The 53692-nt window shown below is 38.2% G+C and carries 79 protein-coding genes (2 of these 79 only partly in view); 16 read left to right on the top strand and 63 right to left on the bottom strand.

Features of this window, described 5'->3' with window-relative positions; translation table 11 throughout:
• From ACO6UW_RS06690 to ACO6UW_RS06485, 42 genes are all read right to left on the bottom strand, one after another.
• On the bottom strand, positions 1 to 64 hold the 5' portion of the coding sequence (locus tag ACO6UW_RS06690) for a hypothetical protein (RefSeq protein ID WP_068551113.1). 434 nt of this gene lie to the left of the window's left edge; the window shows 64 of its 498 coding nt (coding positions 1-64); the start codon lies at positions 62 to 64; its stop codon lies beyond the left edge, outside the window.
• A gap of 246 nt (positions 65 to 310) precedes the next feature.
• Positions 311 to 853 carry a glycoside hydrolase family 108 protein gene (locus tag ACO6UW_RS06685; protein WP_068551114.1) on the bottom strand — a complete coding sequence of 181 codons (543 nt, stop codon included), beginning with the start codon at positions 851 to 853 and terminating at the stop codon, positions 311 to 313.
• 57 nt (positions 854 to 910) lie between these two features.
• Positions 911 to 1132 carry a hypothetical protein gene (locus ACO6UW_RS06680; RefSeq protein WP_032052311.1) on the bottom strand — a complete coding sequence of 74 codons (222 nt, stop codon included), beginning with the start codon at positions 1130 to 1132 and terminating at the stop codon, positions 911 to 913.
• Entirely contained in the window at positions 1125 to 1406 is a 282-nt protein-coding gene (locus tag ACO6UW_RS06675) for a phage holin (protein WP_032052310.1), read from the bottom strand. Before ACO6UW_RS06675 ends, ACO6UW_RS06680 begins: the two co-directional genes overlap by 8 nt.
• Positions 1407 to 1475: 69 nt before the next feature.
• Positions 1476 to 4922, bottom strand: a complete 3447-nt coding sequence (locus tag ACO6UW_RS06670; protein WP_348891845.1) for a host specificity factor TipJ family phage tail protein — start codon at positions 4920 to 4922, stop codon at positions 1476 to 1478.
• The gene (locus tag ACO6UW_RS06665; RefSeq protein WP_000835157.1) at positions 4915 to 5277 is read right to left on the bottom strand and encodes a hypothetical protein; all 363 of its coding nucleotides are present in this window, start codon (positions 5275 to 5277) and stop codon (positions 4915 to 4917) included. The genes ACO6UW_RS06670 and ACO6UW_RS06665 overlap by 8 nt, the downstream gene beginning before the upstream one ends.
• Positions 5274 to 5780, bottom strand: coding sequence for a DUF1833 family protein (locus ACO6UW_RS06660; protein WP_000368392.1), 507 nt, complete (start codon positions 5778 to 5780; stop codon positions 5274 to 5276). The genes ACO6UW_RS06665 and ACO6UW_RS06660 overlap by 4 nt, the downstream gene beginning before the upstream one ends.
• The gene (locus ACO6UW_RS06655; protein WP_004793699.1) at positions 5780 to 6178 is read right to left on the bottom strand and encodes a hypothetical protein; all 399 of its coding nucleotides are present in this window, start codon (positions 6176 to 6178) and stop codon (positions 5780 to 5782) included. The genes ACO6UW_RS06660 and ACO6UW_RS06655 overlap by 1 nt, the downstream gene beginning before the upstream one ends.
• A 64-nt stretch (positions 6179 to 6242) precedes the next feature.
• Positions 6243 to 6404 carry a hypothetical protein gene (locus ACO6UW_RS06650; RefSeq protein ID WP_002121607.1) on the bottom strand — a complete coding sequence of 54 codons (162 nt, stop codon included), beginning with the start codon at positions 6402 to 6404 and terminating at the stop codon, positions 6243 to 6245.
• A 504-nt stretch (positions 6405 to 6908) separates the two neighbouring features.
• Positions 6909 to 11243 (bottom strand): tape measure protein, encoded by a 4335-nt coding sequence (locus tag ACO6UW_RS06645; RefSeq protein WP_348891846.1) that lies wholly within the window; start codon positions 11241 to 11243, stop codon positions 6909 to 6911.
• 130 nt (positions 11244 to 11373) lie between these two features.
• Positions 11374 to 11637 carry a hypothetical protein gene (locus ACO6UW_RS06640; protein ID WP_001275792.1) on the bottom strand — a complete coding sequence of 88 codons (264 nt, stop codon included), beginning with the start codon at positions 11635 to 11637 and terminating at the stop codon, positions 11374 to 11376.
• Position 11638: 1 nt separating this feature from the next.
• Positions 11639 to 12319: a hypothetical protein gene (locus tag ACO6UW_RS06635; protein ID WP_000721572.1), complete on the bottom strand. Its 681-nt coding sequence runs from the start codon at positions 12317 to 12319 to the stop codon at positions 11639 to 11641.
• A gap of 98 nt (positions 12320 to 12417) precedes the next feature.
• A complete protein-coding gene (locus ACO6UW_RS06630; RefSeq protein WP_000966688.1) occupies positions 12418 to 12822 on the bottom strand; it encodes a type II toxin-antitoxin system HicB family antitoxin in 405 nt (134 codons plus the stop codon).
• Between the two features lie 92 nt (positions 12823 to 12914).
• Complete coding sequence (locus ACO6UW_RS06625) at positions 12915 to 13097, bottom strand: type II toxin-antitoxin system HicA family toxin (protein WP_000838146.1); 183 nt, start codon at positions 13095 to 13097, stop codon at positions 12915 to 12917.
• Between the two features lie 325 nt (positions 13098 to 13422).
• On the bottom strand, positions 13423 to 13938 hold the full coding sequence (locus ACO6UW_RS06620) for a hypothetical protein (protein WP_025464105.1): 516 nt from the start codon (positions 13936 to 13938) through the stop codon (positions 13423 to 13425).
• A gap of 70 nt (positions 13939 to 14008) precedes the next feature.
• A complete protein-coding gene (locus ACO6UW_RS06615) occupies positions 14009 to 14926 on the bottom strand; it encodes a phage tail tube protein (protein ID WP_002121543.1) in 918 nt (305 codons plus the stop codon).
• Between the two features lie 52 nt (positions 14927 to 14978).
• Complete coding sequence (locus ACO6UW_RS06610; protein ID WP_348891847.1) at positions 14979 to 16307, bottom strand: hypothetical protein; 1329 nt, start codon at positions 16305 to 16307, stop codon at positions 14979 to 14981.
• The gene (locus ACO6UW_RS06605; RefSeq protein WP_032023388.1) at positions 16307 to 16660 is read right to left on the bottom strand and encodes a hypothetical protein; all 354 of its coding nucleotides are present in this window, start codon (positions 16658 to 16660) and stop codon (positions 16307 to 16309) included. Before ACO6UW_RS06605 ends, ACO6UW_RS06610 begins: the two co-directional genes overlap by 1 nt.
• A gap of 58 nt (positions 16661 to 16718) precedes the next feature.
• Positions 16719 to 16937, bottom strand: coding sequence for a hypothetical protein (locus ACO6UW_RS06600; RefSeq protein ID WP_042791475.1), 219 nt, complete (start codon positions 16935 to 16937; stop codon positions 16719 to 16721).
• 1 nt (position 16938) lies between these two features.
• A complete protein-coding gene (locus ACO6UW_RS06595) occupies positions 16939 to 17337 on the bottom strand; it encodes a phage tail terminator-like protein (protein ID WP_042791476.1) in 399 nt (132 codons plus the stop codon).
• Position 17338: 1 nt separating this feature from the next.
• Complete coding sequence (locus ACO6UW_RS06590; RefSeq protein ID WP_005135680.1) at positions 17339 to 17707, bottom strand: hypothetical protein; 369 nt, start codon at positions 17705 to 17707, stop codon at positions 17339 to 17341.
• Positions 17679 to 18089 (bottom strand): hypothetical protein, encoded by a 411-nt coding sequence (locus ACO6UW_RS06585; RefSeq protein WP_005135681.1) that lies wholly within the window; start codon positions 18087 to 18089, stop codon positions 17679 to 17681. The genes ACO6UW_RS06590 and ACO6UW_RS06585 overlap by 29 nt, the downstream gene beginning before the upstream one ends.
• A gap of 10 nt (positions 18090 to 18099) precedes the next feature.
• A complete protein-coding gene (locus ACO6UW_RS06580) occupies positions 18100 to 18270 on the bottom strand; it encodes a hypothetical protein (RefSeq protein WP_000220307.1) in 171 nt (56 codons plus the stop codon).
• A 34-nt stretch (positions 18271 to 18304) separates the two neighbouring features.
• A complete protein-coding gene (locus ACO6UW_RS06575; RefSeq protein WP_000168342.1) occupies positions 18305 to 18979 on the bottom strand; it encodes a hypothetical protein in 675 nt (224 codons plus the stop codon).
• A gap of 37 nt (positions 18980 to 19016) precedes the next feature.
• Positions 19017 to 19385, bottom strand: a complete 369-nt coding sequence (locus tag ACO6UW_RS06570; protein ID WP_023187965.1) for a hypothetical protein — start codon at positions 19383 to 19385, stop codon at positions 19017 to 19019.
• Positions 19385 to 19765, bottom strand: a complete 381-nt coding sequence (locus ACO6UW_RS06565; protein ID WP_002121501.1) for a hypothetical protein — start codon at positions 19763 to 19765, stop codon at positions 19385 to 19387. The genes ACO6UW_RS06570 and ACO6UW_RS06565 overlap by 1 nt, the downstream gene beginning before the upstream one ends.
• Before the next feature lie 3 nt (positions 19766 to 19768).
• Entirely contained in the window at positions 19769 to 20080 is a 312-nt protein-coding gene (locus tag ACO6UW_RS06560) for a HeH/LEM domain-containing protein (RefSeq protein WP_005802754.1), read from the bottom strand.
• Between the two features lie 261 nt (positions 20081 to 20341).
• A complete protein-coding gene (locus tag ACO6UW_RS06555; protein ID WP_002121495.1) occupies positions 20342 to 21313 on the bottom strand; it encodes a hypothetical protein in 972 nt (323 codons plus the stop codon).
• A 2-nt stretch (positions 21314 to 21315) separates the two neighbouring features.
• A complete protein-coding gene (locus tag ACO6UW_RS06550) occupies positions 21316 to 22047 on the bottom strand; it encodes a hypothetical protein (protein WP_005802756.1) in 732 nt (243 codons plus the stop codon).
• 108 nt (positions 22048 to 22155) lie between these two features.
• Complete coding sequence (locus ACO6UW_RS06545) at positions 22156 to 22707, bottom strand: hypothetical protein (protein ID WP_019767894.1); 552 nt, start codon at positions 22705 to 22707, stop codon at positions 22156 to 22158.
• A gap of 121 nt (positions 22708 to 22828) precedes the next feature.
• Positions 22829 to 22981, bottom strand: coding sequence for a hypothetical protein (locus tag ACO6UW_RS06540; RefSeq protein WP_005802759.1), 153 nt, complete (start codon positions 22979 to 22981; stop codon positions 22829 to 22831).
• A 15-nt stretch (positions 22982 to 22996) separates the two neighbouring features.
• On the bottom strand, positions 22997 to 23239 hold the full coding sequence (locus ACO6UW_RS06535) for a hypothetical protein (protein WP_005802761.1): 243 nt from the start codon (positions 23237 to 23239) through the stop codon (positions 22997 to 22999).
• Between the two features lie 98 nt (positions 23240 to 23337).
• Positions 23338 to 23766 carry a hypothetical protein gene (locus ACO6UW_RS06530; RefSeq protein WP_000965230.1) on the bottom strand — a complete coding sequence of 143 codons (429 nt, stop codon included), beginning with the start codon at positions 23764 to 23766 and terminating at the stop codon, positions 23338 to 23340.
• A 9-nt stretch (positions 23767 to 23775) separates the two neighbouring features.
• Positions 23776 to 24879, bottom strand: coding sequence for a minor capsid protein (locus ACO6UW_RS06525; protein WP_005802763.1), 1104 nt, complete (start codon positions 24877 to 24879; stop codon positions 23776 to 23778).
• 9 nt (positions 24880 to 24888) lie between these two features.
• The gene (locus ACO6UW_RS06520; protein ID WP_005802765.1) at positions 24889 to 26232 is read right to left on the bottom strand and encodes a DUF4055 domain-containing protein; all 1344 of its coding nucleotides are present in this window, start codon (positions 26230 to 26232) and stop codon (positions 24889 to 24891) included.
• 39 nt (positions 26233 to 26271) lie between these two features.
• Positions 26272 to 27564, bottom strand: a complete 1293-nt coding sequence (locus ACO6UW_RS06515) for a terminase large subunit domain-containing protein (RefSeq protein WP_005802767.1) — start codon at positions 27562 to 27564, stop codon at positions 26272 to 26274.
• Positions 27524 to 28039 (bottom strand): DUF2280 domain-containing protein, encoded by a 516-nt coding sequence (locus ACO6UW_RS06510; protein WP_000729387.1) that lies wholly within the window; start codon positions 28037 to 28039, stop codon positions 27524 to 27526. The genes ACO6UW_RS06515 and ACO6UW_RS06510 overlap by 41 nt, the downstream gene beginning before the upstream one ends.
• Positions 28040 to 28097: 58 nt before the next feature.
• Complete coding sequence (locus ACO6UW_RS06505; protein WP_002121497.1) at positions 28098 to 28739, bottom strand: putative metallopeptidase; 642 nt, start codon at positions 28737 to 28739, stop codon at positions 28098 to 28100.
• On the bottom strand, positions 28708 to 29142 hold the full coding sequence (locus tag ACO6UW_RS06500) for a hypothetical protein (RefSeq protein ID WP_002121499.1): 435 nt from the start codon (positions 29140 to 29142) through the stop codon (positions 28708 to 28710). The genes ACO6UW_RS06505 and ACO6UW_RS06500 overlap by 32 nt, the downstream gene beginning before the upstream one ends.
• Positions 29143 to 29201: 59 nt before the next feature.
• On the bottom strand, positions 29202 to 29657 hold the full coding sequence (locus tag ACO6UW_RS06495; RefSeq protein ID WP_001136775.1) for a hypothetical protein: 456 nt from the start codon (positions 29655 to 29657) through the stop codon (positions 29202 to 29204).
• A 662-nt stretch (positions 29658 to 30319) separates the two neighbouring features.
• Positions 30320 to 30556, bottom strand: coding sequence for a hypothetical protein (locus ACO6UW_RS06490; protein WP_000152665.1), 237 nt, complete (start codon positions 30554 to 30556; stop codon positions 30320 to 30322).
• Between the two features lie 208 nt (positions 30557 to 30764).
• Positions 30765 to 31109, bottom strand: coding sequence for a hypothetical protein (locus ACO6UW_RS06485; protein ID WP_002118344.1), 345 nt, complete (start codon positions 31107 to 31109; stop codon positions 30765 to 30767).
• Positions 31110 to 31752: 643 nt separating this feature from the next.
• On the opposite strand from ACO6UW_RS06485, the gene ACO6UW_RS06480 reads away from it, so the two are divergent.
• Positions 31753 to 31986 (top strand): hypothetical protein, encoded by a 234-nt coding sequence (locus ACO6UW_RS06480; protein WP_000401164.1) that lies wholly within the window; start codon positions 31753 to 31755, stop codon positions 31984 to 31986.
• Between the two features lie 174 nt (positions 31987 to 32160).
• Here ACO6UW_RS06480 and ACO6UW_RS06475 read toward each other — a convergent pair whose 3' ends face one another.
• The 15 genes from ACO6UW_RS06475 to ACO6UW_RS06405 all read right to left on the bottom strand — a co-directional run bounded on the left by ACO6UW_RS06475 (position 32161) and on the right by ACO6UW_RS06405 (position 38026).
• The gene (locus tag ACO6UW_RS06475) at positions 32161 to 32712 is read right to left on the bottom strand and encodes a hypothetical protein (RefSeq protein ID WP_001984397.1); all 552 of its coding nucleotides are present in this window, start codon (positions 32710 to 32712) and stop codon (positions 32161 to 32163) included.
• Positions 32713 to 32925: 213 nt separating this feature from the next.
• Positions 32926 to 33144, bottom strand: coding sequence for a hypothetical protein (locus ACO6UW_RS06470; protein ID WP_001017713.1), 219 nt, complete (start codon positions 33142 to 33144; stop codon positions 32926 to 32928).
• Between the two features lie 245 nt (positions 33145 to 33389).
• The gene (locus ACO6UW_RS06465) at positions 33390 to 33644 is read right to left on the bottom strand and encodes a hypothetical protein (protein ID WP_000861102.1); all 255 of its coding nucleotides are present in this window, start codon (positions 33642 to 33644) and stop codon (positions 33390 to 33392) included.
• The gene (locus ACO6UW_RS06460) at positions 33616 to 34092 is read right to left on the bottom strand and encodes a hypothetical protein (RefSeq protein ID WP_001277128.1); all 477 of its coding nucleotides are present in this window, start codon (positions 34090 to 34092) and stop codon (positions 33616 to 33618) included. Before ACO6UW_RS06460 ends, ACO6UW_RS06465 begins: the two co-directional genes overlap by 29 nt.
• A complete protein-coding gene (locus ACO6UW_RS06455) occupies positions 34089 to 34490 on the bottom strand; it encodes a DUF559 domain-containing protein (RefSeq protein ID WP_002118340.1) in 402 nt (133 codons plus the stop codon). Before ACO6UW_RS06455 ends, ACO6UW_RS06460 begins: the two co-directional genes overlap by 4 nt.
• Entirely contained in the window at positions 34490 to 34705 is a 216-nt protein-coding gene (locus tag ACO6UW_RS06450; RefSeq protein WP_169025026.1) for a hypothetical protein, read from the bottom strand. The genes ACO6UW_RS06455 and ACO6UW_RS06450 overlap by 1 nt, the downstream gene beginning before the upstream one ends.
• The gene (locus tag ACO6UW_RS06445) at positions 34698 to 35099 is read right to left on the bottom strand and encodes an HNH endonuclease (protein ID WP_348891957.1); all 402 of its coding nucleotides are present in this window, start codon (positions 35097 to 35099) and stop codon (positions 34698 to 34700) included. Before ACO6UW_RS06445 ends, ACO6UW_RS06450 begins: the two co-directional genes overlap by 8 nt.
• A complete protein-coding gene (locus tag ACO6UW_RS06440; RefSeq protein WP_032050715.1) occupies positions 35096 to 35503 on the bottom strand; it encodes a hypothetical protein in 408 nt (135 codons plus the stop codon). The genes ACO6UW_RS06445 and ACO6UW_RS06440 overlap by 4 nt, the downstream gene beginning before the upstream one ends.
• On the bottom strand, positions 35500 to 35901 hold the full coding sequence (locus ACO6UW_RS06435; protein ID WP_000972783.1) for a hypothetical protein: 402 nt from the start codon (positions 35899 to 35901) through the stop codon (positions 35500 to 35502). Before ACO6UW_RS06435 ends, ACO6UW_RS06440 begins: the two co-directional genes overlap by 4 nt.
• Positions 35898 to 36014: a putative phage replication protein gene (locus tag ACO6UW_RS06430; RefSeq protein WP_238983925.1), complete on the bottom strand. Its 117-nt coding sequence runs from the start codon at positions 36012 to 36014 to the stop codon at positions 35898 to 35900. Before ACO6UW_RS06430 ends, ACO6UW_RS06435 begins: the two co-directional genes overlap by 4 nt.
• On the bottom strand, positions 36011 to 36970 hold the full coding sequence (locus ACO6UW_RS06425; protein ID WP_163070397.1) for a helix-turn-helix domain-containing protein: 960 nt from the start codon (positions 36968 to 36970) through the stop codon (positions 36011 to 36013). Before ACO6UW_RS06425 ends, ACO6UW_RS06430 begins: the two co-directional genes overlap by 4 nt.
• The gene (locus tag ACO6UW_RS06420) at positions 36967 to 37251 is read right to left on the bottom strand and encodes a hypothetical protein (RefSeq protein ID WP_348891958.1); all 285 of its coding nucleotides are present in this window, start codon (positions 37249 to 37251) and stop codon (positions 36967 to 36969) included. The genes ACO6UW_RS06425 and ACO6UW_RS06420 overlap by 4 nt, the downstream gene beginning before the upstream one ends.
• Positions 37248 to 37523, bottom strand: coding sequence for a hypothetical protein (locus ACO6UW_RS06415; RefSeq protein ID WP_001095599.1), 276 nt, complete (start codon positions 37521 to 37523; stop codon positions 37248 to 37250). The genes ACO6UW_RS06420 and ACO6UW_RS06415 overlap by 4 nt, the downstream gene beginning before the upstream one ends.
• A gap of 43 nt (positions 37524 to 37566) precedes the next feature.
• Positions 37567 to 37830 (bottom strand): hypothetical protein, encoded by a 264-nt coding sequence (locus ACO6UW_RS06410; protein ID WP_348891959.1) that lies wholly within the window; start codon positions 37828 to 37830, stop codon positions 37567 to 37569.
• Positions 37831 to 37840: 10 nt separating this feature from the next.
• A complete protein-coding gene (locus ACO6UW_RS06405; RefSeq protein WP_071224763.1) occupies positions 37841 to 38026 on the bottom strand; it encodes a Cro/CI family transcriptional regulator in 186 nt (61 codons plus the stop codon).
• Between the two features lie 102 nt (positions 38027 to 38128).
• Between ACO6UW_RS06405 and ACO6UW_RS06400 the strand changes: the two genes are divergently transcribed.
• Together ACO6UW_RS06400 and ACO6UW_RS06395 are read left to right on the top strand one after the other, a co-directional pair.
• The gene (locus ACO6UW_RS06400) at positions 38129 to 38776 is read left to right on the top strand and encodes a LexA family protein (protein WP_071224762.1); all 648 of its coding nucleotides are present in this window, start codon (positions 38129 to 38131) and stop codon (positions 38774 to 38776) included.
• 14 nt (positions 38777 to 38790) lie between these two features.
• Complete coding sequence (locus ACO6UW_RS06395) at positions 38791 to 40626, top strand: ATP-dependent nuclease (protein WP_071224761.1); 1836 nt, start codon at positions 38791 to 38793, stop codon at positions 40624 to 40626.
• Here the strand turns inward: ACO6UW_RS06395 and ACO6UW_RS06390 are convergent.
• Positions 40611 to 41657, bottom strand: coding sequence for a DNA cytosine methyltransferase (locus ACO6UW_RS06390; RefSeq protein WP_071224760.1), 1047 nt, complete (start codon positions 41655 to 41657; stop codon positions 40611 to 40613). The two genes, ACO6UW_RS06395 and ACO6UW_RS06390, sit on opposite strands and share 16 nt — an antisense overlap.
• A 225-nt stretch (positions 41658 to 41882) precedes the next feature.
• Here ACO6UW_RS06390 and ACO6UW_RS06385 point away from each other — a divergent pair, with 225 nt between their 5' ends.
• The 11 genes from ACO6UW_RS06385 to csrA all read left to right on the top strand — a co-directional run bounded on the left by ACO6UW_RS06385 (position 41883) and on the right by csrA (position 47694).
• The gene (locus ACO6UW_RS06385; RefSeq protein ID WP_071224759.1) at positions 41883 to 42071 is read left to right on the top strand and encodes a hypothetical protein; all 189 of its coding nucleotides are present in this window, start codon (positions 41883 to 41885) and stop codon (positions 42069 to 42071) included.
• A 2-nt stretch (positions 42072 to 42073) separates the two neighbouring features.
• Entirely contained in the window at positions 42074 to 42403 is a 330-nt protein-coding gene (locus ACO6UW_RS06380) for a hypothetical protein (RefSeq protein ID WP_071224758.1), read from the top strand.
• Between the two features lie 11 nt (positions 42404 to 42414).
• Positions 42415 to 43536: an ATP-binding protein gene (locus ACO6UW_RS06375; protein WP_001207477.1), complete on the top strand. Its 1122-nt coding sequence runs from the start codon at positions 42415 to 42417 to the stop codon at positions 43534 to 43536.
• On the top strand, positions 43533 to 44534 hold the full coding sequence (locus ACO6UW_RS06370) for a hypothetical protein (protein ID WP_206245046.1): 1002 nt from the start codon (positions 43533 to 43535) through the stop codon (positions 44532 to 44534). The genes ACO6UW_RS06375 and ACO6UW_RS06370 overlap by 4 nt, the downstream gene beginning before the upstream one ends.
• Position 44535: 1 nt before the next feature.
• Positions 44536 to 44787, top strand: a complete 252-nt coding sequence (locus tag ACO6UW_RS06365; protein ID WP_000654850.1) for a hypothetical protein — start codon at positions 44536 to 44538, stop codon at positions 44785 to 44787.
• The gene (locus ACO6UW_RS06360) at positions 44788 to 45003 is read left to right on the top strand and encodes a hypothetical protein (protein WP_206245053.1); all 216 of its coding nucleotides are present in this window, start codon (positions 44788 to 44790) and stop codon (positions 45001 to 45003) included.
• Between the two features lie 4 nt (positions 45004 to 45007).
• Complete coding sequence (locus ACO6UW_RS06355) at positions 45008 to 45298, top strand: hypothetical protein (RefSeq protein WP_252516446.1); 291 nt, start codon at positions 45008 to 45010, stop codon at positions 45296 to 45298.
• Positions 45295 to 45486 carry a hypothetical protein gene (locus ACO6UW_RS06350; RefSeq protein WP_057070962.1) on the top strand — a complete coding sequence of 64 codons (192 nt, stop codon included), beginning with the start codon at positions 45295 to 45297 and terminating at the stop codon, positions 45484 to 45486. Before ACO6UW_RS06355 ends, ACO6UW_RS06350 begins: the two co-directional genes overlap by 4 nt.
• A 1-nt stretch (position 45487) precedes the next feature.
• A complete protein-coding gene (locus tag ACO6UW_RS06345) occupies positions 45488 to 45703 on the top strand; it encodes a hypothetical protein (protein WP_000362184.1) in 216 nt (71 codons plus the stop codon).
• A 209-nt stretch (positions 45704 to 45912) separates the two neighbouring features.
• Positions 45913 to 47193, top strand: coding sequence for an aspartate kinase (locus ACO6UW_RS06340; RefSeq protein ID WP_002115333.1), 1281 nt, complete (start codon positions 45913 to 45915; stop codon positions 47191 to 47193).
• Between the two features lie 246 nt (positions 47194 to 47439).
• The gene (csrA, locus tag ACO6UW_RS06335) at positions 47440 to 47694 is read left to right on the top strand and encodes a carbon storage regulator CsrA (protein WP_000906487.1); all 255 of its coding nucleotides are present in this window, start codon (positions 47440 to 47442) and stop codon (positions 47692 to 47694) included.
• Between the two features lie 67 nt (positions 47695 to 47761).
• On the opposite strand, the gene rnhB is transcribed toward csrA, so the two are convergent.
• Both rnhB and ACO6UW_RS06325 read right to left on the bottom strand, forming a co-directional pair.
• On the bottom strand, positions 47762 to 48328 hold the full coding sequence (gene rnhB / locus ACO6UW_RS06330) for a ribonuclease HII (protein WP_002163155.1): 567 nt from the start codon (positions 48326 to 48328) through the stop codon (positions 47762 to 47764).
• 70 nt (positions 48329 to 48398) lie between these two features.
• Positions 48399 to 48788 (bottom strand): hypothetical protein, encoded by a 390-nt coding sequence (locus ACO6UW_RS06325; protein ID WP_005076998.1) that lies wholly within the window; start codon positions 48786 to 48788, stop codon positions 48399 to 48401.
• A gap of 240 nt (positions 48789 to 49028) precedes the next feature.
• Between ACO6UW_RS06325 and ACO6UW_RS06320 the strand changes: the two genes are divergently transcribed.
• A complete protein-coding gene (locus ACO6UW_RS06320; protein WP_057062410.1) occupies positions 49029 to 49586 on the top strand; it encodes a cytochrome b in 558 nt (185 codons plus the stop codon).
• A gap of 44 nt (positions 49587 to 49630) precedes the next feature.
• Here the strand turns inward: ACO6UW_RS06320 and ACO6UW_RS06315 are convergent, their stop codons facing one another.
• The 3 genes from ACO6UW_RS06315 to ACO6UW_RS06305 form a co-directional block, all read right to left on the bottom strand.
• Positions 49631 to 50629 (bottom strand): adenosine deaminase, encoded by a 999-nt coding sequence (locus ACO6UW_RS06315; protein WP_057062411.1) that lies wholly within the window; start codon positions 50627 to 50629, stop codon positions 49631 to 49633.
• Positions 50630 to 50745: 116 nt separating this feature from the next.
• On the bottom strand, positions 50746 to 52065 hold the full coding sequence (locus tag ACO6UW_RS06310) for an NCS2 family permease (protein ID WP_005070381.1): 1320 nt from the start codon (positions 52063 to 52065) through the stop codon (positions 50746 to 50748).
• Positions 52066 to 52387: 322 nt separating this feature from the next.
• A complete protein-coding gene (locus ACO6UW_RS06305) occupies positions 52388 to 52615 on the bottom strand; it encodes a hypothetical protein (protein ID WP_002163179.1) in 228 nt (75 codons plus the stop codon).
• 606 nt (positions 52616 to 53221) lie between these two features.
• On the opposite strand from ACO6UW_RS06305, the gene ACO6UW_RS06300 reads away from it, so the two are divergent.
• A protein-coding gene (locus ACO6UW_RS06300) for a pirin family protein (RefSeq protein ID WP_017399397.1) crosses the window boundary here: on the top strand, positions 53222 to 53692 show its 5' portion. 252 nt of this gene lie beyond the right edge of the window; 471 of the gene's 723 nt are visible here — the first part of the coding sequence; the start codon lies at positions 53222 to 53224; its stop codon lies off the right edge, out of view.

The following is a 53692-nucleotide window of genomic DNA, read 5'->3' as shown; positions in this document are numbered from 1 at the left end:
GAAAAGCTTTTTTTGCTTCTTCACAATTTGCAATTAATTGGTCTAAGTAATTAAATTTATTCATATAACTTTAAATCTTCAAAAAGACTATTTTATAGAAAATTGTATTTATTTTAAATAAAAGAAGATATTTTTCTTCGATTTAGTATTTTCAATATCGATATTATGAAAGTCCTATTAAAGGGCTTTTACGCAAATTCTAATATTAACCTTACTATTAATTGTATGAGCTGTGCAGCCTGATAGCAGAATGCACAGCAAACCAATTACCCAAGCAAGTTTTGACCGTTTGCGCTGGTACACTTTCATACTATGAAATCCGATTACGGATCCAACCATAAAAGAATTGCTCTTGCGTGGGATTGCGCTCACAAATTTCAATGTAGCGCTGGCCTTGCATGATATTAAGAACTCGCACTAATACTTTCTCGCCATCTTTTCCACGTTTGGCAATATAAATTTTAAGAGCATTTAATGTAGCAGGTCCATAAATTCCGTCGACCGTAAGATCTGGCCAACCTGCTTTACCCTGGTTATTCAATAAGTTTAGTGCACGCTGTAAAAGAGGTTTTGCAAAGCCGGTACCACAATTTACTCCTGTGTCTAATAACTCCTCCGCTACCACTGAAGAAACGGTATTCACCTGATCAAAACGCGGAGCTGTCCAATAGTTTTTGCGATAAATAGACTTGGCGACATCAAGCGGCAAATCTTTCATGTTTCCTTTAAATCCGTTTGCTCGAGCAACTGCTTCAGTAATACCGTATTTAGTTGCACCACCTCGATCAGCAGGGTTATTTACATAACCACCTTCACGCTTGATTAGTTCTTCAAGATATTGTTCGATGTTCATTTCAATTTTCCTCAGATAATAAAAAACCGCCCGAAGGCGGTATTTAAGGTTGAATAGTTACTGATGATTTGAATCTTCAGTTTCTTTCTTTTGTTTATTGGTAGATCCAAAATAGAAGGCAATCACAGCACTTGATAACCCAAGCAACGTGCCTAGTGACACGTTTAATAAATCACGGTTTTTGTCTGGATATTCAATAAAGAACAAGCCAAGAACACAGAGGAATGACATAGCAATTACCATGTATGCCAAATATGTCCGGGTGTTTTCACTACTCATCACCATCACCTTTTAAACGTTTTTTAGTCAGCTCGTATTGCTTTGTTTGAAGCTTATGAATCTCGTCCTTACGCTTCTCATCTCGTTTTTTGAAATAAAGATTTGTTAGGTAGGTTGCTATACCGATTAAGATTGAAAAGACAACGGCCCAATCAATTTTGCCTATTACACCGATCAAGCTGCCTCCTACTACATAGCCATAAGTGAATTTTGTTGCAGTCGCGGCAGCCGTACTTGCAGCTGCTTCTACAACACTATTTGTTTGATCGTTCATGCATGCCTTCCTCCAGATCTTGGGCAATAAAAAAGCACCCTTTTGGGTGCTCTAAGTTCTTTCAAAGTATTAAAGGGTTTGTAAGATTTTCCCTCCATTTATCAATTGTGTCGTTAGTGGTGCTACTCCAACAATTGCGGTACCACCCGCTCCTGGTTGGCCTTCAGTTGTACCATGATATTGCCAGTTCCATGTCCCATCATTGGTAGACTTAGTACCACGTTGGCCCCAGCCTCCTCCATCACCAGATAAAGGTGATACATAACGACCATCATTAGGAGTTCTATATCCCTTACCTGGAATCTCAGCTTCAGCATCTGTAACTTTAACAACCAATAAATAACCCCCTTCGAGATACCAACGCCAGTCCTGAGTATCATTGTAGATTGGCTGTCCAGTCATAACTCGACCAAACGGTGCTCCAGCTCCACCAGGAACACCTTGAACTCCATAATTCAGCCCCGTGTAAATACCACTTGGTGTAGCCCCACCACCTGAGCCCCCCCGAGCCAATGTTCCGCCATCTATGATCAGGTTCAATTTACTATGCCGGTTCATTAAACCCGGTGCGCCCTGAAACCCATCACGGCGGGCTTTAGCAAAGTTGTAATCTGGGTCATTTGATAGTCCTGCATATGCTAAATGTGGTAACCCTCCATCGCCACCGCGCCCTACAACAGAACCTTTGATCGTAAGATTTACGGTAAGACCAGAAGGAAACTCTCCAGTATCAATCGCTGGTAACTCAGGTGCAGCAGGAACAATAAATTCAAGGTTCTGTCTGTCATAATCAAATTTATAAACCATTCGTGTTTCAGGTCTAAGAGAACTAGAACTCGAAACCAAAGCACCAGCTTCAACAATAAAGCTAATTTCACCAGTTGTTGGCAAATCACCTCTTTGCATCTGATATAGACGTGCAAGATTAATATCTAACTGGTCATATCGAATGTAAATCGGTGAATCATCAACTGGCACGTCAATAAAGTCTTTATCGTTGAGGTAATAACGCACATCGTAATTGACTGCAGTAATCGTATTTGAGAACTTATCAACCGGATCTTTCTTAGCAACCAGATAAGGTAATGAATCCTTTGTATCATCATTAACAACCGTATAAATGGTATTAACAAAATCATCAGAACTTAGTTTGAGTGCACCGTTTGGCAAACGTCCTAAGATCATCTTATTCTTAGCTGATCCAGCAGTAACAGGAATTAGATCAACGCTGCCATCTCCCATTTGCAGATAAATCACATAACTCTTGCCAGCTATGAAATCAACATCATGACTCAATGTAAGAATTAAACCTTCTTGCTGTACCACCTCGCCGCTTTGATGAATACCATTGCGATAATCCGCTACAGCAATCCGGTCACGTAAAACCAGTAATTCTGATTCTGGTGCCGCATCAAAGGTAATGGATTTGCGCTGGAAGCGAAGCTTGTTCCAAAGCCGGTACGCATTAAAATGAGCTTGCCACTTGTTACGCACACCTACAGATTTCACCTCTTTGGGGTTCTTGGCCCCTTTATCCGGTAGATAGATATTGATACGACTATCGTCGGTCGGATCCGTGTATTCATAGATCAGTCCGTCGTAGTCATCCATCACGCCAAAGGTCAGGTCATGCTTGTAACTATCCGGAATGATATTCCTGAAGTTAAACAGCATTACCGAGTTATCAGTTGGACGTTCAAAATAAAGCTTGAGCTTATTATTTTGCCGATATGCAGTACAAAACACGGCATCACAAAGATTGGTGACCAGCTCTTCAAAAGACAGGTTTGTATCATCAATCGTAGTACAGAACTCAGCCGCAAGTGGTGTACCAAAATAATCAACTACATCGTTATATGTGCGATAGATGTTTTCCAGATCAATCTCATCAATCGTACGGCGACCAATCTTCTCATCCAGTGCCATTGAGACTAGTGCATCAGCAAAGCTAGACGTTGGATATAGCTCTGTTGTCATTGCCCCGTTTTTATAAGTCGGCAACATTCGCTGGAGATCAAAATTGATCTTGCGGGACTTAACAGATAAAGCTCCAGTGGTTGCATAAGTACGCGCACGAAAAACCGTTTCATGCTCATACACTGTACTTTGCAAAGGATAAGCACCGTAAAGCGCCTGCCACTTTACTTCATCAACAACAGTGGTAACTGCCGGTGTTGGAGTTAAACGGCGTGCACGGACACTACAGCGACCCTGAAAAGTCACCATATCCAGCGTTGCACCAACTGTCTGACGTGACTTTGCTGAACCCTTTAGAATGATCTGCTTCAGCATTGGATTGCCAATGGCTGCACCAGATTCATTTACCGGTGTTACCTCAACTTCAATCGTGACGTTTACAGCACCCTGATTTCCACCTGCTGAAACGGTATAAAGTCCATTTGTGGCCACAAAATTACACAGCACCCGGCTACGTTCAACATTGTCCAGAATGAAAGGACCAATCCACTTTTCACCTATTGAACTTATCTTTGGTGATAAAGCTGTTGTTTGTTGGTTACTTAACTCTTTAAGCTTTAACCAGTTGGAGTTTACCGCAGCCGGATTAGACAATGCCATACGGTCATCAGCTACCGATAGAACGCTATATGTACCGTTTAAATCATAAGTCTGGCCGTTAAAAGTAAACGAAGCATTTGTGATTTCTACCCGGTCATTACTAACAAACTTAGTGGTTAAATCCGTATTGTTTGCAGATGCACGCAAGATCTCATTTGGATATGCAAAAAGAAGATAGTTGGTACCTTCCAAGCTTTGAGTATCTGCCGGACGCAAGATCTGGCCATTCACCGAGTTTTGATGCTGAACCGTTAGTGGCGGCGTGGTAATTTCGGTACCAAGCGAAAAATATGGCTCACCCGAGACAATATCGACACCCGGTCGATAGACTTCTACCGATGCACCGGCAATATCAACAATGTTGGTTTCACCGTCATATGCACCGTTAATTTTATAGTGACCACGACCAATACAACCAACAACATGCTCTACTTCGACATTGTTTTCATATACCTTGTAAGGCACAGTAATCAGATCAGGGGTATCGTGAGCGGCACCATAAATATCTGCGATACGACCATTTACGCGAGTTTTATTTTCACGGTTTGATAATTCGTTATTTGCAGACGAGGATTGATTGTTATTCTGGTTGGTTTGGGTAATTGATGGTACTGGCATTAATAATGCAACAGCCACACCCATAACTATAGAGGCAACCACTATCCAAGCTAGAGTTATGGGGTCCATACCCTTGGGATTCTCAATTACAATGAAAGTGCCTGGCAAGAAATCGAGCTGCTTTAATTCATATGCATTCTTCGGCGTGACTTCATTCGCAAATGAAATTTCTGCATGATCCATATTGCTTGTGGTATGAAAAATACGGACATGCTCAGGCATATGGTCATATTTTGAAGTAAGCCATTGACCCAAAGTTTCGGCGTGTTCAATTGTTTTGTCTTCGGATAAAGGGTCTTGTTTATAAATAATCTTAATCATAGAAACTCACACGATTAAATCCAAATGCTTGAACGACTTGAATTGGCATCCATGAAACGCCTGATTCCTGCAAATGCAAAATACGCCCCAAACGAAAAAGCCCCACATGTGGGGGCTTGTTTCGGTATCTAGAGTGAAAGGCGACTATGCAGCCTTCCTTAGGCATAGGCAATGGATTTAGTAACTTCAATCTTGATGGCAGAAATACCTTCTCTTTGACGGGCTTCATAAAAAACTCAAGCGCCTCTCCTCGATCAATATCATATAGATCCATTGCAGCTTCATGCGCGAAGTGAACACAGTTGTAGTATTCCTCGTCATATTGCTTATCGAGCAAATGATCGTGACTCTTCATATAGCCCCCTTCAAACCACTAAAACGATCCAGTGCAAAGATATCTCCAGTCTTCGCAGTATTTAATCGTGGTGATTCAGCCTTGAATGTCACAGCTTTATGATTCATGGCAACACTGGAGAGTTGTAGACCTAGTAGATAAAACATTGGTGTATTCAAGTTATCTGAACTATAAAGGCGGTAATTTACGGTCGGCTTTACATTAGAATATTGCCCCTCAATTACCCGTTCAAACTCATCCGGCAAAATATCACCAAGCCCAGATATTGAAACGGTCAAAGTCTGGTCCAGATCACCGAGCATTCCGGATCTTTGAATTGTCATTGGTAGGTATTCGTAAAATACTTGCCCCGCGCCTTCATTGTGCTGAACATACACCCCGCGATCATCATTACGGACCACCCGGTAAGTATTCATAAAAGAAGGGTGTGATAGTTCAATACATTCCAGTTGATAAACATCTACTTTTCGATTGAAAAAGAATTTGGCATATTCGTTATCCATTAGACCTCCCAATCTTTGATAAGTGCCTGATCAGCGATAAGGTTAGGCTGGTTTTGAACAACTTCGAGCTGTGCATTTACCCGGTAAAGGTTGCCATTCACTTCATTGGTCTTGAACGAGTTTGGAATGAAATTGCATAGATATTGCTGACGTGCTCCCTGATCAATCACCAGATCCGCATAAAATGAAGCTGGCTTATTCTGATAGATCCGCCAGAAGGCCATCATTTTATTGAAATCGGTTTTACTTAAATTCCAGTTCACATCAACAATGTGGCTATTACGTTTTACATCGATGTAATAGCGACCACGTCCGCCATCCATCTGCTGACGTTTCACATCATCACCTGGTGTTACGCCATAGCCGCTGGTCTGGGGATTTAGCTTTAACTTGTACATAACTTTCCTTCAGGCAATAAAAAACCGACCTTTAATTAGGTCGGTTCTTAATATTCAAATTGATTTATTTTAATAATAGCCATGCAACGCCTCCTAAAGCACTTATCAAAACTGAGATTGCAATAATAAGTAATGCATAACTTTGGATCTTACCTACATAATCAGCACCAGATTCGCTCATTTTTCCATCTACCTTTAAATGTGATTTTGATGTATGATTTGTCATATAGAGATTTCTCCTCTTAACTTTGATCGGTTGAGTTGAATTGAAAACCTCAGTGCGCCAACACTGGGGTTTTTGCTTTTTGGAACTTTATAAATTTCCAACCTGTTTATCCTCATGCGGTTTTTCCGCATACAGACATAAAAAAACCACCCGAAGGTGGTCATTTCATAATATTGGCTGTCAATGGGTTTTAGAAGTAGATGTAGGTTTAAGGTGTCAACAGCTCTTGCCCTTCTATAAGGGTAGCGTTAAATTATCCTCCTTATACCCACCTCTTTAAAAATTAGCTATTACCTTCCATTAACTTTCCACTCCACTCTATAAGTACAATGTTAAATTTATCTCTCCTTATACCTGTTACTTTAAAAGGTATCTGTTACGCTCCATTAACATTTCTCTCTTCTATAAGTGCAACTTTAATTTTTCCTCCTTATACCGTTATCTTTAAAATGTTTTAGTTACATTCCATTAACATCTCTTCCTTCTATAAGGGGGAATCTAAAACTATCGATTCCGTCTTGCTGTCGTATTCTCAGTCAAAGACCGACTAATAGTTGAGTTTGGATTACCAATTTGGTCACTTACAAGTTTCGGTACCTTTCTTGGAAGCTGCTTATCCAGTTCATCTGTAACAATGATCCGGACTGTTTGCTCGTCCAGTTGTTCGGCTTCAACTGTCGCCCCACTCACCTGATTAATCACTTCAATTTTGAAATTGATTGTCGGTGTAGAAGGTTCAATTGAAGGCATCATCTCAGCTTGAGGGCGTGAAATACGTCCTAAAGTAAAATCCTGAACATCATCCAGATTTGAACGATTCTGAACTAAACCATTAGATGAGAAGTAGACCTTGCCATCATGGAATAAGTCAGAATTTGCCGAAGACGCCAACTTAGGTGTGTCTCTATTAACTTTATAGATAATCTGAGTATCTTGAACCGATTGATTAAAGATGTCAGCTTGCTTTTGGCTTTCTATAAAGGCATTAGAGCTCATCATTGCACGGCGCATGACACTATCAGCTGAGGCATTGTTATTGAGAAAAGCTTCAGGGTTTGCACTCTTACGCATTTTCTCAACTAAACCAACTCCCCCCCAGCGTTTAATATCTTCTTGGGACCAGACCACCTCTCCTTTATGGACAATACCAGCAGGCTGATATTTCCCACCTCGACCTGTATAACCACCTTCCGCAAAACCTTGATCTTTGATTGCCCGGATGTTTGCAATGATGCTTGCACCCTGTGCAACAGCTCCAGCAATTAATGGAATGTTAAGAGGAAAACCAGCTTTTGAAGCTGCTGCAATATTTTGCTGAATCGCAATACCCGCAGCTGCAATCGCATAAGCTTTATCTGCAGCGAACATGATTTTGTAAGCTTTAGATTGCTCTCCAAACATTGAACCAAACATAGATGTAAGAGAACCCATCATTTGGCCACCAAATGCAATTTGAGTGTTCAAGCGGTCTTGCTGATACTTATCTTCAATATCCTGAGCATTCTTTGCATATTCGGTGGCAATCTGATTACGTTGATCTTGAGCAGCTTGAATGATAGCTGTTTTTTGATTTTCGTAATCCTGCTGCTTAATTAGCCCTGCTTCGAATTGAGCGTTCAAACCATCTAAAGAGTTTTGCTCATTCAGGTCGGTAGCAGCAAATTGACTATCTGCTAAATCATTTGCAGCATTTAAACGGCTAAAACGTTCCTGATCCTGTCTGAAAAACTCGCCAGCACCATTCATATCGGCTTGGATACCACCCCAGTTTTGAACAGCGTTATTCACTTTATCGCGTGTCTCTTTATCCTGATTGGCTTTAGATAATGCGATTAGCTTTTGCCGCTCTTCTATAGAAAGCTTGGTATTCTTAAGAATTTCCTCCCGTTCGAGTCTGTAACGTTCCTGCATGGCTTGCGTTTCCGAAAGCAATGATAAACGTGCCTGAAATAAACGCTGTTCCTGAGCTAATTGCATTAACCCAAGTTCTTGCTTTAATTGTTGAGCTAATAGATCAACAGCCTCTTTACGCTGATCTTTAGTTAAATCTAGGTCATGCTCGGCCTCAAACTGACGCTTGGCATAGCTATCTTTTAATATTTGCTCTTCCGTCTTTGTGTAGTCTCGGAATGAATCAAGCTTAGTCTTTGTAGCTTGCTCAGCAATAGCAATATCATTATCTGCACGTGCTTGAAGTTCTGCTTTAATTTCGGCCTTGCGTTCTGGGCTAAGGTTAGCTTTATCAACATCCTCAAGTTTTTTGGCCAGATCATTCCTAATCTTTGTTACTTGATTAGCAACCTCATTCTCTAACTGAAGGCGAAGTTTTGCCTGCTCCTCAGCCATTTTAGTTGTATCTTGAATAAGCTTATCAAAGTCTTTTGATGAAATATCGCCAGCAGAATAGCCATTAATACCAGCCATATAACTTTGATAGTCTTTCCAGTATTGATTATTATTTTTACCAATACCTTTACCCTTCATTACATTGCCTTCACCTGCATGGTATGCACGTACAGCCTTTTCTAAATCACCTTTAAAAAGCTTCAAAAGATAAGACATGTACTTAGCCGCACCTTCAGCAGACTGTGCTAAATCAGTGCGGTCTTTTACGCCATATTGCTTGGCAGTACCTTCGAGAAACTGAAATCCACCAGTCGCCCCGGTTTCTTTGTTATAGGCTTTTGCATTACCTTTCGATTCGATCATATGAATCGCGGATAATGTTCCTGATGGAAGTTTGTATTTAGACTCTAGATCTGCAAAGCCGAATTTTGAAGCATTCGCTAGGACTTTCGCATTTACACTTAGTACTTTTTGCTGATTTTTAAGCTCCTTGTTTTGCTCACGTATAGAATCAGTTCTAGCATCCGTGATGGCTTTGATTGATTCTTCTGCTTTCCAAGTATCCGTTAATGCTTTCATAGCCTCTCGGTCTGCTGCCTTAAGACCCTTAGCTAATGAATCTTTATAAAGCTTCAGTAAATCATTAGCCTGAGACTCAGAAAAACCTTTTTTCATTACTATCTCGACAAATTGCGTATCCCACAATTTATCTGCATACAATTTCTGTAAGGACTTTTGAGCCTCATCTGCAGCCTGTTTTGTATTCTTGATAGCATCAGCATGCTTCTGTTGCTCAATTGCTGCATTTTGGGCTTTATTACCCGTTAAGGTAACTTCAATACCAAACAATTTAATGGCTGTTTTGGTCTTATCAGCCTTTTCATAAGCTTCATTATATTTGTCGATTTGCTCCTTTAATGCATCTCTTAGGCTTGGGGGTAACTTCTGCTTTGCAAGTTGCTCCATAGCCTCCTTGTAGCTAATCGTGCCCAATCGAGCTTCATTAGAAATCCTTGTAAGTTCAACATTACCTTTACCGTAGTTTTGAATATCAATTAAAGCTGAACCAACAGCCATTTCTGTTTTTTTCAACTCCTCATTTTGAGCTTTAAAAGCCGTTGTTAAGTCATTAATAGCTTTGGTTTTTGCCTCACCTTTTAAGCCTTTTAATTCTTCAGCAGTACGGTTAGCCACTTCGGCTTGTTCAGCGAGAGTTCTATTCGCTTCTTCTGCCTTACCTTTAAAATAAGTGTAAGTTGCAGCCAGAGCGGATACACCTAAGGTAATTGCTCCAATTGGACCCCCGATAAGTCCTAATGCTCGGCTACCAATACTACCAACTAAAGAAGAAGCTGCTGAGAGGCGTGTTTGCGCAGCAGTTTGTGCATTTGTAGCAGCAGTTACTGCTGCCTGTGCTTGTGCGTATCGAGTTGCTGCCGCAGTTGCTCCAAATTTAGCTTGGGTTTCTGCATTTGTTGCTCGCACATTCGCGAGATGAGCTTTTGCTGCATTCAAAGCAGCGGTAGCTTCTGCATATTCTGCTTGAGCATTTAATACAGATGCTTGGCGGCTCGCTAAAGTTGAAGCCATTCCCTCTTTAATAGCAGCGCTCTTAATCAAAATTGCACGAGTTATATAACCAATACCAACGACCAAAGCCCCATCAGCAATTAAATCTAAATTACTTGCAAGAGTTTGAACTGATCCAGCTAATACCTGTGCCGCACCACTTCCCTTACCTGCTTCGCCAACAAATTTTGTGATCTCGTTGTTTAGGAGTGTGAGAGACTGCCCGATTGTGATATCTGTTTTAGCAAAAAGAGCATCAACATCAGATTCTACATTTCTAAGCGCTTTTACAATTTCTTGTGAAGTAATTTTTCCTTCAGCCGCAACTGAACGCAACTCTCCTACGGTGATCCCCATACCTTTAGCAATAGCCTTTGCTAGAGCTGGTGTTTGTTCCATAACTGAGTTGAGTTCTTCACCACGTAATGTACCGCTTGCCAAAGCCTGCCCGAATTGAACTAAAGCTGCATCAGCTGCTTCTGCACTTGCACCACTGATCGCAACTGCTTTTGATACTGTTTCAGTTAGTCGAGCAGTGTCATCCATAGTTAAATTCAGTGTTTTAGCATTATCACTAAAACGTTGATATACCTGTAACACAGAATCCCAAGCTGAATAGGTTTTTTGAGCAATTCGGAAAGTGTCTTCCGTAGCCTTGTTTAACTCAGCTTGATTGTTAGTGACTAACTTAAGGCGATTTTGTAATCCAGTATATGTATCCATCTTTGAAATGGCTGAACCTACTGTTAATAAACCAGCCATGTGTCCAGCTAAAGCTCTGGTGGCTACAGACAAGCTGTCCATAGACTTAGATGCAAATTCACCTTTACGTTCAATGCTAACAAGTTCATTGCCTAGATTACGCGCATTACGTTCAGCATTTTGCGAATCAATAACAATGACCAAACGGGATTCTTGTGCCATTTTACTTTCCTCTAGGCAATAAAAAACCCACTCAATGAGTGGGTAGTTCTTTTTAAGTTAAATATAATTACCAAGCAGGGTAGTTAAACCAATTTTAAAAAGCACCCTAGGGTGCTTTTTATACAAGATATTATTTATTCTCATGGTAACGAAGAATACTAGCTACTTTTTGAAATAAGTAGCCTGCAAGGAATCCATTAAATATAATTCCGATTCCTGTTGCTATCATAACTCCAGACCAAACCGTTTCTTTACCATAGTAAGAAGCTACTTCAATTCGACCAAATGCAAGAATAAATAAAAAACCTGCGATAAAGCCGAGAGCTATTAACACCCACCCGATAGCATTACAAACTTCACTTTCTCTCATTGGTTTATATTGTGGTGCACTCATCTTAATCTACCTTGTTAAAGTTCTTCAAAACTTTGTAAGTAATATCTTGATTAGTGGCATCAATTACTTCCAATAAAGCACCTTTATAACCTATTTGCTTAGATTGGCTTAAATCATATTCAACATCATTATTGAATGCAGGACGTGCTTGATTACTTGAGAATTCACGGTACCCGACATTAATTTTATTTCCAAATTTTCCACTATAAATTAATGTTTGTTGGAAGGAATTATCTGATGCAATTGCTACTGTCTTCATAGTAGCTTGATGTTTATCAGTACAGTTTTTTGCATTAAATACTGTTACTACACAGAGCTTACCTTCAGTATCTAACATAACTACTTTAAATGGGTCAGCTAAAGGGTTTTTCTGAACCATCCCCCCACCACTGACAGTGTTGAATGGCTGAAAATATTGCCCTTTTTCATTTTTGCCTGTTTTTAAGTAAATGCCTGAAGTAAGTGAATAAGCAAAACTAATTTTAATATTTTCAGGGACGTTTAGAACTTCACGATCAACCACCATTCCCTGTTCAAGCATTTGATCCCCTACAAATGCTTTATTAACTGATCCAATTGGCGGTTTGCTTATATTTTTAGGTATAGCTTGATAATTATAGGCTGGAGTAGCGCACCCCACCAACCCAAGACCAATTAAACCCGCAGCCAATATTTTTTTCATGAATTTCACCGTTTGTTATAAAGTGTACTAACTTTAACAAACTGGTTACTAAATGTCACATAAAGGAAAACCACCCGAAGGTGGTCTTTTAAATCAGGCTATGCATGTAAAAGTTTTTCAGCACCAGCAGCCAAGAAAGCCGATCGAGTAGTATATCTCTTACCTTTACCTACATTCTCATCAATTTTACGAATCAAACGGCTTGGTAAAGTAACATTGATTTTTTCTGGTTTACCCAGATAACGACTAACATCAACTTCGGTAACCGCCCAGATCATTCCTTTATATTCAGGATCATCGACAAATTTAACTAGTTCGGAAGCTAATGGGATTTCCTCACCATCTTCAGCCAATATTTCTAAATGGCCTGAAATAGCTTCTTTAACATTCTCAATAGCTTCTTCAAGTGTGTCACCAGCACTAAAACAACCTGGAATATCAGGAACAGTGACACCAAATGCCTCAGTATCTGATCCTCGTTCAATTGCAATTGGATATAACATCTCAACACTCCATGCCCTTGGCATAAACATATCGCCCACTGCGTTATGATTAGTTGTAAGGGATATAGTATTTAAAGTCGGGAAACAGCGGGTCAATTTAGACCCGCTTGTTTCAAAATGCTTTTAACAGTTCCGTTTGGTAAATCCTTTTTAGGATGTGGGATTGTAACTAACCCCTTTTTGGTTGGGTGTTTAAAGTGATGATGACTTCCTGAAACCCTAACCTCATACCAACCATCTGCTTCAATCATTTTGATTAAATCCAGACTTTTCACACCAATCCCTTATTAACTTGATGAGATAATAATAACCCTAGAGTTATTATATGTAAATAACTCTAGGGTTACTTTTTTGAGGACTTGGAATTTATTTTTTTATGGGCTTCATCTAAAAACAAGTTATCCAATGCAAAAATACAGTCATTAAAGATATGAGCAGCTACTGGTAAATCATTATGCTCTGCATAGACATTGATTGCCTGCTGATCTAAAGATAACGGGATGCCCTGCTCATACCGTCTGGATCTGGCAATAGTACTAAATGCCGAAAAAATAGAGTCAGCCGCATGCGAATATTCTGGCGGATCCGGAATACGGCCACCTAAGAACTTGATTTGCTCGATTTCGTGCGGCGTTTTCGACGCATACGTTTTTTGATATTTGTAGAGCTCGATGACTTTCCCAGAATTAAAGCCTTGTCCTTGTCTGCGTCTTCCTGAATCTTCTGGGCCTGTTCTTTAATGAATAGCCAGATTGAAATACCAATATCACCAAGATTAAGAAGCTTTGAGGCATTCTCAGGTGTATAGGGCTTTTCAGACTCAACAGTTTTACCGTCTACGATTTCGGCAAATACCACACCCTTCCAGTCTTCTATTAAATGGGCAGCACATGCATCCATTAACAACTCGTGATAAAGCTTGGCATCTTCATCTTTGACCATTACATCGTAGCCCTTAGACGAGATCTGGTTACCTGCTCGTTCAATGGCTACCTGAAAAGGCTTATAAGCGATACCACGGACTTTGAACTCTGCCTGTACTTCGCCATCAACCCCCTTGTATTCACACCATTTTGATACGTCCGAGCTTTTAATAATTCCGACTTTTAAAGCCATAACAACCTCTGAAATTTTAGAAATAAAAAAGCCCATGGGATTCCATAGGCTTTGTTACTGAATGAGCTGATTAAACAAGAGCACGCACAATCGTTGGCGCTGTACGGACTTGGGCAAAGTTGATGTCTACAGTAATAATGTCGTCACCACCGCCATCTGGGTGATTGGCTTCCATGACTTCCAGTTGCGGGAAGTTAAACGAATATTTACTGCCTTTGCTGTCTTTAATATCAAAGGTCAATGTAAACACATCTCGGGTTTTAATGGCATCAATCCACCCTGCTGAAGTTGACGAGAACATGAAAGAAGCATTCGCCTCAATATCCATCATCTTTTCAATATAGAACTCTGGTGTGTACTTACCCGAACCGATACAACGGATTGCTTCAAGGTTGTTATTGATAGAAATGGTAAGAGACTGTAGACACGCTTTACCCTGAATTGACTGGCCGTTTACAAGCAAGTTTTCCACGTTTGGCATACTGACCAGTGGACGTGTTGAAGCTGCAACCGGATTTACAACAGGGTTGACTTGCTGTCTAGTAAATGAGCTACCTACAAGACCAAAGTTACCAGTGATCTTTCCTGTAGTCTGGATAGTAATTTCACCAGAATTGACCTGAACTCCACGGTAAATAAACACCTGCCCAATATCTTCAAAAACTTTAACTAACGTTAATGATTTTCGAACAGTACCGCCAATTGTTAAGCTGTTTGTCGCCCAGTTATTAAAGGCTAAAGCACTTAAGAATAAGTCAAATGTTCCAAGAGATAGTTCAAACTCTAACTGCCCTGCCACTTCGGCTTCAGTAACTACCCCGCCTTGTCGATAGCGTGAATCCACTACTTCGCTGCTTTCTTCAGTAGATACGTTTTCTGATAAGCCATCTGTTACTCTTCGAACGGTGTACCAAATTGGATTTGCTGGAGTCGTCCCTAATACTGCTTCTTCACAAGCATATAATCGAATTTTTGCGCCTGAACTCATTTATGGTTCTCCAAAATTTAGGCAATAAAAAACCCGCTGAAATAGCGGGTCATTAAAGTGTTTCGTCTGTATCCGAGATTTCTGGCGGTTCCACACCATTCATGGCTGCAGCTACAGCCTCGGATAAATTTGTTGGTTGAAAGTCTATAGGAGTCTCTGTTGGAATAATTTCGGAATCTGGCTCAGGTTCTTCATGTAATCGAATATCGATCCAACGGGTTAATGGAATATCCATTGGATTTTCATGATCAGCAACAACTGCAGCAAGCTCAAAATCAAATTTACGCTTATAGGTCTTAATTGAAATGTCGCCATTTTCTAGAGTTGAATACTCTACGGCAACCACTGTATTACCGTTGGCATCTTTGGGTAACTCAATGTACCAACCTTCTTGAGCAAAACCCAAAGAACCTTTTAGAAGATAATTACCTACATCAATTTTTTCAAATTCAACCGGCTGTTTTCTTGCTTGGTCATTTAATTCTATTGAGTCAGCAAATAACTTAACGATTGGTGAAGATGACTTAATAAACCCATTTGCATCTACGGTAGTATTTGACTGTGTCCAAAATTTATACCAAGAACTCCATGCTCCCCCTAATTTACGACGAATTGAAGGAGAAATTAATTTAGTGTCTACTCCATTACCATCGAACGAAATTTGTGTCTGATAATTAGGACCATCAGATGCTAGATTTAATTGCAGTACTGTTTGCCACTGAGAAGTAGTGCCTGAGTTCGTCCAAGTTTGCCCAGAATAAATACCACTCGGTAAGTTTGCAGTATTTAAATCAATACTATTCGTAGCCTGTAGAGTGTTTAATCCTAGACCAAAATTATTGTAAGTTTTACCAGTACGATAAATATCGCCACCAGCAGAAATAAAAAGGTTTGCAGCCTCATTTCCAGCTGTAACCTGATTAAATGTTGGTAAAGAGCGAAGCTTACTATTAAAGATAGTTGTATTTGCTGTCACATTTAAAATGCCCGCTCCCGCATTAGCCGTATCACCGCCCGTAGCAAGCAACCGAACATCGTAATCAGTAGGAGCTCCAGATGTGTGAAAATCAATAAAAGTATTGCCCGCTACTGACGTTGAACCCATTTCTATAGCAGTGGCAGAGGAGCTTGCTGATGTACCTAAATCTAACCGCTGCGCTCCCTGACAATTAACAAGAATACCTGTTACTCCGATCACATTTCCATCAGCACTCCCAATATTGGCTGCAGCAGCTGTACCTGCACCTTGAACTTGAGAAAGCTGTGGATTTAAGTTTGGAATACCCGAGGCAAATGGCAGCATAAACTGCCGTTTTCCCTGCGAAGCGTTATATGGGAATGGCCGATGATCCCAACTAAATTTAAAAACAAGATTTGCCATTATGCTGTTACCCCATCAATCACTTGGAAAGTCAAAGTTTCAGTGTGCTGTGTAGTACCACTTACAACCGCTTTAATATCCATCTGACACAGACCTAAGGGCCAAGTTGCAGTGCTTGCACTAGATTTAATATTCAGCCATCCCTTCTGTGTGCTCTGATTTAATGCTGCGCAAGTCAAAGTAGCCACAGCAGCACCATCAGCCAAAGCTTTAACCTGAGAAGTAAATGTATAACCGGTTAGATCAATTGCACGGCGCACGTCATCCGGTGGAAATTGCAGGGTTTCATCCATATCAACCAGCTGCAAATTCAAGTTGAAAGTGTCACCACGCTTAAATACAAAATTGCTCATAAATGATTCCTATAGACATAAAAAAACCGCTTATTAGCGGTCAAATAATTAAAGAATTTTAAGGCCCATTATCTAGATCAACACTTACTCCAGTAACTACATTATGTTTAGTTCCACCAAGACTATTAACATTGGCCAAACGTATATTCACATCAGAAACACATAGCTTGTTTTCGCTTTGCCACTTCTTCAGTTCAACAGCCATAACATCTTCAAGATGTCGCTCCAGCTCTTGCCGTTTAATTTCGATTTCTTCTAAAGTCAGCATACATGACATATTAATTTACCTTAAACCCAATGCTCACATTATACTGAATGAAATCAGCATCTTTACCCGCATAGATGGATTGACCATTCAAACATTCTAAGTGTTCGATTGTGAAATATTCAAAATGGGCAAGTAATGCATCACTCAGTTTTGTGATTTCGATTATTCCTGAATTGGGACGTGCAAAGCATTGAATCATAATATTACCGGTACGGCGAGTACATGGCTTATCTGCAATACCTGAAATAAAACTTGGACCGCCTGCAATCGTTAAGCGACACCACAAACCTTCCTTAGGCACCGTAAAGCCTGGTAAATTTGGATACTGGATTCTGTCTTGAGTAATACCTCTAAAGCTTTGCATGCGATCAATAATAGCTTGCCTTGTTTGCTCTAAAGTCATTGCCATCTTAACCACCGTACTTTTGAGAAATAAAGTTAAACGTGAGGCCATAAATACCTTGTGGTGCTTGATCAGACCAGCCGTTTTCTAAGCGGGGTGCATAAGCTTTATTGTTCTGGATATAGACCAAATTACCCAATTTAATCTTTACAGCTTGAATAGCGGCATCCTGCACGGCGTTTGTTTCAGGTTCACGTACACCGTAATCAGCGGATCCAACCGAAACAATATGTGAAGCACGGTATGCTCCAGTATCAACAGGACTTAAATTAACTAAGGATTGCACGGTATCCATGACAATATTCTTTACATGTGCTTCTGCTGCTTTAGACACATCAAGACTAAAACTAGTCGGCTTTTTCCCCTTCCACCCCATGACTTTTAACCTCGCTTTCCTCATACATCTTAAAGAGATCCTGAGCGATCGCTTGAATTGAATATGCTTCAAATTCTGAACTAGGCTCTTTTTCTCCCATTAACTTCTTAACCTTCTGCCAAACATGTACAGCTTCATGTAAAAGCAAACCATATATCTCTATTAATTTCCTTTCTGAAGTATCGCCCAACTGAACAACTGCATAAGAACCATCGGAATAGAAATCAACTTGAGCGGCTGCACTTTCAACAGACAAGAACTTATCAACGTTATTCATGTCCTCGAATAACAAATCCATGTGAAGCTGATTTCTGGCAAGCGTGTATTGAACATGTTGGAAAGGTGAGATATGCCATAAAGGTACGTAATCTGTGCTAACCATGGTCTACCTTTTAACTTAGCAAAGGCATTTCAGTTGCCTCTCTGCCATCAAATGCATTATGAATAAAAATGCCATCCACATATTCGGGATGGCATTCGCAGTGAAAAAATGAATGAGGTTTTAAATCATCATCAGGTACAACCTGAAAGCTGTCATAGACCTCATGTGCAGTCCAAGTCATAATTACTCCAATAAAAAACCCACCGAAGTGGGAATCATGATGAAACTTGTAACGGTTTAAGTTTTCTAAATACTTCCATAATTCTTGTATAGTGGATTTCATTTTCTTTTGCGTATTTATCCAAATCAGTTTTTAATTCTTCTTTTCTAGAGAGTGATTCTGTATCTAAAAATTCAGCAATTGCATCATATTCAATTACAATTTCAATTTGTTTAAATAAACTCAGATACAAACCCAAAAAATCACCATCTAACTTCTTAATATTTTCCTTAAAACTTATAGCTTGATCATCTACTGCATCAATTTCATCTACCTTTAAGAAGAGATTTGCTACATCTCTATGGAATTGCATTTGCTGTTCATTAAACTTTTCTACATCTGCTTTTAATCTGGGGTTAAGGTTATAAAATGATAAAAAATCATTAGTTACTATTCTTAATATCTCCTCACTCAATTTCTCATTTTTCACAGCTACATGTTGTTCTCTCCAGTCATTGAATAAAACAAATGCTGCAATTGGAGCAAGAAATGCTGCACCTATTGTGAATGCATCTTTTAAAACATCGTATGCTTGCTTTTTATCAAGTAAATAATGATTCCATGGAAATGAACTTAAAATAATAAAACTAATTAACAAATAGCCTATTACTCCACCACCAACGAAATAACATACTCGTTTAATTTTATCTTCTAATTTTCTACTGGCCATATATCCCCCTATTTTAGAAGGATATTAGATCAAGTATTTAAACCTTCCTCAACTGACATTTCCATATTGTGCTAGCTGGATCCTGCTGGATATGAATAACGCGGAATGAGCCTAAGGTTGTTAACCATTCATCATCAATTTTTGGAGTTAAAGACACTTCATTTTGAAGCACGGTCGCCTTTTTATCCGTAGCCAGTACTCCAAGCGTTTGGATCTCATATTGACTGTATGAGCCAAACAGAACGCCACGACCAGAATAGTTTTCTTTAACCTCAATAGAAGTTTCAGTTTTAGGATCCCAATTAGTTTTTGAGATGCGCTCACATGTAAAGGTATGAACGGCATCTGCTAAATCATCATTAAATGCTTCAGCAATGTCTGCCTGAATTTCGTCACGTAAGCCCATTAGATTTTCCTGACAAAAAAGACGGATTTCCGTTTGCAATACGGTTTTATCAAATCAAGAATGAATTGCTCGATTGCACTAAGCTTTACTGATCCGTCCTGATATTCCTTTTCGGTCTCAACCGTATCAGCTTTGACTTTCTTACGTTTTAGTGCCTGTTCTTGCCCTTGATATAGATCACCTTTCATAATGCCCTTGATGATTTGATAGGAGGCCGTTTTTAAAGGTTCAGGTACTTGGGTAGCATCTTCATAAGGCCTAACGTTACGTGCTAGTAGATAAGCTTCTGACATCTGAAGGTATTGAGCCTTATCACTAGCAGATAAAGCATCAAAGCCTTCAACATGTTCTATCGCTTCTTGTTCAGTGATAAAGCTCATGGATTATTCCTTTGGAATTAATGCTAAAAGTTCATCTTTTTTAGCACCTGCTTCAAATGCAATGCCTTTTTCAGTTAGTACAGCTCGAAGCTCATCTACTTTTAGACCAGCATAGTTAATTGGTTGTGGTTGAGTATCACTTGGTTTTTGGTCATTTTCAGGTGTTTGACCACCTTCACCTGATTCAAGTTCAGCAATACGTGCTTTCATCGCTTCAGGATCATTTTGAAAAGCAATAAATTCGCCCTTCACAGTTGCAAGCTGTTCCTCAGCAGACAATATTGCTTGTTCTGATTCTGTTAATTTCGCCACCACAGCATCAAATTGCTCAACAGGAACAAGCGAGCCTACATTAAAATTTGGTTCTACTGACCCGTTTAAATGTGAATATGCATTACGAATTTCATCTGCATTAGGAAAATCATCATCTACATGTACAAATGAAGCTTCTCCAATAACTCCTAAAAATGAAGTCCGATAACATGCATTGTGTTCACGATTTTCAGGAATTGTATTTGTATAAATGACTTTCATTTTTATCTCCAAAAACAAAGGCGACCGAAGTCGCCATGTTTATTAAGGTGTGCCAGAAATAACTGCAGCAAATGGGACAAGTTTACGGTCGAACACTCGTTTCCAATTTGAGCCGTCCGAATATTGGCCAATTGTTGGTGTTTTATTTGGATCCTTTTCGCCTTCCCAAGAAAAACCAGCAGGTTGTAAAATATAAGTTTTACGTTCAACAATAGTTTCTGAACCACCACCGTTACCACCAAGCTCATCACGTTGCAAGCCAACAGGATTAGCTGGAGTTCCTTCACCATAGCCAAACGCACCGGTACCAAAGAACATCGTTAGATATTGCTTAGAACCATAGGTAAGGCCATCATCCATGAAGATTGGTTTGCCAAGATAGGTTGTTAAAATGATTCGACCTTGTGAATCTTGGATATACTGGATAAGGTCTTTCTTCACCATCTGTTTCATTACAGCTGAATGAACACCAATAGCAGCAAACTGATCTGCTGCATCACCAGCGGTAAATGCAGCATCTTGCATAGCATCAGCGGTCATTGTTGCTCCCGCATCAATAACCATGTCACCAGAATTATTAGCAATGTTAGAGGCAATAATTCCTCGAGCTGCACCTAATAAGTAACGCTGCCATTGACGCTCCCAATACTTTCCATATCGGTTACGAATGTGTTGCATTGGCTCACTATTAGCCAACTCGGTTGTTAAATCTGCTACACCATAAGGTTTGTTGAGATAAAGAGTTCGTGCTTGCATACTACCTTGAGTAGCTTTACCCACTTTACCTTTTTGATCAGGATCATCTGTAGAAGTGTTTGGCTCTTCATTAGCATCAAGATCTTGCCAATATGAAATAGTTGAAGTGCCTTGGCCGTTGTTGGCAATTGCATCTAAGGCTTCATTTTTAGTGACAATACCGGATTGATAAACTGCTGTTTTTTCTGGAGAGTTTACTGGATCTAAAGTCGCGTAATATTCACCAACGAAAATATCTTTTAATTGGGTGGCTGGCATATTTATTTACCTTTTGTTTGCAATAATTGTTGGAAAGCTGTTGGGTTTTCACGAGCTAAAGCCGCTCGCTCAACTTCTGTATAGTCAGACCATTTCTTAATTGAAGTTCCTGAACCAGGCGAACCAGAACCATTTGCTTTAGGCCAGAAGTAAGGTTTGTTCTCGCGTAAGCCTTCTACCCACTCCTTAGGAGTAACAGGGTTAGAACCATCTTTACCAATCACCACTTCACCATTTGCATCGATTGCAACAGCCTTGCCGTTTTCATCTAATGAGAACTGTGATTGAGCTAAAAATGCGATATCTGCTGTTGCTTCACTCAAGGCACCCATTTCAACGGCTGCCTGAACGATCTGACCTTGAATTACGGACTGACGGAATTTATTTGCATAGGTCTCTGCTTTGTCAGCTCGCTCTTTCTCGGCCTTAAGAAGCTTTTCATGCTCTTCACGCATTTTCTCGGTACGTTTCTGAATAACTTCTTCAATTTTGCCTTCAGCAATAAGTTTGGATTCTTCATCCTGATTTGATTTATCAAGCAAGACCTTGATTGCATCCAGATCCAACCCGTCAACCTTTGATTTCAATGAACCTAGTTCATCTTTCAACTCTTTTTTATCTTTGATAAGTTCTGCATTCTTATCTTTAAGACCTTTAACAGCTTCATCAACGGCTGCTTGAATAGCTGCTTTAATTTCAGGATTTTCCAAATCAACTTTGATTTCGTCTGGCATATTAAAATCTCCTAGAGATACCGCTTAGCGGGTTTAATTGTTGAACCTTCTGCTTAGCTTCAGGCAATAAAAAAGCGCCCCTAAGGACGCTCTATTTCAATGAGTTATTTATGCAATGTTGTAGCCTTCTACACCACGTTTTTGTCGATTACGAGTTCGTTGCTCAAGCCACATTTGACCTTGCTCAATATTAGTAATAGCAAGCGAATTTTCACGGCAAGGAAATTTTTCATTCAGAACACGTAAACGATGTAAAACTATCGCAAGTAATGCTTCATTCGTGATGCCATTTACTCCAACTTCCTTAACTGGACCAAGTTGAAATTGAATTGGAGTAAGTGAATCTCCAGTTACGATGTCATAGAAATGACCGGTTTCAAGAGACTGTTCACCATCACGGGTTTTAACAGTTTCGTTATGGGTAACTGTTACTCCATTATCATCTTTATGAATTTCACGGCCCATTACACAATTTTGAAAACCATCTAGTTGATATGAATGCTCAAAAACATCTTTTGGCGACCAAGAAATATAACCTTCATGATCTGGATGATTAGCCTTGCCACCATCTTTGTATTCGATTAAATAACCAGGATCACTTGGGTCTTCATTTTCAGGGATTTGCCACCCTTGGTATTCATTGTATTCACCACGCGTCATGGGCGTTGCTAAAACTGACTTAGTACCAATGTATGCAACCATAGATGCTGTTAATAGTTTCTTGCTCATTTTAATACTCACAAAAAAAGCACCCGAAAGTGCTAAGGTTAAAAATTAAGTTCTAAGTGATGAGTGCGATTGCTTTTAATCTTTCAAAAGTAAAACCATAAATTGCCATGGCTCTTGAAATCTTAATTTGAAGAAAAGGCACCAGAATTAATTTTGTGCTCAGAATATATTGAGCATCTGACATATTGATTTGCTTTTCAGTCATTTGCAGTACCTTTAGCTACGTTTCCTTTGCGCCCCAAACCCTTTGTCTAGGTTCGTCACCAACCAAGCGGATTCCTTGAGGACCACCTACATCAAATGTTGCTGTGATAGTCGCTGGACCCTCAAAAACACCACAATTCATCTTTACAGAGGTTAATCCAGCTAATGGAATACCTGTTTCCTCGTCACAAAGGGCGAGATGAGAAGATCTATCTGAAACTCTTTTAAGAACTAAATGTCTAACTTTTGATTCACTCATAGGCCAAACTCCATAAATGAGAAAAGCGCCGTTTGGGCGCTTATATAGGTGAAAATTGTGTCTTAAGTGAGTTTAGGATTACCTGTCATCGGCAATAATTACTCACATTTAAACCCTGTTCCAACAAGGTCTTTTTTCAAATTTGAAACGAGAGTTTGTTGTTCCTGCTGTTGTCCACTAAGATAATTTTGATCTAGAGCTTCTGCACCATCTAAAGATTTATAGAGCTCTTTAGATTCCTCTAAATTGTCTTTTAAAAAAGTGGTTAGGTTTAGTTTCGCCTGAGTCGCTCTACACAAATTATTTTTAGCTTCTAAATCTTGAGCAGCCTGTTTTACTTGGCCAGTTGTAGGATCAAAAGAATATGCATTTGCCATTGCTGACTCTAAAGCTTCAGACAATCGATCATATTCTTTAAGATATTTTTCACTTGGTTCAGCTAAACATGTGATTGAGATGAGAGTAAGAGATATAAAAGCTATTGTTTTCATATTGTATAAATTCTGATGTTTTAAAAAATATAACATAAGAAAAAATTACAGACCCAACTCTTTAAAAGATTTTTCATCCAACTTTCTTAACTCATCTAAGCTATACAAACGCCCTTCAGGATCGAAGAACTTATCAAAATCAAACCTTCCCTCTTTATAGAGCTTATAACGCTTTGGCCCTAGCCACTCTTTTTGGAAGAAGTCATCTGTCTTTTTGAAGAACTCTTTAAATGTAGTGTTGGCATCTAGCTGCCCTATTAATTGGCTCCGCTCATCTTTTGGAATGTCTTTAACTCGGCGTTCGTCCATTACAAATGGCCGTTCGCCAACAAGCAGACCATCTTTTTCGACTGGTACCAAAATGCTCCGGCAGTTAGGATGTAACGGCGGTACCCGTTTTGCTGGATCGTTAATCTCCCAAACCGCACCATCAAGTGAAGCACACAGTTTAGATGTTCTTCCGTCTAATGTAGCTACCAGTCTTACATATTCAAAACCAATCTGGTTAAAGCTATTTAGATATGCTTGATTGGCCACATGGCTGCGAACTGTTCTCACGGTACGGTCAATATCAGACTTTGAGCCACTTAAAAGCCCATCCTCATAATTAAGCCGTTTGGTACCACGAATACGCTGAACAATTTCCTGATTAGTTTTACCTGAGTTAATGCCTTCCCGAATAGCATATTCAACTTTTTGGCGTGCAGTCTCAGCAATATTGGAAAGAAGATCATCAACTAATGCTCCACCTACTAAGGGTACTTTTTTAGCTGCTGTATATAGCTTTTCACCGTTAGGTTTCTTAATCTTGCCGCCGTATAACTTAGCTGTGTAATTAGCCTCATATACAGCCATTGCAGTTGCTGAAACTGCAAAAGCTTCAGGCAATGAAGAATTTAGACTTGTATGCCAGCCGGATATTAAATCTCGTATCTCCTTGAGGTTGGCCGTTGTGTAAAGACCCGCTGCAAGAGCTGCTTTCTCAGAATCATTTAACTCATCCAACAAATCCCGAAGCTTTGCCAGCATTAAAGCTGACTCATCATTAAAGATTGTTAGTAATTCCTTAACTGATTGAGACGATGCCCGGAACAAATATGCTTGATGTTGAGTTAATACCTCGAGCAGTGATTTATCTTCTGAGGCCATTTATTACTCCTAAAGCGGCATACTATCGCGCTCACTTTCAACACGCTTCAACTCTTCCTGAAAATCATGAGCTGGCAGCTTACCAGTAGCGATATATTCCCAATACGTCTGGAACGAATTCTTTCCAGCTATGGCGCCTTCATATAGTTGCTTAGCAAGATTGATATCGTATTGCTGAACAATAAATTCAGGATCAACCGTAAAAGAGTATTTAGATGGGTCTAGCTTTAACCATTGAGCAGCATATTTGATAGCCTGCTCAATAGCCGCAGCAGCACAAGTGACAATGCTATGTAGGCTTGCTTGTTGGTCATCCTGACGCGCACGTCGTGCTTCACCTGACTCTTGTGAATTGGTATCAATCACCTTTGCTCCAGCTTCAAGAGCTGCGTTTTTTTGTGCATCCATTTCATGCTTTGTGAGTTCAATACCATTACCTGAAATTTCCAAATAACCACATTGCGAATCTTTGGGCAGGCTCCAGACAGCCATTACACCTGTAACGCTAAGATCGGGATCTTCATCATCAATACCGTTAATCCATGGTTGCGGGTGCGCTGTATGGTGAAGTGACTGAAAATAGTCCGCACTAAGCTGGTAATACTTCAAAGCAGCTTTAGCCATTGTCAAAAGCGGGACCGTTCCAACATCTGGCGAATTGTCAGTGGTACCGCAAAAAACGAATGGCGTAAAAGAAAGCAGATTACCGCCTAGATCAGGTGTTTTATCTTCTTCAGTAGAACCATCAAATAATCGAACTGATAAAGCGCCGTCTGTCATAGATAAAACACGATGAACTGTCTTTGTGTTATGGCCAAATTCATCTTCACTATTATCAAATTGCTCCTCAAGCACTAATAGTTTTAGATCTTTGCGGCCACCTATACTGTTTTCTTTCCAGTTAATAATGGATAAAGCATCGTAAAGCGCGAAGTAAGGCACGCCTTTAGCATCGACATCAACCAGCAATCCACAGCGACCATATTCCAATAATTCTAAGCAAATTCGGATAAAGAGCTGTTTAAGACCAAATCCGTCATTGGTTGCATTCGTGATAAGCCCTTGCAGCAAAGTGCTTTCAATCACAATATTTGGATCTAACTTTGAAACCAAACCAATCATCGTGCGGAGAGAATCTTGAACCCATAACGGATACTGAGCACGGCTTAAATAAGCTTTGTAAATCTCTCCAGCTGTATCTCCCTGCTTTTCAGCTTCAATCATGCCAGCCGATTTAGCCAAGTACTTTGTTTGTGCCTGTTTGATCTGCTCTTCACCGGCAACGGCATCACGCATAATCAACCAGCTTTTTTGTGCAGCAATATACTGCGGATGTTTATCAGTAACTGCCATAAAAACACCAATAAAAAAGCACCATTAAAGGTGCGTTGTTTAATGAGAAAAACCAGCGATTTTGCGCTGTTTAAAGACTTTCTGAATAATGATTGGGAACCGCTTAGCTATTGGATAACCGCCAGCATCACCCACATGGTCCAAACCAGCACTTTTATCAGGCATTCCAAAATCATCATAGACTTGCTGTTCTAAAGTAGCCGTAAAGTTAGGGCACTTGTTTGTATTCACTTTTAAATGTCGTTCACCCTCAGCATTTAGGATTTGTGCATTAACAGCAGTAATACGATCTTTAATTCCGGGATTCACACCATTCACTTCAACTTTGAATCCATTTTTCTTTAAGATTGCATGATCTGATTCACTGAAGTTCTTTGAAGATGTTGCCTGACCTGAAGCATCTGGAATCACGGTAATATCGTGATCTGGAAAGCGCTCATTAATCAATTGACACATCGTCGGAGTATCTCTAACGCCAACCAGTTCATCTAAAGCTCTTGGCTTCCCTTCTCGAATGACATAAACCACAGCAGCCATTTTAAGCACGTTAAAATCCATACCAATGAGTAAAGGCTCACCTTTCTTAATTTCTTCATCCGTGTGGTTTAGAACTCGATCAAAGTCGGGGTAAACAGCACCACTGGTTAAATTGACAAACTGCCCTCTTAGATAAGCTGAAATTAACTGCGGCGGATAAGACTCATAAAGTGATGATATATAGTCATCTGGAAGATTAGCCTCATTGTCATAAGTTGAAGCTTGAATCATTCCATACAGCTTACGCTTAGCCTCTGATTTATTTGCCTCTTTAACAAATTGCTCGTATGTAAACTTAAAACCTTCAGGTGTAGTGGCCACATCAATACCGTTGAGCAAACCAGCTTGCTTATAACGCATACGCGCGATGATCTTACGCCAAGCCTGTTGAGCTTTGACCTTGGCCATAACATCAAGTTCATCAATCAAGGCGTGGCCAATTTTAAAACCTACAATTGTTGCTGGTTTCTCCATAGACCGGCAAATGATTGTCGTTCGATATTGCCGACCATAATAGATATCCACCTCTTTATTGGTTTCATAAACCTTAGTTTTAAGCCCCCAATCGAAAGCAACCTCTTCAATAGTTGGAAAGAAAATGTCGCGAATCTGCGGGTAAGTTGGAGCAAAATAACCCAAAGGTACTTTAGGGAATTCCCAAGCTTTGTTGCATAAACTGGAGCATCCAACCCAAGTCTTTCCCGATCCAAAGCCAGCGACAAATGCGCGGAACTTCTTTTCCATCTGCAAAAAATTAGCCTGAGGTACATTCAGTGTCGGATTGATGTTCGGCATCTTTTTTACTCGCATCCACAACTTGAATAGTTACCTTGACTGGTGTTGGATCTTCATCACCTTCACCCTCTCTTAACTTTTCAATCTCAAGTTGCTTTAACTCAAGATTTAATAACATCAGGTCATAACCCTGCATTTCTTCCCGAACCTGTTTAATAACCCCTTGCTTCATAAGCCTGTTGTTCTTCCAGTCTTCATAAATCTTCTGAAGTTCTTTAAGCCGATAGGCTTTATTAGCTAAAGGGATGTCATAAACATTCTTTTTAAAGTCCTCTCGGGTTTTATGAAAAAGGTCTTTATATTTCTTACTTAAATTCTTTCCTGCCGCTTTTGTCGGGTCATAAAGTTGTACCTGTTTTCGATCAATCTCAATGTTAAATTCTTGCTTGACAGCATTAGCTACCTGTTGAGGGGTATCCATGCAGGCAAGCGCTTGAACAATAAATATTTTTACCTGTTCTTTAAGTGCAGCCATACCCCCACCTTTGTCTAGCTACGTCTAGCAAAGAAGGCAAAAAAAAGAGCCATTCGGCTCAGTTGATTACGCAGTTTCCGCAGCATTTTGAAATATCAAGATTCGAAACAAACGGAGGATTTTTTGCGACTTCAATAAGTCGCTTAACATTCTTACTTGGCCCCCACCGTTTAACCACGCCAACAAATTCTTCTACATCATGACCAGCTAAGTAATGCTTAGGCAGCCCTGTACTATCGCTATAAATGATTTCGCCGTCCTCGTCTCTCATCACTCCAATGTGGTAAAGCTCATGTTCAAGCAAGTAACAGAACTCTGTATCGTTTGCACGCTCACAGAAAGATGCATCGACCGTTATTAAATATGTTGGTACAAAACCAAACCAGTCGCGCATCTGTTGCTCTTGTCTTGCTTTACGCCAACCACCGACGTTAAACATTACTTTCTCGCACTGGCCTAATACCATAGCTTGCTTGCTTTTATATGCAGAAGAAGCCCATGCAAATGCTAAAAATTCTTCATTGTCGTGAAGTAGCTCTGCAATATGGTCATGATCCGGGTTGTGAAGAGGTCCGCCAATCGTTAAGTAATTTGCAATAACCCATTTTTTTAAATCTGATGCAGGTATTAAACGAATTGCTTCCTCTTCTTCAGCTTGATCAATAAAATCAGTCGGTGGAAATGGTCTTATTTGCTCCATCTTCAATTCTCGCTAATTCACTTTTTATCCAGTTGATGACATATCCCGACAAAATAGAATCTGGATGAAAGCGCTCTATTTTGTAACCCATCTCTTCAGCATGATCATATCGATCAAGACTCCATGCTTTATTTGACAGCTTTCCACCACGCCCACCAGACCAGGGACCACCCTCAATTTCAATGAGCAAACGCAATTTCACTATATGAAAATCAAAGCGCCAGTGTTTGGTATGGATCGGCTGAAACTTACTTTCAAATCCAATCGCCAAATCCTCAAGCTCTTCCTTAAGTGTTGCCTCAGCCTCGAGATATTTTTGCTTCGCCTTAGGCAATGGCCGGCTTTTAGGTTTAGTTTTAGGTTCTTTTTTCCGAGTAAGCCAAAAGTATTCTGTAGAATCCATTATTCTCACCCAAAAAAAACCGCCCTAAGGCGGTGGCTAAACTCACAGGCAATATAGTATTACTTCTTAAAAGTTGCCTTATAAAGCTTTGAATTAAAGTAATCCGTAATTTCTTTACCTTCGTTTTGAATTTTTTCCTCATTTAAGGGTAAAAAATCTAATTCAAATTTCAAGCTCATATACTCTGGAATAAACTTCTTTATAGGCGGAGGTGGTTTAGGTCCACCTTCTGTAATTTTTTCGATTAATCCAGCTAACCATAAAATATACTCACCTTCTGAATTATGAGGAGGAATCAAACTCACATCTATTTTTACTTTACATTCATCTAATGGTCTACTGAACAATTCAACAAAATCAATAAAATTATATTTTAATTTAAATTCTGTTCCCTCAATTTCTCTGCGTATACATGTCATAAGTAAGTTCATATTTTCAATACAGTCATGTGAAAACAATTCCTCATCTTTAATTTTGTTATAAATATTTTCCGCAAACATGAGATACTGTGGCATTTCAGCAGCTCCTCATTTTTATAAAGTATTTTTCTTAAGGTAATCCTATTATAACAATGTTGCAACAAGAAATTTTCCATTTTTAGTTTAAGGAAATTTTAAAAATTATAAAAACGATTATATTCAATAAATTAGTACGAATAAAAGCTAGGGAAGTTTGATTTTTCTATTGAGCTTTAAAATGGATTATTGTGTTTAAATTATCAATTTAAAAAGCTTGCCTAGTAGGCAAGCTCCCCCTTTTTTTGATATTTGCGCTGATCAATAAGGTTTAGTGTTACTTAAAGCAACACACTGATAATACTGAAATATTTAAAAATAAAAAAGCCCACTTCCTATTTTTATTCAGAAATGGGCTTAGCGAAAAAAAACGCTTAGACCTGAAATAGGAAATATCTATTCGGAAATATCTCCAACTTCATATTGGCATAATATTTAAGCACTAGCAATAGGGATTGAATTAAAAATATCAAATATTCATATTTAAATAGATAAAGATTTCTTTTTAAATAGTTTTATTTTTAGCCTACATAATTTTTTTACTTATCAAGAGTTATAAAGAATATGTGCCCATCAATAGGTAATACTTAATAAGGTCTTATGTGTAGTAACCATTAGGCTCTAGAGAGTAAGAACTCAAACTGACTAAAAATAAAAAATAATTAATTTTCAATATTAATGATCATATACTGCAAAGTTATGTATATTCCAACTTCTCCATTGTTGAGTGCCTCATATAAGTCTTCATCAACGAAATCTCCAGATTCATCATATAGCCATTTATGAATTTGAATAATTTGTATATTCCCTTTTTTGTCTATTCTTGCTATTGGGTCTATTACGGACCGAACTATCACCTTCTTCTTCGTCTTAACATCGAGCAATGTGATAATTGTCATTTTAAAATCCTTATAAATATCCTGTATAACAACTACTCTCAATCAATAAAGATTTTTATATTTAAATTACTTAAATAGCAATCTTTTCAATCTAAAAAATAAATAAAATACACTTCAATAGTATGTGCCTATTAGAAAAGATACCTTAAATATTCTACTAGCAATAAAAAACCGCTTTAAGGGCGGTTCATCTAAAATTCACAGGTACTTAATGAAGATTTTTTTTCTGTCTTTGCATCTTTCTGGGCACACAAATTTTTCCAATAAAGTTAGTTAACCACAAAATACTTTCTTCACGATCTTCAAAATGAGGTATAAGGCTTAAATCTACTTTTATTTTGCGATCAGCTAAAGGCAAACTTAAACAATGTTCAAAGTCTATTGAGCTGTACTTCAATTTGAGTCTTTTTTCTGCAGCTTGATTCTTTATCTCAGCCATAATGCGATTTAGATTAACAATCAAATTATTTGAAATTTTATTATTTTCATATACCCGTTCGTAAACTGTCTCAGCTACATCAATGTAATTTATTAGCTCTACATTCTTATTCATGACATTTGTACTCCGTTTTTTATAATTATCCGTCTAAAATAATGTTTATTTGAGTTACTAAATTCATCACGTACGTAAATATTGTTAAAGTTTTATCACTTATTTTTAATTTAAATATTTGAATTTATTTAATAATTTTATAATTTACTAATATTTATACACATCTTTGTTCTTAACACCCCTTTTTTCTATCACTTGCCCATTGAGCTCACCATCAACGCAAATAAACATTGTACTAATCCATAAAATTATGGAGATCAGCTTAACACAAAAAGAAAAAGCCCCCACTAATCAATAGTGAGGCTTTGCCGTATTTCCCGGCTAGCACATTTAAAAATCGATAGCTAAAAAAAAGCCAACTTGTTAGAGTCAGCTTAATTCAATCGTTTGAGAATCATGCTTGCATAGTTATTGTCCGTTGCAATCTTCTATCATTTTTATTTTTATAAATATAATTTAAACCAGCCATGTGACATTTTGATTAAATTTCACTCAACACTTTTTTTTGTTAAATAAGTCACATTTAATCTTATTAATGCACTAACCATTACAACCAATAAACACAATGTGTATCAATTACTTCTGCTTGATTTTGTAAATTACAGTATCCTTAGTTTACCTAACTGCCAAAATCAATAACACAATGGAACACCAAACACTTTTAGACGAATTAAATTCGCAGATTGAATATTACTCAAAAAGAACTGACTGCCCACCAACTAGAATTCGTATTGGGTATAAAACCTATTACAAATTAATGCAGAATCCTAAATTTGCCGATGAAGTATCAAACTCCGCTTTAGATCCAAACAAACGCAAATACAAAAAATTAAAAATAAAAGTTACTAAGGATGACAATCAACTTGAACTTGAATGATTTCTCATAAAAAAAGCCTACTCTTTCAAGTAGGCTTTCCCCTTATGACTTTTGCGCTGATCATTAAGGTTTATTGTTGTTTAAAGCAACACTCAGATCTTACAGAAATACTTAACAATTAAATAGCCCCGCCAATAATCGATATTTAGCAGAGCTTCTTAAAGCTTATACAGTTTATCGTGGAAGATATCTTTTTGAACCTGTGCTATTAAGGCAGTAATGTCCACCTCTAGGCCCAACACAATAAGTTCCAGATGTGCAGTAACAAGAGTTATTAGTCGTTTTACTATAACTTCTTGGAGTCCGTGTAGTAGCAGAACTTCTAGTTCTAGTATTATTATAGCCTTTTGATTCTCTTTGAGGAGTTGAGTAAACAGGCTGCCTGTTATCAAAACTCCCTTTTGAATATCTATAGGTGACTGGTGGAGTATAACAACCAGCAAAACTGCACAAATATTTAGTATCAATCCATTGTTGTCTATCCATATTTGGATTTAATAACGCCCATTCATCTTGGTACCAGAATACATAAACTTCACTTCCCCCTTTCAATTTAAAGATTTCTTTGCCATTTGGCATATCCTTGACTGGAGCGGTATCAACACTAATCCAATTTTTAACTGGATTAAACCTTTCAACTTTTTGCTGCGAAAAGTCTATGGACGGTATAGATACACATCCACTAATACCCAAAGTAATAACTAACCCTATTAAATAATTTTTCATTTTATTAACTTCTTAGAAAGAATAATTTTAATGCGAAGTAAACAATAAGCTACCTAATAAAAGCAACATATACTTTCATCTAATTTAAATACATAAAGAAAAATTAAAAAACCCGCTTCTAAAAAGAAACGGGTCAAAAAACAAAAAACTTTCAGCGCAGTATTTGTGACATATCATACAAGTTAGAAGATGTATTTACAATATACTTTAAGCTTAATTTTTTGATGCTCTCAAAATATCCAAAACTCGCTTTGACATTTCATGCAAGTTGGACCCTATTGGTAGCCAAAAATGATAATTAATGTTGTCACGGTTAAAAACTTGCTTGTAGTACTCAGTTTTGAATGATGGATCAATGTCAGAAGCCTTAAGTAATCTGCCTTCTTTTTCGATCACTTGCCCATCTAATTCACCACCAACACAGATATTCATTTTTACCAGCCTGGACTATATAGCAAAAAATAAAAAAAATCCGTACCTTGGGGAAAGTACGGACTAAGCTTTTCAACTGAAAAACACTATAATGGAAATAGACATCATATAGTAAGTTTAATATACGATAAATTTCATGTTTTTTCAAATCCTAATTAAAAGCCCACGATTAAGTGAGCTTTTAAAACAAATTGGTGCAACGCTTATAACTTTGTCCACTATATCAAAAATATGCCATAAAGCGTCTAGACAGTCAACAAGTCTAAATTATGCTTTTCTACTAATTGAGAAGCTTTTAAACGTTCAACGATTTTAATCATTAGATCATTGGCAGTTATAACGTCGATTCCTTCAAATGCTTTTAGTGTTAATTGCAATTTATTATTAATTACATTTGTAATTATTGATATTTTACCAAAATAATCAGGGTAGTATTTCAAAGTTTCATTAACTTTCTCCCGACTAACGCCTTCATATAGTTTTACAGTGTATGTTTTCATTTGAACCTCCATTTTGTCTTAATCTTTTATCATGACCTAATAAATAAAATCTAGCGCAACTCACCATAATTGCGACCTGAGCTTTAGATTGGTTTGTTTCTTGAGCAACCTTCAACAATCCTTTATTTTCAACCTTATTTTTAATTAAACAAATTAATGCAAACTTAGTTGTAAAATCTGTTTTATCAGAATTTAATAGACTTCGTAAAAGTGCTTGAATTTGATCCGCCTCATAATCACTGATCTCACATCGAATATAAGATTTACTTTTTTGTACTTCTTTGCCAGCTTCACGCATCAACCAGTAAATTTGATTGATATGAAGCCCATCTGGCAAATCACCCCCTTTCATTCTAACTGTTTCACACCATGCGCCAAACTGCTCTAACCAACCGTCAATAGTATATTTAGACCAATCCATTTGTTGGGTTTTTAAAACTGCACTCATTTTTCACCTACCAATTGCTCAATTTGTTTAATCGCCACGCCTGCTTTCACTTGCTCTGTACTGAACCGTAAAACTGTAAAACCCATCATTGCTGCGGAGTTGTATTTCTCCATATCCCCTAAATAGCCCTTGCCTCTTGTGTGACGGCCTCCGCTCCAGATCCCGCCTTCTACCTCAATCAAAATCTTTGTACCCTTTATTAAAAAATCTGCTCTCCATTTGCGTTCAGGATGGAACTTATATTCCTGTTCAAAACCGATCTTGCATGCTCTTAAATGCGTTGCCAGAACCATTTCACCCACACTTGGTTGTCTGGCAACTTGCTTTGCTGAACGCCGCTTTTTATTTTTCTTTATCGGAAATAACTTGCGGTATTCAGCAATGCTGACTGATGACATCAAGCACCACCTTTCAGCAAATTTTCCAACTGATTAGCAAAGCAGTTATAAACTCGTGCTTTATCTTGATCGCCAAAAAGGCTTGAAGCATGGGCATCGTGCTTATAATTTTGAACTAGGTTTTCAATTGAACTTCTTAGCTCATCTAAATTCGCTTGTTGTTCTTTTTGAATCTCCCAAGCCCACTTTCCAGATTTACCCTCAAACTCACTCATGACTGGCTCCTTTATAATTCTCAAAGAAGAACGTCACAGGTTTTGTCTTAATTTCAATCAAACCGAAACGAAGTAAATGACGAGCATGTGTGCTATCGCGTAGTAACTGCACATCACGATAATGTGTGAGCATCCTCCGCCACCCTTCCAAGGGCATAGACGACTTGTTTGTATTGCAAGGAACACATGCAGGGTTCATGTTTTCTAAAGTGTCGTTTTGCGGTCTAGTCATTTCACCCGTAATTAACTTACCGCCACCAACATGAATTAAATCTCGTCTCACTGCTTCGATATGGTCTGCATGCCATTTATCGCCAAGCAAATCACCACAGTAAGCGCAATGTCCACCAAACTTTTGTTTTAGCTCAGCACGTTGCTGTTTAGTTAACTTCATCGGCTATGCTCCACTTTCATACCGTCAAACTCTTGATCAATTACGGCCATACCGCGCACTACAGCTGCTTGTGAAGGAAGCTTCTTAAAATCAATAGTGTTTACTTCATGGCAGTGTTTGCACATAAACTTATTTTTCTTTTCAAGCTTTGCCTGTATTTCACGGACCTCTGCCAGCATTCTGTTATTACGTTGGGTGACTTGATTCAATTGGTCTAAATATTTGGCAATCCATAAAACAGGGTTTAATTTCGTGTTGCAGTCAGTGCATAAAACTTCACTGTCTTCTTCAGAAATTTGGATATGGCCATGATCACATTCACTAATTTCACGCTTGCGTGTGAATTGAATAACCTGCTTGTCTTTATCAACCTGAATAGTTTGCACATCATGAAAATGACTCATTTTTCACCATCCTTAAGCACTGGCTCTACATATTCAGGACGTTTCTCAAGTGAGTCTTTCCAATCACCTCTGAAGGGGTTTTGGCGTTTCGTTAAGTTAAAAAACGCTGAAAGATGAGATTGGTTTCGCCATGCATTACCAACAATATGAGGCTCAACCAACCAACCACATGCCATCCCATCCTCATCTGTTGCCATAAAGTTGACGTGTGCAGGAATTACAGACCAATCATATTTTTGTTCCAAACAATGTTTGATAGCGTCTTCAAGTAAGCGAAATTGTTTTTCTGCTACCCCGTCTAATAGAACAACCCAATCAAGATATTGGTTCATACGGATACTGCGATTACCAATTTTCAACCAGTCGCCATCAACAACAACTTCAGCCTTAATCATCATTTCACCTCATCATGTTCTTTACGCGCCAACCACCACAAAACCACCGCACCGCTAATAGCTGAGGTAAAACATGAAATGAGTAACCCCCACGCTAAAATCTCGAATTTATTCATGCTGCTGCTCCTTTGCCTTGTTGAAATCCAACTTGAATGAGGTAAGGCATCCATTTTTGTTGTTGCTCAGGATCTGCGAGTTTTACTGCGATACGTGCTGCAAGTTGTTCATAGCTTTCGTTACCTTCGGCATACTTGCTAGAAAACTCAGGATGTACAGAAAGTTTTTGAGCAAATGAGTAAATCTGTTTTGAACTAAGAGTATTTGATTCTCCCTGCGGGACTCGGACCTGCGTTCCAGAATTTGGTTTTTTAGATTGTTCACGTGCTTGGTATTTTCCACATGCGTTGATTAACCAATCTGCAAAGTGGTAATTCATGAGTTCATCGCAAAGATTCTTCTCGGCGTTGTAGAGTTCAAATGCTCGTAACTCTCGATCGAACCAAGTCGCGTTTTTGATCTGCTCGTAAGTTTCCTGATCAGTTGCCAAAAGAATTTCTTCACGAAGTTTTTTCAAACTCAACCATGTTTTTTTATTTTTAGATTCTTCTGATAGATTCTTTGAAAGATTCCGTGTCCCAACGTTGGGACTGTTTAACGGAATTGTTGGGACTCTTTCATGGAATTGTTGGAACTGTTCCGTTGTTGGAACTGTTCCATTGTTGGTATTGTTTAAATCATCATTTTCAGTGTCAAAGTGTACCTTTGTTGGTACTGTTTCCCGACCTTTAACTCCGATCAAAAGATAGACTTTTACCTGCTTAGTTTTACCTTCGCGCTTACCAGTATCGATAATAAATCCGTCTTCAATTAACTCATCAATGATTTTTAAAACGGTCTTACGGTCCATTTCCGTGTCATCAACTAAACGAGCAATACTTGGATAGCATTCATGTGTTTCACCAGCTCGATCGGCTAGTGAAAGAAGGACTAATTTTTTGAGTGGTTTTAATGCTCCACCCACCTTTTGTTTTTGACGGGTTTTCCAAGCCCAAACTGTTGCATCTAGACTCATTTATCCCCCTCTTCATTCAACTGAATGAATGTGCTACCCAAATAGCGGATCCGTTTAGCTTGATATAAACTTGAAATGATTTGACCAGCATGGAAAATAGGCATTCTGTGCTGCTCTGAAAGGGCTTGCATGAATTCATCACGTGTTACAGCAGCATTTTTTTCGTCACGGTTTTGGCGGGCTAAATTTTCCTTCCGTTTTTTCAACAAACCAGACAAAGTTCTTAATGCTGGTTCATGCCAGGATTGAATATGCTTTCGTTGTTGTTCAAAGGTACTCATGACACCTCCGCTAATGCTTGCTCAGCTTTTGTTAGGCGGCGTTTAGCGTTGAGCTCTGCTACTGTTGCTGTACGGATTTCTTTTGATGAAACCAGAATCAAATGATTCTCCGATTTGATAGTCCACAACCTAGTCAAAGTTTTATTTTTAACTTCAAACAAATCATTTGATTTGAAAGTACGGCACTCTTTAGTAAGCACTACAACGTCACCTATTAAAAAATCAGGTGAGTTGAGTTCGATTGGTTGTTCTGATAAATTGTTTGTGTTCATTTGATCCACCTCAATTGAATGCCTAGAAGCCTGATCTCGACCATCAGGCTTTTTTAATTTCTAGAATTTGGGATTCTGGGTTTACCCCGATCTTCCCTAGTAATCCTAAACGCTCCCTTTTCTTCCTATTTTTTTCAGCTCTTTCAAGCATTAAGCTAACCTCATGATATTCACCCATAATGGCTTTTTCTAAGAGGACCACAGCTTGATGCGCATAATCTTTACCTCGGACATCCGAGATCAATCTCAAACGCTCCATCATGTCAGGGAGCATCTTCAAACGAAGATCTTCTTTTTCAAGGCTCATATTGAAATCCTTAGCCAGCAGTAAATTTATTTTTCAAAGGCTCATTTCCTTCTACCAAATCACGAATCTGGTATTCACGAGCTAATGGGATTTTTTCTTCAGGCCACTGACTAATTGCTTGTGTACTAATACTTAACTTATAGGCTAGCTCAGTAATACTGCACTCCAACAAGGCCAATGCTTCTGTTTTGGTCATACATTTCACCAATAAAAGTAACTTTACTTACCTTTATTTAAACACATAAAACTTACCTTATCAAATGGTAAGATTTCTTACGAACGGAACTGGCATAGAACTATGGAAACTTTAGGTACTCGTTTAAAAAATCTGAGGAAGTCTAAAAAGCTAACTCAACAACAAGTTGCTGATGCAATTGGTGTTTCAAAAACATCAGTAATTTATTGGGAAAAGGATGAAAACTTACCTAAGCATGATAGTTTGATGGCATTAGCTCAAATTTTAGGGGTTACTTCTGATTACCTGTTAAGTGGTAAAGGAAGTGATTCACTTGACAAAAATGTAACTAAACCATTTCCAATAGCAGGTCGTTTAGTACCAGTTATTTCTTGGGTACAAGCAGGAACTTGGACTACTGCCGATTCTGTTCCAATGGGTACTGAATTTAAGGAATGGTTACCACCAAACCCTAAATGTGGAAAAAACGGTTACGGTTTAATTGTAGTTGGGGAATCAATGTCTCCTGACTTTAGACCAAGTGATAAAATTTATGTAAATCCTGACTTTCAAATAAGTGATTTAAAAACAGGTGATTTGGTTATCGTTGCATGCGACGGGGAAACAGAAGCAACTTTCAAGAAATTGATTGTAGAAAGCAACGGTATGTATTTAGAACCCCTAAACCCTAAATGGCATGAAAAGATCATACCTCTCCGAGAAGGTTGCAAGTTGGTCGGCAAAGTTGTTGGGTTATATCGTGATGTTTAAAGGAAAACTATATCGTGGCAATTAGTTGTTATAAGATAGAACAGAATTTAACTAAAATTTCAGAAGAGAAAAGCAAAAATAAGTTTAGACCTTATATCGAATATATTTATTTTCCACATTTCAAGAATCTAACTCCATTCACAAGAATTGATTTAAATTTTCCAATCACTGTATTAGTAGGAGCTAACGGCACTAATAAGAGTTCAATATTGAAAGCTTTGGAAGCTTGTTGCCCTAATGTCTCTTTAGGAAATAGATGGTTTTCTACTCATATTGATCCTATTCGACACAAACCAAATCTTCCCTGTTTTGTATACGGATATACTGTCGAAAAAAATGGTATTGAGAATGATGCTCAAGTCCTTTATGTAAAAACATATCGCAAAGATGACCCAGATTACTGGGAAACTGGTAAATTTACAGCTAAATACCAAATGACTCCTTTGCCTACAGACTCAGCTACTCTTAAATTTTGGGGACTTGACAAACAAAGATGGTCAAAAATAAAAAAACCAAAACCTATTTACTTAACATTTAGGGAATCAATCAGTGCTTTTGATAAATTTTATTATTATGGTGATTCAAACCCAGGGAAGTTTAATGTTAAAGAAAGAAGAGCCACTATTAGAAGATATTCGCGAGTTTTGAATGATGTTATTAATAAGGGTACTGAGAAACTAATTTATAGACAAAAACCACGTGTAACAGAAAATAGTAGTCTATCTGAACAAGGCTTAGAGTATGTTTCTTATATTTTGGGTACAAACTATACCGAGATTAAGCTTGTAAAACATACCTTTTATAATTGTGAAGGTTATACATGCAAATTTATTAGAAATTCAATTAATTATAGTGAAGCCTTCGCTGGGAGTGGTGAATATGCTGTAATCAGAATTGTTAAAGAAATCTTAGATGCTAAACCGTTTACCTTAATATTACTGGACGAACCAGAAGTTTCTTTACACCCTGGGGCTCAAGAAAAACTATTAGAATTTATTGTAGAGCAAACTTTAAGAAAAAAACTTCAAACTGTCATAGCTTCACATTCTCCAAGCTTTGTACGCAAGCTACCTGATGAAAGTATTAAAGTCTTAATTAATGATCCTATTAGTGATCAAACGAAAGTTATTAAACAATCATGTTCTTCCTCTGAAGCATTTCATTACATTGGTGAACCTATACCAACAAAAACTACATTTATAGTTGAAGATATTTTAGCTAAAGAATTAGTTCAATATGCTTTACATGATGCTGAAAAATATATTAAAGAAAATATTGATTTAAAATACTACGGTGGAGGAGCTTTCGATATTCTAAATAATTCTGGTATATCAAGCGCTTTAGAGAATTCTAAAAATCTATTTATTTTTCTAGATGGCGACCAAAAAAAAATAGATCTTCCAGAATCAGAATCTTTAACTAGAACTCAATTACTTGAAGTCGAAAGTCTATTAAATAAGTTTGCAGGCGGAGAATTATTAATTCCAAAAGATAGTAATGAAAATGAAGAAACTATTATTAAAAGAAATATACAACTACTAGATTGGTTCAAAAATCATGTATTTTATTTGCCAACAGAACTTAATCCAGAAGGATTCATATGGACAAAATCAGATTCTCCTATTAAAAATACTTTAATAGAGGAATCTGATGTAGATAACGAAAAAGTAGATTTCAAATTAAAGTTTAGAAAACTTAGTATGCAGCTTTACCCCGATACTACAGACCTAACTTCAAGCGAAATATTTACTATCCAACGTTTGTTATTAAATGGGATTCCCAAGGAAGATCCTGACCTAAAAAATATTAGTATTTCAATAACTAGTGCTTTCTCTCAAGCTAATAAATGATTTTTTAGAGAAACAGCATGTTGACGAATAAACTCAGGTGGCAAAGCATTACCAATCATTAAAGCAATTGCAGATTGGCTCACCTTAGGAAATTTATAATCTACTGGGAAGGTCTGCAATAAAGCAGCCTCTCTCAAAGTGATACAACGATCCTCTTCAGGATGCAAAAATCGTCCTTTAGATGGTGAATTACATCCACCAGTTATAGTTGGGGCAACCGCATCCCACTTCATTCGACCATAAACATCCATAAAACTGTTAGGATTTCTTTTATGGCAATCTAAAATTAGGTGCTCTGGTAAATCTACTCTACTTCCACCATCTTTAGGAATAGAACGAATTATTTCTTGTACTTTTGGTGATCTCTTTTGTTCATAGTCATGTAAAAAATCATTAGATTTTCCAACTTGCTTTAAGTTAGCTTTAGAAAAGCACTCCCTAACTGTTACTTTTATATCTTTCTTTTGTGTTAAAGCTATATTGCCCAATCTTGATGCTTTTAGAATCATTCTGCGTCTTCGTTGCGGCACACTATAATTCGAAACATCTTCTACAAGTAGCGATGTATCATCAATATAATACCCTAGAGATTTTAATTTCGAAATAACGATAAAAATTCTTTCATCTTTTGCCAAGGAAGGTACATTTTCTAGCATTACACACTTTGGCATTAATTCTTCAGTTAATCGCAGGAATTCAAACACAAGATCATTTCTGGCATCATCTAAAGATATTGATTTATTTCGTGTCCTTAATGAAGAAAATCCCTGACATGGAGGGCAACCAGCTAATAGGTCAAGCTCACCGACCTTTAGGTTTAAATTTTCTAATATAGTTTTTGATGATATTTCTTTTATATCTTTTTCAAAACAAAAAGATTTTGGATGATTTAAACGATATGTTTCAGATGCTATAGGATTGATTTCTACTCCTGCTAAAACTTTAAAGCCAGCCTGTTTTAACCCTTCTGTTAAGCCACCAGCGCCACAAAATAAGTCTATAGCAGTTAATACTTTAGGCTCAGGCGACATCAACTTTTCCCCTTCTTCATTAATTCAAAGCTAAAACTAGCCTAGTATAATCTTAATCTAATAAGAATGACTTTTTCAACTAAATATACTTAATTAACAGCACAAAAAAGTAATTTAAATTACTTATTGACATAAAAAGTAAGATAACTTACCTTTGCCTCATAGATAATAAAAAGCCCCGAAACTTTGGACGGCGACGGGGCTTTGCAAAACTGCGAGGTAAGTATGAAACAAAACCCTATTCCTAGTCAAACCACATCACGCTTATATCAGCACCCAACTGTTGAAGAACAGCGCCCTTCTCGTTTCGCCACCATTAAAGCGAATGTCATCGACTTTCTTATATTCATTGCCCTTTCATTCGTTCTTTGGGTGGTTGCTGTAGCCGCTGCATCTTGGATGATGGGAGGCTAATCATGAATGCTCAATTCAAACCACATCCAGACGGTGTTAAAGCCTATATCGGCCTTGACCGTTTAACAGGTCTCTACTCTGTACGTATCGGCTGGACTGTTTATGCAGCTAATGCAAACGGTAGTGTGCTGTACACAGTAAAAGGTGAAGTGAAGACTCCTTTAAATGTCGAAGAATTTAAGGCAAAGCGCCCTAAGGTTTACGCATCCTTAATGAATGAGATTAAATTTCAGCGCTCAAAGCAACTTGCTAAGGATTTAGCTGGCTCACACATCCCTTCATATGACCGCAGAGCTTATAAGAAAAAGCGCGGCTTTACGGGTTTAAAATAAGGATAAGAAAAATGGCTCTACCTATTATTACTGCTGACCAAACTTTATTAGTTCAAGCAATTATTGTGTATCTCTATGCTGATCCGGGCTTGGGTAAATCATCAATGGGCTTTACTGCGGAAAAAGCTATATCTTTTGACTTTGACCGTGGTGCTCACCGTACTGGTGAACTACGTCGCGGTGCGGTTGTACAGGTTCAACAATGGAGTGATGTTGCAAACCTTACTCCGCAGGACTTAGCACCATATAAAACCGTTGTCATTGATACCGTGGGTGCAATGCTTGAATGCATTAAAACCCACCTGTTACTTACGGCAAATAACCGTCAAAAAGATGGTTCTTTAAAGTTAAAGGCTCAAGGTTTAGCGAACCAAACGTTCAAGCAATACATCAATACTTTGATCAGTTTAGGTAAAGATGTTGTTTTCATTGCACACGCATCAGAAGATCAAAACGGTGATCAAATTATTTACCGACCAGATCTAGGTGGTAAAAACCGTAACGAGCTTTACCGTATCGCAGATGTCATGGGTTATCTAACAACTGTTACTACTGGTGAAGGTAAAAATGCCCGCGTTATTAATTTCAAACCTTCGCCTACACATCATGCGAAAAACTCAGGTGCTTTAGGCGGTGAAACCGGTGAAGTATGGGTACCTGATCTTAAAGCACACCCTACTTTCTTGGCTGACCTGATTACTCAAGCTAAAGATCACATTAACACCTTAACGCCTGCACAACTTGCAGCAGCTAAAGCCCAAGAAGAGCTAGAAAACTGGAAACAAAGCTGTGAGGAAGCAGAGCATGCAGGTGACCTTAATCAATTAACTGAGTCGCTTGATAAAGAACACATGTATTACCAGAACATGCGACAAGCAATGTTAATGAGAGCTAAAGCATTGAATTGCACGTTTGATAAACAACGTGGCACTTGGATTAGTCCCCCTGAATTTAACGGCATCTCAGATCAACAAAGAGACGAACTTCAAAACTTTATTGCTGAACGTGGCCTAGACGTAAAAACAGTATGTGAGCACTTAGGTATCGATGCCCTTATTCAAATTGAAGCAGCAAAACTTAAGGCAGTTAAACAAGACATTGAAACCTTAGCGAAAACGGGGATGACAGCATGAAAATACTAAATAAAGTTGAAGCTAAACTTGCTTGGGCCAACGGTGAATTACTTTTAGTAAATAATACTGAGCGTAATGGCTGGGAACCATTTAACCCTTATGACTTTGGCTTTGATGTTTTTGATAAATTCGAATTTCAATTAAAGCCTAGAACTATTTTTATTGGCGAGTTTGAGGTACCAGAACCATTAAGAGAAGCGCCTGCTAAAGGTTCTACTTGCTCTTACCCAAGTCCAACTGTTGAATTAGGTGTGCAGCAGTTTAAGTGGAATGGTTCAAAAGGACAATTACGCATGCTTCAGCATGGCCAAGTCCACTCAAGTTTTGATAATGCTTTTGCTCATTGCTGCGCGATTATTAAAGTCAGTGGTGGTGAGTTTGCTGAAGATATGCTCAAACTTCTGAACAAGCCAACTGATGAAGTTGAAGAAGAAAAGCCTTTAGAAAATGAAGTTGAGAAATCACCTCAGGTTAATACTGAAAAAACAGTAATTGAAGAGCCTACTAAAGATTTAAAAGAGGATCTCGATAGTGCAATTGTTGTTACTGAGGGGTCTTATGTTTCATCATCCGAGGATCTATTAGTTCCAGAAACTAACGAGCCTAAAGTAGATCCAGAATATCAGCAAACCCTAGATACTCTTCTACAGCGTGTAAAAGAGTCAAAAACACCTGCAGAAGTAAATGCGGTTTATCGTTATACCCGCACATGGGATGACGAACAAATGAAGCCTATCCTTCTCGCCACTCACAAACGTCTTGAAGAGCTAGAAAAAGAAAAGGCATCTGCGAATGAGCCACCCTCTTTAATGGTTCAAATCCAAACTGCACCAGACCTTACAACGCTAGATGCTTTGGAAATAGACGTGGCTGCACGAGATCCGCAGATTCAACCGAAGCTAATGGGGTATGTGAGAAAACGCCGCTATGAATTAGAGAATCCTACACCTACTCAACAAGAATCTACCCCTGATTATTTATTAGTGGACGGTTTCTAACATGAAAGATCAGTACAAGAAAGTGAGCCAAAAACACATGCTTGGTTTTATGTACTACTTGCAATTGCTGGGCTACGTAATAGTCCGGCAAGGCATGGATCAAGCAATGTTTCTAACCAAACATTATGCGGTACCAGTCGCTTGGCGCCGCATCACGATCGACTACAACAACCGGTTAAATAAACCCGCCCAGCAGCTTTATAAAGAGTTTGTTGAGTGGACTAAAGAAGAATATGCAGAGATGGTGGCGTAAATGATTGACCTAAACCAAGAACTTGAAGATTTTGATGCTTATTTTTTTAAAAGACATGGTGAATTGCCTTTAGATCCTTCCTCTGAGGAATACGCCAATAAATCATATCTAAAACACGAGATGTTTAAGGCATGGAAAGCAAGAACCAAGTGTCAGCACTGCAACAAGATGACTGCTATTAACTTAAAGAATTTCAAATTTACAGTAATTGGGTGATGACATGACAGATTTGAATAAGGAACGAGAGCTCTACATGGCTGCAAAGGCCAGAATAGAGAAAGAAGAGTTTTTCTGCAGAGATTGGGATTTGTGGAAAGCTTGTGCTGAATTAAAACAGGCAGAAATTAATGAACTTAGAGCAGAGCTAGAAAAAGCCAAAGCTCACAAAGCAGATGCACAAAAATATCAAACTAAGTGCTGGCACATCACAACACTTTTGATGAATCCAGTTGATCAAGACATGACTTTGAAAGCAATCCAAACAGTGATTGAAAGGGTTGGTGAAGAATGAGTAGTCTCGATTTTGAGCAACTTTATCTAATGGCTCTCATGAATAGTAAAAAGCCAAAGTACGTTTTGAATTGGGTTCATGTCTCCAGACATGGGCCAGGTGCGACAAAAGCTACAGAAATTTGTGAATATTTTGGGATAGATCCAGAAGGCACTGATTTTAGAAAAGCGGAAAGTAAGGAGGGCTAATGTGGATAAATATCTGACATCTAACAATGTGTGTGAGATGTTTCATATTACTAAACGCACACTTAATCGGTGGGAAATTAACACTCCTTGGGGTATTCCCTTCCCAGCCCCAGCTTTAAGTTCTGAAGGCGGGACAATGAAAAGATACCTCGCTACTGATGTAATGAAGTGGGAGGAAGAATGCCAGCAAAAGAAGCAACTAAAAAAAGCTATATAAGTTGTACCGAAGCTAACAATCAGCAAACTTGATGAAATTAGTCCAGATCAATGATTGTTAGCATATTTACGTTACTATATACTGTCCGCCGAATCACGGCTTGCTAGATAAACTCAGCAATTTCATTTATGTACATAATGGTGTACATATAATGAAACCAAGGAAGCAAGAATATACTTTTCCCGTTTAATTATAAGGGTTTAGGCGATATGGCATTAATCGTTCAAAAATATGGCGGTACTTCTATGGGTACCCCCGAGCGCATTTTAAATGTTGCTCGTCGTGTGAAGCGTTGGCATGATCACGGTCACAAGGTTGTTGTGGTCGTATCTGCAATGAGTGGTGAAACAAACCGCTTACTTGCTCTCGCTAAAGCCATTACCGAAACACCTGACCCACGTGAGTTAGACCAAATGGTTTCAACCGGTGAACAGGTGACGATTTCCATGTTAGCTATGGCACTTAATTCGATTGGTGTGGAAGCTAAATCCTATACCGGACGTCAAGTCGGTATTAAAACTGACAGTGCATTTACCAAGGCGCGTATCGAGTCTATTGATACAGATGTCATGACCAATGACCTAGATGCAGGCCGTGTTATTGTGGTTGCTGGTTTCCAAGGCTTTGATGCCAATGGAAATACCACAACACTAGGTCGAGGTGGTTCAGATACTTCAGGTGTTGCTCTTGCTGCTGCTTTAAAAGCTGACGAATGCCAGATTTACACTGATGTAGATGGTGTTTACACCACTGACCCTCGCGTTGCTCCTAAAGCCAAAAAAATCGACCGTATTTCTTTTGAAGAAATGCTAGAAATGGCATCATTAGGTTCTAAAGTTTTACAAATTCGCTCAGTAGAGTTTGCCGGGAAATATCAAGTTCCTTTACGTGTATTATCAAGCTTTGATAATGACGACGACGGCGTTTTTGACGACGAATTTAAAGAAAATGTAGGTACACTCATTACTACTGAGGCAGAAGATACTATGGAACAGCCAATTATTGCAGGTATTGCTTTTAACCGTGACGAAGCAAAATTAACGATTTTAGGTGTACCTGATGAACCAGGCATTGCTTCTAAAATCTTATCACCAGTAAGTGATGCCAATATCGAAGTCGATATGATAGTGCAAAATGTTGAAGAAGATGGCACAACAGATTTCACTTTCACTGTAAACCGTGTTGATTTAGCGAAAGCTGAAAAAATCTTAAACGAAACTGCTAAAAATATTGGCGCACGTGAAGTTTCAACACGTGATGACATCGTTAAAGTGTCTATCGTTGGTGTAGGTATGCGTTCACACGCAGGTGTAGCGAGCAAAATGTTCACTGCCCTTGCTGATGAAGGTATCAACATTCTTATGATTTCAACTTCTGAAATTAAAGTTTCTGTGATTATCGACGAGAAATACCTTGAACTTGCTGTTCGCTGCTTACATACCGCTTTTGGTTTGGATCGTGAACATGGTGAAAGCAGCGCCCGCGCTTAATTTTACCAACCGGTCAAGAATTCATTAAAAAATGTTTACTTGTCCGACAATAATCAAAGAAAACACAGAGCCGCTATAGTTTTTTTTATAGCGGCTCTGTTATATTAAACGGAAAGTTTTTTAGCAGAGATTATCAAAATATGACTTTGTTCTCATATTTCTGTTAGAATCTGACTGAAAACTGAGGTTGAGCTTTTTATTTGGGTACCAATATTGCAGTTTTAAGCGTTTAGCAAGGAGATAAACATGCTGATTCTGACCCGCCGTGTCGGGGAAACATTAATGATTGGGGATCAAGTCAGTGTTACTGTGCTTGGCGTCAAAGGAAACCAGGTTCGTATTGGTGTGAATGCACCAAAAGAGGTTTCTGTTCATCGCGAAGAAATTTATCAACGTATTCAACATGAACGTGCAATGCATGAACACCTTCAACATCTTGATCAAGATTATCAAGTTTCTTATGAAGATGATAATTATGCACAGAAAAACTTCAATCGTTAGTATGAAGTTGTTCTCTCCCTAATTAAAGCGACTTTATAGTCGCTTTAAATTTTTTAAGTGGTTGTATTTATAGACCTAAAGCACGTTTAACAGGTGCGTAACTACGACGATGCTGATCAATCACGCCATGCACAGCAATCGCTTCAAAATGCGCTTTGGTTGGATATCCTTTATGTTTGGCAAAACCAAATAACGGATATTGCTGATCTAATTCTGCCATTTGTCGATCACGCGTGACTTTTGCCAAGATACTTGCTGCACTAATTTCAGCATGGCTTGCATCTCCACCCACAATGGCTTCACAAGGAATAATAATTCCTTTCGGAATTTGATTACCATCGACAATCACTTTTTGAGGTTGAGTTTTCAAGCCATCAACAGCGCGCTGCATAGCCAAAAAAGTCGCCTGTAAAATATTTAGTTCATCAATTTCAGCATGAGTTGCTTCAGCAATTGACCAAGCTAAGGCTTTTTCTTGTATTTCAATAAACAACTTTTCACGTTTCTTTTCAGTTAATTTTTTAGAATCATTTAATCCTAAAATTGGATTATTCGGATCTAAAATCACAGCTGCTGCCACAACCGAACCTACTAAAGGCCCCCGTCCTGCCTCATCTACACCAGCAATAAACATCGACTCACTACCTTTAAATAAAAGAGGCTGATCAATAGTAATCAGCCTTCTTTAACACATAATTTATTAATTACTTTTGTAAAGCTTCTGCCACACAAGCATTTACAGTTTTAGAAACCACTTGGTTTACGATTGTAGCACGTGTATTTACATCAAGTGCAGCTGCAGCTAATTCTACTGCTGTCACACTGTTTGGAGCCTTTTCGCTCACACAACCACAAACATTGGTTTGGATGCTATCACGTTGCTCAGCAGTCATATATTTTGTTGCTGTTTTCCAAGCTGCAACATTATTAATCTCTGTAATACATTTCGCATTTACAGCAACCTTTAACGCAGCAACGCCTAATTGTTGAGTTGTGGTTTGTGCAGAAGCAGCACCTGTACCAGTGCCTGTAGTTGTTGCACATGCTGTTAAAGCTAAAACAACTGGTGCTAGAGCGAGCATCAATTTTTTCATCATTTTTTCCTTTGATTGAACGTTGGCAGCGCGTATTGTGCCTAAACTCAACTTTAGAAGAAACAAATAATTTGATGCATTTATGCAAACTATTTTGCCGACCGAAACTCAGCTCATCAAATGCTTTTTTATGCAGTAAAACGTTCTGTTTTTAGCACGCTCTGTCACATTTAAAACATTTCTCAAAATCTGCGCTTTCCCCTAAAATCACAAATCAAAACGACAAAAAAAGGGTCTTTTATGCCTGCTGCTTCCTCTCAGTATTACACCCGTACCGCACAAATTCTGCATTGGGTGATGGCAATCATTTTCATCGTCGCATGGGTTATTGGCTTTTATAGTGGAAATTTTTTAAGCTATGACGTTGATGGCAGCTTTAAAGGTGATGTGATTACGTTGCACAAGAACATTGCAACCACAATTATCTTTTTAGTAATTATCCGGATTTTATGGCGCTATACACATCCAGCTCCAAAACTACCTGACACCATGTCACCGATGATGAAAACTCTGGCACACGTGGGTCATCTATTCCTTTATGTAATTTTAGTGGCTTTACCTGTCACTGGTTGCTTGTTTAGTTGGAGTGCTGGTCACCCTGCCCCTGTTTTATATTTATTTGAAATTCCGCGTTTAGTGCAAGATAACCCAGAGCTTTTAGCTGTTGTTAAACCATTACATATTTATATTTCTTGGTTTGCAGGTTTTCTTGTTGTTGGGCATGTACTTGCAGCTTTAAAACATCACTTTATTGATAAAGACAATATTTTAAATAGTATGACTAAACAGCCTAAATAAACCTGATGTATAAAAAAACCGCCTATCACAGGCGGTTTTTTTATTTAGATTTTTTGGATTTCTGTAATCCACTTTTGTTTCTCTTCATCTGAAATGAAAGAGGCTTCAAAAGAGTTAATTGCGAGTTGTTTCAACTCATCATTGTTTAAGTCTAATGCTTGCTGGATGGCAAAGAAATTATCATTCATATATCCACCAAAATATGAAGGATCATCTGAGTTAACCGTCACATGTACGCCTTTTTGTAAAAGACGGCGTATATTGTGATCTTTCATATCCTTAACAACACATAGCTTTAAATTACTTAAAGGACAAACCGTTAATGGCATTTTTTCATTAATTAAACGCGTCATTAATTGTTCATCCTCTTCAGAACGCACACCATGATCAATACGATTCACTTTAAGTAGATCTAAAGCTTCCCATACATATTCAGGAGGACCTTCTTCACCAGCATGAGCAACGATTAAGAAACCTTCTTCACGCGCCTTAGCAAAAACACGTTCAAATTTAGCTGGCGGATGCCCTACTTCACTTGAATCAAGGCCGACTGCAATAATATCTTGTTTAAATGGCAAAGCCTGTTCAAGTGTTTCAAATGCAGCTTCTTCACTCAAATGACGTAAGAAACACATAATCAGTTGAGAGCTGATACCAAACTTAGCTTTGGCATCTGCACACGCACGCTTTAAACCATTAATCACAGTTGAGAACGCAACACCACGGTCTGTGTGGGTTTGCGGATCAAAGAACATTTCTGTGTGAACGACATGATCTTCGGCACATTTCTCAAAATAAGCCCATGCTAAATCATAGAAGTCTTGTTCATGTACAAGAACATTCGCGCCAGCATAGTAAATATCTAAGAATGATTGAAGATTATGAAAGTTATAAGCTTGCTTTACTTCTTCAACAGATTTGTAAGGAATCTGAATCTGATTGCGCTGGGCAATTGCAAACATTAATTCAGGTTCAAAAGTCCCTTCAATATGCACATGCAATTCGGCTTTTGGTAAGGCGCGAATCAGCTCGACTTGATTCATATTAACTCCACGTCTAAAGAAAAAAGGGTGTGGTCAAAATCACACCCTTTTATAATTTTCTTCTTATTGAAAACTATGTCTAAAATAGCTCAAGAAGAAAATTATAAAAAATCATATTAACCGCCAAACGCGATAAATTTAAATACCCAAAGCGCAGCAATAATCCATACCATGTACGGTACAGTTTTTGCCTTACCCGTGAATAATTTAACTAATGCATAGCTAATAAAACCCATTGCAATACCATCAGCAATTGAATAAGTGAATGGCATAAATACAATGGTTAAAAATGCTGGAACAGCTTCAGTAATATCATCCCAATCAATGTGAGTGATCCCTTGGATCATCAACACACCAATAAACAATAAAGCTGGCGCCGTTGCAAAACCTGGTACAGATTGAGCAAGAGGTGCTAAAAATAAACAGCAGATAAATAAGACTGCAACCACAACAGCAGTTAAACCAGTACGTCCGCCTGCTGCTACACCTGAAGCTGATTCAATATATGGTGTAGTTGAAGATGTACCTAATGCGGCACCAGCAACGATTGCAGTAGAGTCTGCAAATAATGCTTTCTTCAAACGAGGTAATTTACCGTCTTGTAAAAGACCTGCACGGTGTGAAACACCAACCAAAGTACCTGTACTGTCGAACAAGTCGACAATAAAGAATACGAAAATGACGCCCACCATACTTGCTGTAAATAGACCTTCAAAGTCCATTTGCATGAATGTTGGTGCAATTGAAGGAATTTGACCCACTACACCCTTAAATTCATTTAAACCTAAAGCAGTAGCGATGGCCGTAACCACTAAAATACTAATAATGATTGCGCCGCGAACTTTTAATTGGTGTAAAACCACAATCATTAAAAATCCGAATAGCGCTAATAATACTGTAGGCTGTTTGATATCGCCTAAACCGACTAATGTCGCTTGGTTATCAACAATGATTCCAGCATTTTTTAGTGCAATCAGTGCTAGGAATAAACCAATACCCCCACCGATTGCAAACTTAAGTGACATCGGAATCGCATTGACAATCGCTTCACGAATTTTAAAGAAGCTAATTGCAAGAAAAACAAGGCCTGAAACAAAAACAGCCGCTAAAGCTGTTTGCCACGGCACGCCCATCCCCATACAAACCGAGTAGGTAAAGTAAGCGTTTAAACCCATACCAGGGGCCAGTGCGATTGGATAATTTGCAATGATCCCCATTACTAAACATCCGATTGCTGCTGCCAAACAGGTTGCAACGAATACGGCACCATGATCCATGCCGGTTTCAGATAAAATGAGTGGATTGACAATAATGATATAACACATCGTTAAGAATGTAGTTACACCAGCAAGAACTTCAGTTCGGAAAGTGGTTTTATTGTCGCTTAGCTTAAATAAACGCTCTAACCAGCCTGCCGAAGAATTGGGCGCCGCCATAAGTAGCCTCTATGCAAAATCTGAACTGTGGAATATTTACGTCTATGTAGGTCGCTGAACAATATTGTTTTTCTGTTCAGTCCTATAAACAAGAATCTCAAATTTAAGAAGCAACAAATATGCCACTCATTTGATTTCTAGCTTTATACATAGCAAACAACCACAGCCCCTCTTGAAACACAAAAAAGCTGCATAACCCCTATGCAGCTTTTTTACTATACGTTCAATAAGTTTAACAGATTCAACAGAAACATGATCAAAATTTATGAAAAGATATGACCAATGACACTGTAAAAAGTTAGAAATTTATAGCTCGTTATTGTTAGAAAATAATTTTTTTCTCGCCTATATATTGTTGCATATGAAAAGAAGCTAAATTGCTGTGATGAGCATGATTCGGATTTCGTTCGATACTTTGCAGGTTTTTTTCAGCTTCTTGTATGATCTGCATTAGCTCTTGATGTCTTTTATTTTGAGTATCTAAATAAGCCCAATACCCTAATACAAAGACGATACCCACACACAACACTATTAATACTTTATTGATCATTATTATTATCTCTATGTTTTTAATGTTAATGATCTTAACAAAAAATTATAGCTTTGTGAATATTTTCACATTTATTTACAATAACACACTCTTATTCAAATTATTGAAAATAAAAGTTATTTTAAAAATATCATTAAAAAACCTACTAAATACTAAACTTTTCCATTGAAAAGTAACTTTATTTAATAAGAGCTTATTTTAGTTATTTTTAATATTATCTTTTTATCGGTTTTAACTCTTAAGTTATTTTAAAGATAGAGCATAGACAAATGTGTATATGGCTTGAAATTTGTTTTTATTTGCTAAGCTTTAAATGAAATAAAAAGGAGCTATTTTCGTTAATGTACTTTTCTTTAAAATTGTTTCTTTAGCGACTAATTTCTATGTTGCCTGTTTAGCTTTAAAAGTAAAAATTCATCTCAAAGAAATCTTCATCTCATTTAAAAAATATTTTTTCTCCTTTGACTCTATTGGTTGACTAGCAAAATTACGTCCAAATTTTATCGTTCTATAAATCGTACCAAGCTTTCCATTTTCATAGCTTCATTCCAATAAACGCTACGATAAACTGTACTCAGATAAAAAATTAAATCAGGAGAATACATCATGTTTGATATGCGTTTATCTCACGAGCGTGGTGCAGCACATCATGGTTGGTTACAATCAAAACATAGCTTTTCATTTGCTAACTATTGGGATCCTAAACAAGTTGGTTTTTCGGATCTGCTTGTAATTAACGATGATAACGTTGCTCCATCTAAAGGCTTTGGTACTCACCCTCACCGTAATATGGAAATTATTTCCTATGTACTGGAAGGTGCATTAGAGCATAAAGACTCGATGGGTACAGGCTCTGTGATTGTGCCGGGTGACATTCAGCTGATGAGTGCAGGTCGTGGCGTTGCTCATAGTGAATTTAACCACTCAGCTCAAGAAGGCGTTCATTTCTTGCAAATTTGGGTTGTTCCAAATGAAGTGAATACAGAGCCAGACTATCAACAAGTTCATATTGATGAAGCAGACAAACGCGGTAAATTGCATTTGATCATCTCACCGAAAGGTGGCGAGAAAACTTTA

It is taken from the genome of Acinetobacter sp. JADD-222, from assembly GCF_049310645.1.
The sequence above is the reverse complement of the archived record's forward strand: the minus strand, read 5'-3'. Positions and strand labels throughout refer to the sequence as shown.

Coding starts and splice junctions, on each gene's coding strand:
- ACO6UW_RS06590 (WP_005135680.1), bottom strand. CDS start 17,707: ATGGGGTGGAAGGGGAAAAAGCCGACTAGTTTTAGTCTTGATGTGTCT.
- ACO6UW_RS06430 (WP_238983925.1), bottom strand. CDS start 36,014: ATGAATAAATTCGAGATTTTAGCGTGGGGGTTACTCATTTCATGTTTT.
- ACO6UW_RS06440 (WP_032050715.1), bottom strand. CDS start 35,503: ATGAGTCATTTTCATGATGTGCAAACTATTCAGGTTGATAAAGACAAG.
- ACO6UW_RS06620 (WP_025464105.1), bottom strand. CDS start 13,938: ATGGCTTTAAAAGTCGGAATTATTAAAAGCTCGGACGTATCAAAATGG.
- ACO6UW_RS06525 (WP_005802763.1), bottom strand. CDS start 24,879: ATGGCCTCAGAAGATAAATCACTGCTCGAGGTATTAACTCAACATCAA.
- ACO6UW_RS06385 (WP_071224759.1), top strand. CDS start 41,883: ATGAAACAAAACCCTATTCCTAGTCAAACCACATCACGCTTATATCAG.
- ACO6UW_RS06635 (WP_000721572.1), bottom strand. CDS start 12,319: ATGAAAAAAATATTGGCTGCGGGTTTAATTGGTCTTGGGTTGGTGGGG.
- ACO6UW_RS06515 (WP_005802767.1), bottom strand. CDS start 27,564: ATGCCGAACATCAATCCGACACTGAATGTACCTCAGGCTAATTTTTTG.
- ACO6UW_RS06425 (WP_163070397.1), bottom strand. CDS start 36,970: ATGAGTCTAGATGCAACAGTTTGGGCTTGGAAAACCCGTCAAAAACAA.
- ACO6UW_RS06455 (WP_002118340.1), bottom strand. CDS start 34,490: ATGTCATCAGTCAGCATTGCTGAATACCGCAAGTTATTTCCGATAAAG.
- ACO6UW_RS06575 (WP_000168342.1), bottom strand. CDS start 18,979: ATGGCCAGTAGAAAATTAGAAGATAAAATTAAACGAGTATGTTATTTC.
- ACO6UW_RS06570 (WP_023187965.1), bottom strand. CDS start 19,385: ATGGGCTTACGTGACGAAATTCAGGCAGACATTGCTGAAGCATTTAAT.
- ACO6UW_RS06435 (WP_000972783.1), bottom strand. CDS start 35,901: ATGATGATTAAGGCTGAAGTTGTTGTTGATGGCGACTGGTTGAAAATT.
- ACO6UW_RS06450 (WP_169025026.1), bottom strand. CDS start 34,705: ATGAGTGAGTTTGAGGGTAAATCTGGAAAGTGGGCTTGGGAGATTCAA.
- ACO6UW_RS06420 (WP_348891958.1), bottom strand. CDS start 37,251: ATGAGTACCTTTGAACAACAACGAAAGCATATTCAATCCTGGCATGAA.
- ACO6UW_RS06565 (WP_002121501.1), bottom strand. CDS start 19,765: ATGAGCTTTATCACTGAACAAGAAGCGATAGAACATGTTGAAGGCTTT.
- ACO6UW_RS06685 (WP_068551114.1), bottom strand. CDS start 853: ATGAACATCGAACAATATCTTGAAGAACTAATCAAGCGTGAAGGTGGT.
- ACO6UW_RS06315 (WP_057062411.1), bottom strand. CDS start 50,629: ATGAATCAAGTCGAGCTGATTCGCGCCTTACCAAAAGCCGAATTGCAT.
- ACO6UW_RS06500 (WP_002121499.1), bottom strand. CDS start 29,142: ATGGATTCTACAGAATACTTTTGGCTTACTCGGAAAAAAGAACCTAAA.
- ACO6UW_RS06550 (WP_005802756.1), bottom strand. CDS start 22,047: ATGCCAGACGAAATCAAAGTTGATTTGGAAAATCCTGAAATTAAAGCA.
- ACO6UW_RS06520 (WP_005802765.1), bottom strand. CDS start 26,232: ATGGCAGTTACTGATAAACATCCGCAGTATATTGCTGCACAAAAAAGC.
- ACO6UW_RS06580 (WP_000220307.1), bottom strand. CDS start 18,270: ATGACTTGGACTGCACATGAGGTCTATGACAGCTTTCAGGTTGTACCT.
- ACO6UW_RS06480 (WP_000401164.1), top strand. CDS start 31,753: ATGGAACACCAAACACTTTTAGACGAATTAAATTCGCAGATTGAATAT.
- ACO6UW_RS06490 (WP_000152665.1), bottom strand. CDS start 30,556: ATGACAATTATCACATTGCTCGATGTTAAGACGAAGAAGAAGGTGATA.
- ACO6UW_RS06360 (WP_206245053.1), top strand. CDS start 44,788: ATGATTGACCTAAACCAAGAACTTGAAGATTTTGATGCTTATTTTTTT.
- ACO6UW_RS06320 (WP_057062410.1), top strand. CDS start 49,029: ATGCCTGCTGCTTCCTCTCAGTATTACACCCGTACCGCACAAATTCTG.
- ACO6UW_RS06665 (WP_000835157.1), bottom strand. CDS start 5,277: ATGAAGAGTCACGATCATTTGCTCGATAAGCAATATGACGAGGAATAC.
- ACO6UW_RS06600 (WP_042791475.1), bottom strand. CDS start 16,937: ATGTCATGTATGCTGACTTTAGAAGAAATCGAAATTAAACGGCAAGAG.
- ACO6UW_RS06390 (WP_071224760.1), bottom strand. CDS start 41,657: ATGTCGCCTGAGCCTAAAGTATTAACTGCTATAGACTTATTTTGTGGC.
- ACO6UW_RS06460 (WP_001277128.1), bottom strand. CDS start 34,092: ATGAGTGCAGTTTTAAAAACCCAACAAATGGATTGGTCTAAATATACT.
- ACO6UW_RS06630 (WP_000966688.1), bottom strand. CDS start 12,822: ATGTTATATCCAATTGCAATTGAACGAGGATCAGATACTGAGGCATTT.
- ACO6UW_RS06605 (WP_032023388.1), bottom strand. CDS start 16,660: ATGAGCAATTTTGTATTTAAGCGTGGTGACACTTTCAACTTGAATTTG.
- ACO6UW_RS06365 (WP_000654850.1), top strand. CDS start 44,536: ATGAAAGATCAGTACAAGAAAGTGAGCCAAAAACACATGCTTGGTTTT.
- ACO6UW_RS06505 (WP_002121497.1), bottom strand. CDS start 28,739: ATGGAGCAAATAAGACCATTTCCACCGACTGATTTTATTGATCAAGCT.
- ACO6UW_RS06340 (WP_002115333.1), top strand. CDS start 45,913: ATGGCATTAATCGTTCAAAAATATGGCGGTACTTCTATGGGTACCCCC.
- ACO6UW_RS06510 (WP_000729387.1), bottom strand. CDS start 28,039: ATGGCTGCACTTAAAGAACAGGTAAAAATATTTATTGTTCAAGCGCTT.
- ACO6UW_RS06640 (WP_001275792.1), bottom strand. CDS start 11,637: ATGAGTGCACCACAATATAAACCAATGAGAGAAAGTGAAGTTTGTAAT.
- ACO6UW_RS06465 (WP_000861102.1), bottom strand. CDS start 33,644: ATGAAAACATACACTGTAAAACTATATGAAGGCGTTAGTCGGGAGAAA.
- ACO6UW_RS06530 (WP_000965230.1), bottom strand. CDS start 23,766: ATGTTATATTTTTTAAAACATCAGAATTTATACAATATGAAAACAATA.
- csrA (WP_000906487.1), top strand. CDS start 47,440: ATGCTGATTCTGACCCGCCGTGTCGGGGAAACATTAATGATTGGGGAT.
- ACO6UW_RS06415 (WP_001095599.1), bottom strand. CDS start 37,523: ATGAACACAAACAATTTATCAGAACAACCAATCGAACTCAACTCACCT.
- ACO6UW_RS06585 (WP_005135681.1), bottom strand. CDS start 18,089: ATGGTTAGCACAGATTACGTACCTTTATGGCATATCTCACCTTTCCAA.
- ACO6UW_RS06475 (WP_001984397.1), bottom strand. CDS start 32,712: ATGAAAAATTATTTAATAGGGTTAGTTATTACTTTGGGTATTAGTGGA.
- ACO6UW_RS06400 (WP_071224762.1), top strand. CDS start 38,129: ATGGAAACTTTAGGTACTCGTTTAAAAAATCTGAGGAAGTCTAAAAAG.
- ACO6UW_RS06670 (WP_348891845.1), bottom strand. CDS start 4,922: ATGATTAAGATTATTTATAAACAAGACCCTTTATCCGAAGACAAAACA.
- ACO6UW_RS06310 (WP_005070381.1), bottom strand. CDS start 52,065: ATGGCGGCGCCCAATTCTTCGGCAGGCTGGTTAGAGCGTTTATTTAAG.
- ACO6UW_RS06660 (WP_000368392.1), bottom strand. CDS start 5,780: ATGGATAACGAATATGCCAAATTCTTTTTCAATCGAAAAGTAGATGTT.
- ACO6UW_RS06370 (WP_206245046.1), top strand. CDS start 43,533: ATGAAAATACTAAATAAAGTTGAAGCTAAACTTGCTTGGGCCAACGGT.
- ACO6UW_RS06675 (WP_032052310.1), bottom strand. CDS start 1,406: ATGAACGATCAAACAAATAGTGTTGTAGAAGCAGCTGCAAGTACGGCT.
- ACO6UW_RS06595 (WP_042791476.1), bottom strand. CDS start 17,337: ATGGCAATGACTTTAGAGCAAACAAGGCAAGCTATTATTGATCGCATG.
- ACO6UW_RS06350 (WP_057070962.1), top strand. CDS start 45,295: ATGAGTAGTCTCGATTTTGAGCAACTTTATCTAATGGCTCTCATGAAT.
- ACO6UW_RS06535 (WP_005802761.1), bottom strand. CDS start 23,239: ATGAGTGAATCAAAAGTTAGACATTTAGTTCTTAAAAGAGTTTCAGAT.
- ACO6UW_RS06305 (WP_002163179.1), bottom strand. CDS start 52,615: ATGATCAATAAAGTATTAATAGTGTTGTGTGTGGGTATCGTCTTTGTA.
- ACO6UW_RS06680 (WP_032052311.1), bottom strand. CDS start 1,132: ATGAGTAGTGAAAACACCCGGACATATTTGGCATACATGGTAATTGCT.
- ACO6UW_RS06555 (WP_002121495.1), bottom strand. CDS start 21,313: ATGCCAGCCACCCAATTAAAAGATATTTTCGTTGGTGAATATTACGCG.
- ACO6UW_RS06445 (WP_348891957.1), bottom strand. CDS start 35,099: ATGAAGTTAACTAAACAGCAACGTGCTGAGCTAAAACAAAAGTTTGGT.
- ACO6UW_RS06615 (WP_002121543.1), bottom strand. CDS start 14,926: ATGAGTTCAGGCGCAAAAATTCGATTATATGCTTGTGAAGAAGCAGTA.
- ACO6UW_RS06655 (WP_004793699.1), bottom strand. CDS start 6,178: ATGTACAAGTTAAAGCTAAATCCCCAGACCAGCGGCTATGGCGTAACA.
- ACO6UW_RS06645 (WP_348891846.1), bottom strand. CDS start 11,243: ATGGCACAAGAATCCCGTTTGGTCATTGTTATTGATTCGCAAAATGCT.
- ACO6UW_RS06650 (WP_002121607.1), bottom strand. CDS start 6,404: ATGACAAATCATACATCAAAATCACATTTAAAGGTAGATGGAAAAATG.
- ACO6UW_RS06355 (WP_252516446.1), top strand. CDS start 45,008: ATGACAGATTTGAATAAGGAACGAGAGCTCTACATGGCTGCAAAGGCC.
- ACO6UW_RS06380 (WP_071224758.1), top strand. CDS start 42,074: ATGAATGCTCAATTCAAACCACATCCAGACGGTGTTAAAGCCTATATC.
- rnhB (WP_002163155.1), bottom strand. CDS start 48,328: ATGTTTATTGCTGGTGTAGATGAGGCAGGACGGGGGCCTTTAGTAGGT.
- ACO6UW_RS06375 (WP_001207477.1), top strand. CDS start 42,415: ATGGCTCTACCTATTATTACTGCTGACCAAACTTTATTAGTTCAAGCA.
- ACO6UW_RS06470 (WP_001017713.1), bottom strand. CDS start 33,144: ATGAATATCTGTGTTGGTGGTGAATTAGATGGGCAAGTGATCGAAAAA.
- ACO6UW_RS06610 (WP_348891847.1), bottom strand. CDS start 16,307: ATGGCAAATCTTGTTTTTAAATTTAGTTGGGATCATCGGCCATTCCCA.
- ACO6UW_RS06495 (WP_001136775.1), bottom strand. CDS start 29,657: ATGCCACAGTATCTCATGTTTGCGGAAAATATTTATAACAAAATTAAA.
- ACO6UW_RS06545 (WP_019767894.1), bottom strand. CDS start 22,707: ATGACGCGTGGTGAATACAATGAATACCAAGGGTGGCAAATCCCTGAA.
- ACO6UW_RS06540 (WP_005802759.1), bottom strand. CDS start 22,981: ATGACTGAAAAGCAAATCAATATGTCAGATGCTCAATATATTCTGAGC.
- ACO6UW_RS06405 (WP_071224763.1), bottom strand. CDS start 38,026: ATGACCAAAACAGAAGCATTGGCCTTGTTGGAGTGCAGTATTACTGAG.
- ACO6UW_RS06325 (WP_005076998.1), bottom strand. CDS start 48,788: ATGAAAAAATTGATGCTCGCTCTAGCACCAGTTGTTTTAGCTTTAACA.
- ACO6UW_RS06485 (WP_002118344.1), bottom strand. CDS start 31,109: ATGAATAAGAATGTAGAGCTAATAAATTACATTGATGTAGCTGAGACA.
- ACO6UW_RS06410 (WP_348891959.1), bottom strand. CDS start 37,830: ATGAGCCTTGAAAAAGAAGATCTTCGTTTGAAGATGCTCCCTGACATG.